This window comes from Rahnella bonaserana (genome assembly GCF_019049675.1).
GTDB classification, from domain to species: domain Bacteria; phylum Pseudomonadota; class Gammaproteobacteria; order Enterobacterales; family Enterobacteriaceae; genus Rahnella; species Rahnella bonaserana.
On record NZ_JAFMOW010000062.1, the window covers coordinates 1 to 57,671 of the forward strand.

The following is a 57,671-nucleotide window of genomic DNA, read 5'->3' on the forward strand; positions in this document are numbered from 1 at the left end:
GCATCAGCCTCGCGGAGAATACTGATGATCTGTTGGTCGGAAAAACGCTTCTTCATGGGGATGTCCTCACGTTGCAGATGAAGACATTACTAACATCGGGGTGTACTAATCGACGGGGAGCAGGTCAATTTCTGGCCGACCCGATGAACAGTGACAGCTCATCTCTGGCCCTGCCAGATGTGATTTCCATCCAGTCGCAGGTGATCCGGGGGTGTGTCGGAAACAGCATTGCGCAGCCTGCTCTGACGCGATACGGGCATGACGTGCTTGCCGTACCCACCTGCATACTGAGCCACACACCGGACGGGCAAAACATTTACGGCGGCGAGCTGCCAGATTCCTGGTTTGCGGGGTTTCTGAGCGATATCAGTGACAGGGGGCTCGATGGCGGTCTGCGGGCCGTGGTAACGGGTTTTCTGGGAACGCCTGCTAAAGCCGCCGTATTAAAGCAATGGCTTACCCGCTGCATTACCAGGCATCCCGATCTGCTGGTCGTCATGGATCCGGTGCTGGGTGATAAAGATACGGGTTATTATGTCGATCCTGCACTGACAGAATGGTACAGAGCACAGCTGACCCCGCTGGCAACCGGCCTGACGCCTAATTTGTTTGAACTGGAGTGCCTGAGCGGCAGGGCACTGCAGAGCCGGGATGAGGTTGTGAGTGCGGCGCGCTCACTGCTTCAGGGTAGGACACAGTGGGTAACGGTGACCAGTGCGGATGACTGTGGTGATAACGTCACGGTCAGCGTACTGGTTGTGACCCGCTGCGGATTCTCGCAGATACGCCATGATTTTTATACCGGCGCGCCAAAGGGAACCGGAGATTTGTTTACCGCCGAGCTTACAGCAGCCCTGCTGCGGGGCGCTCCGGCCTGCTCAAGCCTGCTTTGTTTAATGGAGGATGAAGGATGAAAAATTACCGCCTTGCGATTACGAAACAAGGATAGAGTAGGTAGTAGGTAATGGCAGCTCCAGGCTACTTTGACAGACTTAATCGTTAATGACTAAACCCCTGCCATAAAGGCAGGGATTGCTCGCTAAATGAGTCCTTTCTGGAAAAAAGTAACCCGTGTCGCTTCATTCAAATCCATACTTTTCATTGCTTCAGGTGCCACCCAGATAATTTCCTGAAATTCCTCGTTAAAGGTAATATTCCGGTTAGCGGCAATGCAGTCAAATATAAGATAAATCATGTAAATTTCTTCGGTGCTTCCATCTGGATACATTTTAGTCCGGATATCATCACGAAATGCCCACGGCTTAACATCTGTGATACGAAGTTCCTCACCTAGTTCTTCCATGATTTCGCGCCTTAGAGCAGTTTCCATCATTTCGCCGGGTTCCATTCCCCCGCCAGGCAGAGCCCACTGCCCCGGAAAAACCCCACGGTCGGAAGCCATTTTACAAAGCAGATACTCACCGTCATTTTGTATCACAGGGCACACGATTATTCTCTGGCGCATTTTATCTCCTTAACATCATTGCTTTCTGAATTACCCTATCAGAAAAGGTGTCAATTTCACTCGGATGATTACAAATCATAACCCGCTGACGAAGATGTTTCGGAAGATTATCTGTAAAATGCTGATATTCCGCATGCCATCCTTTTATCCATTTAATCTTCATCTCCTCATTTGGAAATTCCTTTGGTCGGACACCATGTTTTTCATCATCATCGAGATGGGTGAGCGAATGCTCTACACTATAATCAATAAAAACAATAACATCAGGCTCCGGTAGCAATTCGTTAACACTATTCCATAGATTTATATAGGAGTCATGTTGCGCCTTACTAATATATTCAGAGCTCAACATAAAATTGATAAATATGACATCCTCAAGATGAGACCGTTCCATCACCAGATTAAACCCCTTGTCCAGCCAGGATTTAATGATCAACGCGCGTTGTATCATAAAGTTGAGCTGAATAAGATATCCATAGTTGCTTGTGTCATCAAACAGATAAGGAAGGAGAGAATGGTGGACGCTTTTTTCGTCTATAGCGATAGTATACGGGTCGTCCTTAAATAAAGATTTTGACAGTCGTCTGAGAAGAGTGCTTTTCCCTACTCCTGAATTTCCAGACAGGCATATATATAACGGTTTTCTCTCGATGTTGCTCTCTTTTTTATCTGCTGACCACGGGTCCATATAAAGATAGTTATATCTCATACAATGAACTCCCTTTCATCCAGCCAGAAACGGTTATTTTCACATTTCTGCATGATTTCATTATTTCCGAAAATTGCATCGATAATCTCTTCTGGCGAATTTGTTAGCATGTTGCCCAGCAGAGTATAGTTTTCACCATCGGGAATAATAATATCAAAATTCGGTTCCATAACAACATTCGCTTTATCTCTCTCTTCGAAGGTGGCCCAACTTATGGGCGTGCCTGGATGTTGTTTTTTCAGGATTTTCATTTTATATGTAAATAAATCAGTATTAATTTCTAGTTTATCTCTTTTCTCTTTCCCTACGCCTAATGGGCAGAACTGATAAAAACGCCATGCTTGGATTTTATAGGGAAGAGCTTCAACCCAACTGACAATATCACTCAACATATTTATATTTGACTGTGAGACCACTGTAGTGAGTTTGATGTTAATGCGGTTATTATTATCTGGAAGCCACGTTAATATATTTTTGATAACTCTGTGCTGGTTACTCATTTTGTCACTGCGAATTTCCGAATTGACGTGCCTATCAATCCCGTCAATTGGTATTCCCACCCAGTCCAGAATCGAATTTAACCGTTCATGATCCATTGTGAAACGATGTCCGACTGTGGACAGATAGGTCATAAAACCCATCTGCTTGGCATACTCAATCATGTTAATGAAATCGTCTCTGGATGTAGGTTCACCACCAGTAAAGCCGATACGACGGAAACCCATTTTATACATGCGTTCAATGACATTAAGGGCACTGGAGAGAGAAGAGTCCTTGATGCCGGGGTTACGGAAACACAGGTCACATCCTAGATTGCAGTGTGAGGTTATTCTAAAATCTAGAAGCAGGTTGCTGATGTCCATTACGAGCCCTCTGAATGTTGATTAGAAATCCCATAACCACAAAAAATCAATGGTTATCAATAAAGGTTACTCTTCTATTGAACAATTTTAAAGCATAGCGATGCTCTTCGAACGGTTGTGCTTCACCCTCTAAAAGAGATGGGTCGCTTGAAAAACGGAAAATAAAGCACATTAAGACTACTTCTTAACCAGCGCCCTCTTGCCTGTTCCTTGGATTGCGGCGTTTCTGTGTCCGAAACCGAGCGATTGCGTGCAGGCATGTAGACAACTTGTAAGAAAGTAAGCGAAACCATTAACGGACAGCCGGATCATTCCGTACACCACTTACGGTTGACGTGTTCCCCGTTGATAAACACTCGGTAATGTTAGTACTACACCCTCACCAATGAGAACAATTACTAACTTCCGCTCTTCGCTCATAACAGACCTAATCCGTTTCCGTGGATAGCTCTGTATGAGAAGCGGACCTCACACCTTCGGTTCACGCAGGACAGTTTGCCTAAAGATGCTCATAAACGGCTTAACAATTTCTCCGAATTGAAGCCAGAAAAATGGCCGTACTAGTTCAGACTGATACGGCCCTTTTTTTGGTTTATTTTGTCAGAGGGATTATCCCATTGTGCATATGCTTCCCTTTCCACAAACATAAGGTGGGATATACTCTTTCCGGCACATATCCAGATAATCCGACCACCACTGCATCATCGCCTTGCGGGCTTCCAGATGCTCCGCCTTGTAGATGTATGCTGCCCGTACGCTATTACGCTCCTGATGGCTCATCTGACGCTCAACCGCATCCTGTGACCAGAGCGCTGATTCAATCAGTGCACTGCAGGCCATTGCCCGGAATCCGTGGCCACAGACATCCTCTTTAGTATTATATTCCATCAGCCGCAGCGCCTTATTAACCGTATTTTCACTCATTGGTCTGTATGAATTACAGCAGTTCTTGATCACCGGAAATTTCTCTTATCTGCTTCAGTATGTCGATGGCCTGTTGTGACCGCGGTACAATATGCGGCGTGCGCATTTTCGCCCCCCTGTCGGAATAGCGGACTTCGGGGATCGGTTCTCGTGTGGCGGGGATAGTCCAGATTTTATTTCTGAAACTTATCTCAGTCCAGCGGGCAAACCGCAGTTCGCTGGAGCGAATAAAGACATGCAGGGTAAGAGAAACAGCCAGCCGGGTTAATTCCCGTCCTTGATGATAGCCGTCAATGCGACTCAAAAGTTCGGGTAGTCGTTCAAAAGGAAGGGCAGGATAGTGACGTTTAACTGGAGGGGAGATTATACCCTCCAAATTTGCAGCGGGATTGTGCTCTATCATCCCCTGATGCACCGCATGCCGCATGATATTGCACAGATGTTGACGAGTACGTGACGCGACTTCCAGCAAACCTTTTGTCTCTATGCCCTTCAGCAGGTCGATAAAATGGCGAGCCTTGAGTTCTGTGACGGGCAGGTGCCCGATTTTCGGGAAGATATGATTTTTCATGCTGGCAAGCAGACGGATGGAGTGGTTCTTTGACCAGGTTCGATTGCTTTTATGCCAGCTTAATGCAACGTGTTTAAAGGTATTTTCTGGTGAGCGAGCTGCTTTGTCTGCGATACGTTGCTGGGCCGGATTGATATTTTGCGCGGGGAGTTTACGGATGCCGTCACGCTGTTGTCGGGCATAAGCCAGAGAAACATCGGGATAGGCCCCTAAGCCGAGGCGGGATTCTTTACCATTGATACGATATTTGAGATACCAGAGACGTGAACCGCCTGGATTAACCAAAAGGTACAGGCCATGAGAATCGGAAACTTTGAAAGGTTTTTCAGAAGGCTTGAGACTGCGGATTTTAGTGTCGTTCAGAGACATATGGTGGTCACTCCATAATCGAACTGAAATGACCCCAAATCAGACCACCAATCTTGCCCGATGCGGAGGGGGAAATGAAAATGCATCGGGAAGACTTTTCACACTAACTCGTTGAATCTAAATCGTATAAAGATTCGTGAAGATGCATGAAAACATAAATATGGCTCCTCTGACTGGACTCGAACCAGTGACATACGGATTAACAGTCCGCCGTTCTACCGACTGAACTACAGAGGAATCGTGTGAACGGGGCGCATAATATCCAGAGGGCAGTGGAGTGTCAACGGCAATTTCCTGAAAAGCAGTCCGACTGCTCAGCAACTAATCAACACAGCCATAAAACTTCACTTTTACATCAGGAAAAATCGTTTAATCGTGCTTTTTAGCAATCACAACGCTGTCCGCGAAGTTGCCTTGCCAGCGGGTCCTGCTGATAAAAACGGGTGAAATGACCGTAAACCAGCGGAAAACGCTCTGAAAGCAGTTCTGGCGCACTAAAGAAATATTCGGAAAGTACCGCAAAACACTCTGCCGGATCGGTCGCGGCGTAAGCATCCATACTGGCCGCTTCTTCGCCAACGGTATCAATTTCATCCTGCAAATTCTGCATCGCCGCCTGTAAATCGTGCTCCCAGGCCACCACTTCGCGCAGGGGAATTGGCGGGATACCGCTCACTTCGCCACCGTTTCGCATATCAAGTTTATGCGCGGCTTCATGGATGATCAGGTTAAAACCGGAATTATCAAATGAGTCTTCGATATCCTGCCAGTTAAGAACGATTGGCCCCTGATCCCAGCTCTGACCGGCGTGAATTTGCGTACCGGCATGAACCAGACCGTTTTCATCCTGCCACGGAGAATCGACAACAAAAGGGGAAGGGTAGAGCAAAATTTCATGAAAACCATCGAGCCACGCAGCACCCAACTCCATGACTGGCAGCGCAAACAGCAGCGCGATACGCGCCTGCATCAGTTCCGTCAGCTCAACGCCTTGCAGAGGAACCAGTCGTTTTTGTTGCAGCAACTGACTGGCGACCTGAATCAGACGCAGTTTTTCATCTTCGTTCAGGCAAGATAAAAGTGGGATATTCAGCGCGTCATTCCACGCCTCTGATTTCTCAATTTTCAGTTCATTCGCTTTCCACGGCCACTTAATCATCATTTTGCTCGCAAAGTGATCATTCGGATTATCAGCAGGCTTTTGCCACAGACTACACCAATATAAGGAACTTCAACAGGTTAGCACCGTCTCAGGATGATTCTGAGTGGATGTTACACATCATGAGATTTTAAGCAAAACGCGCACACGTCTAATCAGACCTGGCTCACGTTATTAGTCTAGTCACAGAGTGAGCAATGCGCCCGCCGCGGAGCATGTCGCTTCAGAGCCACTTGTCGATAAATTCTGCAGGGGGTACCGGCTTTCCAAAAAAGTATCCCTGCAGAAATTCCAGCTGGTAGGGCGCGAGATAATCCACCTGCGTCTGGGTTTCGATTCCTTCTGCCACGATAATCATTTGCAGGCGTTTAGCGAGATCGATGACGTTATCGACGATATGCCCGGCCAGCGCATCGGTGCCAATCCTGCCTATGAAACTCTGATCAATCTTCAGAATATCGATGTGGAATTTTTGCAAATACGCCAGGCTGGAATGCCCGGTACCAAAGTCATCCATGGCAATCAGCACCCCCATTCTGCGCAGGGCATTGAACAGGCCGTGGGTGGTTTCTGACGGTTCGATGAGTTCGCGCTCTGTCAGCTCAAGCACCAGATTGATCGGATTCGCTTTAAAAGCATCAATAAATGCTTTGCAGTCTTCGGCCAGTGACAGATCTTTGAAATGGCTGGCGCAGATATTGAACCCGAAATGGAAATTTTTCGGCAACTCAGCGGCCATCGGGCCGAACTGATCACGCACCTGCGCCATCATCTGTCGTGTCATTGGCACAATCAGCCCGCTTTCTTCTGCCAGCGGGATGAACTGATAAGGCGGGATCAGCCCGGATTGGGGATGCTGCCAGCGCATCAGCACTTCAACGCCGGTCAGTTCGTGCGTGGTGCCATCCACCACGGGCTGTAAATAAGGGATGAACTGTTTTTTCTCCAGCGCTTCTTTCAGCGCCGCGGTCGGGCTGCCGACACGCCCAAGCAGACTGTAGGTCATGAACGCGATAAATAAACTGAGTAACGGGAACAAGACCAGACTGACGGTAGCGTAATCAAAAACATAGCTCCAGTGGTCGCTTGGCCGGATCACCAGGCGGATCGCATAGGGATAGTTCTCAGACGTGAGCTCCATGCGTTCACCGTCCGGCCAGCCTTCACCGGTATGAATCATGCCTTTGCTGTCCATCCATTTGTCACCCACCTGTAACACCAGATAAGCGTGTGTGCTGAGCAATGAGAGAATATTGTGTAGAAAATAGCCATCGACACCGACCACAACGCCGCTGCCGTTGACGTCATGACGATATGCAATGAGGGGATGGTCGGGCGTGACGCTGTTGCCGCTCATCAGCATCAGCCTGCCACCGACGTATTTGTCGGTCGAGATATTGTCAGCCCGCGGGCCGAACAGGGATGCGCAATAGATCGTATTCTGGTGGTACAGGTTAACCGTGCGAACATTGGGCACTTTGGCAACCTGCCAGCGTAGCGCCTGCACTGTGCTGGCATCACACGGGACACCAATCAGGTTTTCAACGGCGCTGGTCGCAATGGCGGCATTATCCAGCGTCATATCCACCAGCCTCACCGATTGTTGCAGATTTGCGCCGGTATCCCGGCGTAATCCCTGGGAGGTTTGCCACGAGATCGCCAGTATGCCGACTGCCGCGACCAACATGAACGCAAGCAGCGCGAGGCAAATCCGGATATAAGGTCGGTTTAACCAGTTTGAGGTCAAAGAGATATCCACCAGTGAGAGACAGAGCAAGAAGTTTTGTCCTGTTAATATAACCCATAATGGTGTTAACCATTGTTATAGCTACATAAGAAGATTAATTTCACGTCATGAATAACCCGTTTTTTGATAAAAATCATGAATAGTTGATTTTTAATTATTTTTTATATGAATCAAATATTGTCAGCATGTTTTCCCGGCAGAAGCACTGTGGTGGCATTATTCCAGGTAGCCGGGCGGTCTGATTGACCGGTTTGAGCTGAGATCCAAACACTACGTCAGTTCGTGCGGTTTCAGTTTTATCGGGTTTTACTGGCGGCATAAAGTTTGTAGCATAAGACTTTATGCCGCCTGTCGGTCACCGACACCAGGACTATCCGATGCTTCCCCGTTTTAAAGTGCTTCTTTCTGCCGCTGTGTTGTCTCTTTCCTTTTCAGGTGCAGTCTTTTCCGGCTCAGCGTTTGCTGCCGATGCGCCGGGATACGGGCCGCAACTACAGGGCTTTGATTATCCTTTCCCGCTGAAACAGTTCTCTTTTAATTCCCAGGGTGCGCCGTTGCAAATGGGGTATATGGACGTTGCTCCCACCGGGCATAAAAATGGTCAGACCGTGGTGCTGATGCACGGTAAGAATTTCTGTGCCGCGACCTGGGGGGACACCATTTCGGCGCTGGTGAGTAAAGGTTATCGGGTGATCGCGCCTGATCAGGTCGGGTTCTGTTCATCGACCAAACCTTCCCATTACCAGTACAGCTTTCAGCAACTGGCGACCAATACCCATGAGTTACTGAAAAGCCTGAAAATAACCAAAGCTGTGATTGTCGGACATTCCACCGGCGGCATGCTGGCGACGCGCTACAGCCTGATGTTCGCCCCGGAAGTAGCGAAACTGGTGCTGGTGAATCCGATTGGTCTGGAAGACTGGAAAGCCAAGGGGGTGCCATATCGTACCGTGGATCAGTGGTATGATCGTGAGCTGAAAACGTCGGCTGACAGCATTAAACAGTATGAACTCAAAACCTATTACGTGAATAAGTGGAAACCGGAATACGACCGCTGGGTCGATATGCTGGCGGGGCTGAACAACGGGCCGGGGCATAAACTGGTGGCCTGGAACTCTGCGCTGATTTACGACATGATTTTCACCCAGCCGGTCGTTTACGAGTTCAAAAATCTGCGCGTACCGACCACGCTGATGATAGGCACGGCTGACACCACAGCGATTGGCAGCGATATTGCACCGCCTGCGGTAAAAGCCAAAATCGGTCACTACAATGTGCTCGGTAAACAGGTTGCGAAACTGATCCCCCATGCGAAACTGATCGAATTTAAAGGCCTCGGCCATGCGCCGCAGATGGAAGAGCCGGAGAAATTTAACGCGGCCTTGCTGAAAACGCTGTCGCGCTGATTTCCCTTTTTCCCTTTCAGTAATAAAAAACCGCAGCCTTTACGGGCCGCGGTTTTTTTCATCGTTATAATCTCTCAGAGGGAATTAACGAGATTAACGCAGATTGTCCGGGAAGTTGGCTGGCAGTTCGCTCGCTGCACAGTCGATGACGGTGTCATTATCCGCACCACAATCACGCACGAAGGTGATGGTCGCGAATTCGTCGATAACTTCAGTCGGATACGCCGGACCCGCATCACGGTAAGAGTTCATCAGCGGAATGTGATCGTTCTGGAAGCAGACGGTTTTTTCCGGATTATTCATCACCCAGCGTGGGAAGAAAATGGTGCCGTGGAACACGTTATCACCCAGATTCACAATCAGACTGACGTCAGTCCCGGTCGGTTCAGTCCAGGAAATTTTGTACACATCAGATGCCACCCGCACGATATAGGCTTTCTGATCTTTCACCCAACGGTTGCCGACCAGCCCGCTGTGAATACGGTAATCCAGGGTCTGCGCGTTTTTGACGTAGATTTCATAATTCCAGCCGTTGTCGTAGGTGTAAACCACGTGTTTGCCAACGAAACCGCTCAGGTCATGTTTATCAAATGTGCTCATGGTCGTTCTCCTTAAGTCATTATTGGAATGAAACGCTTCGTTTCGATGAAAGAATAATACACCTCAAAAAACTGATAAAAAAACGCTGATTTCAGATGGAAATCATCTAAAATTTAGATGTGTTATTTTCTCAAAGGACGAAAGTATGGCGCTGCCAAGAACCACACTGGAGCAATGGGTGGTGTTACAAACCGTGATTGAACAGGGCAGTTACGCGCAGGCGGCAACGGTGCTCAACCGCAGTCAGTCTTCCGTCAGTTATGCCCTGAGCGGCTTACAGGAACGCATCGGTTTACCCTTGCTGGAAATCAACGGCAGAAAGGCGACGCTGACTGAACAAGGGCGCGCCTTGCTGGCGCAGGCGACACCGCTGATCTCGGCATTTTTACAGCTTGAACACCGGGCTGCAGGACTGAAAGACGGCGTGCGAACTGAGCTGAGTCTGGTGGTCGACAGCGTGTTTCCCAAAAACAGGCTATTCCGCGCGTTAAAACACTTTCAGTCGCAATTTCCGGATACAAGGGTGCATCTGACGGAGATTCTGCGCGGCGAAAGTCTTGCACAACTCAGTGAACAATCTGCCGATTTGTATATCACCACGCTGGCACCTGAAAACGCTATTCACGGGCGTTTTCTGCTGGATGTGGACTTTGTTCCGGTGGCGAAAAGCGATCATCCGCTGTTGTCTTTGCCTGCTCCGCTGACCGCTCAGGATCTGGCGCGCTTCCCGCTGATAAGCGTTGCTGATCGTCACGCGCCCCCTGAAGATAAACATCCGACAGGCACGGTGGCGCACTGGACATTTACCACGGTCGGTGCGGCGCTGGAGGCTATTTCAGTAGGCGTCGGTTACGGCTGGTTGCCGCTGGACAGTGTGGATAACGCGCTGAAAAACGGATTGCTCAGCCGCCTGATGCTCTCGGCCAGAACCGTCAGACAAACGTCGCTGTATATGGTGCTGGATGATGAAACGCAGCGCTATGATCAGACGGTCAGTGCGCTGGCGAAAAGTATTCAGGAGGCGTGCGGTTTGCTGCCGTGATGTCCGGCAGCAAACCGTTTTAAGAACGTGGGTTCAGTTCAGTTTCGTTCTAAAGAGAGAGCAGAGCCGATCAACGAGACGCTTTACAGGCGGCAAAAATATCGAGCTGAGGGTCACGTTCTGACGTCTGAACATTCATCGCGCTCAGCACGGTATGGAACAGATTATCTTGTGAGACATCTTTGTTTGCCGCATTGGTTTTCAGGCATTGCATGTCGATTCCCTGCGCTTTCGCATAACTTTCGGAAAGCCAGAACAGCATCGGAACATGTGTTTGCTGGGCAGGCGCCACGCGGTATGGCGTGCCGTGCAGATACAGACCGTTTTCGCCAAGCGATTCGCCGTGATCAGAAAGGTAAATCACCGCCACGTTATATTTATCCTGATATTGCTTCGCCTTTTCAATGACCTGCGACACCAGATAATCGGTGTAGAGCACAGTATTGTCGTAGGTATTGACCAGCTGTTCCTGTGTGCAGTTTTCAATGTCGCTGCGCGGACAGTCTGGCGTGAACTTACGGAATTCCGGCGGATAACGTCTGGAATAGGTCGGCCCGTGACTGCCAATCAGATGCAGGGCGATCAGCGTATTTTTGCCGTCCGGCTTGATATCGTTATCAATATTCTGCATCAGCGCCATATCGTAACAGGTGTCCCCATCGCAATATTTACCGTCATTTTTAGTATCGATAATGACATTTGGCACGCGGTCACAGACACCTTTACAGCCTTCATCGTTATCTTTCCAGAACACGGAAACGCCAGCTTTATGCAGGATATCCAGCAAGCCTTCGCTGTTTCGGGCGCGGTTAGCGTCATAGCTGGTGCGTTTCATATTTGAGAACATGCACGGCACGGAAATCGCCGTTGCCGTTCCGCATGACGTCATTTTGCTGAAATTCACTACATCCGGAATGGCCTGAGTGAACTGATTAGTCGGTTTGCTATAACCATTCCATGACTGGTTTTGTGCCCGCGCGGTTTCACCCACGACCAGAAACACCAGATTCGGTTTCTGTCCCGGTTGTTGTACCAGTTTTGCATCGTCACCAATCGTCCGGAACGGCATTTTCGGCGTGAAATAACGGTGATTCATGTACTGGAAAGCACTGTACAGATAGTTGGTGGGGACGATTTCCAGATTAAGCGTGCGGTTGTTACGTCCGACTGACGCGTAATCTTTATAGAAAACACCGGCAACCGACGCCACCACCAGCAATGAAATCACCATCGACACCAGACGCACGCCGAGACGGTGCAGCGGGGTTTTCTCATAGCTGACAGGCGTCAGGAATAACAAAATTGCAGGCAGGACGCCGGTAAACACAAACCACAGCACCACTTTGAGATTGAGGTACGACGTTGCCTCGGCAGATTGCGTCTCCATGATGTTTTCAATCATGCCGCGGTCGAAAACAATCTGAAAGGTCATCATCGCAAAACTGGCGAGTGCGCTGACCGGCAGCACAATGATGAAAAAGGGCTTAAGCAATGGCCGGAAGCTGAACGGGGTGAACACAAAGTTCAGGGCAGCAAACAGCGCGACCGGAATGCTCAGGGCAAAAGCCAGATTATACGCAGGCAACGCATGGAGAATGCGATAAAAGTGCAGCAGAATCGGCAGGTTGACCACAAAAGTGAAGTACAGCGTCAGGAGCAAGGTCAGCTTAAAATAGCTGATTTTCGGCAATAAATGGCGCAATGAAAACTCCCAAAAGGGGTGAAAAAGCATACGTAATGTGAGGCAAACGTAACGTGCAGAAATGGATGGTTGAAATCATATTCGTTGAAGCTTAAGAAAGCCTTAATGGAAGTGTCATAAATGTTTAACGTGATGCCTTTTTGTAAAAGGTTCAGAAAATAAATAAAATATAGTTAGCCTGTTTTTTGCTCCGTTCCCTTATCCTGTGCGGTATAGCGCGGCGCTGTTTAAACATAAACCGTTTCGTTTAAGCCTTTCTGAGTGCGTTCCTTCCGCTCATTCTGACCCTCCCTGATTACTCCTGACACGTTTAATTCACCACTGGCGGCTTACCTGCTGACAGAAGGACGTTTGTGTTGATTTCAACTTCGGCCACCATTTCGGCCAGCAGTATCATCGAATCTGATGTCATGATCGGCCCGCAGGTGGTTATCGGGCCTTTTTGTGTCATTTCCGCCGGTGTGCAAATCGGTGAAGGGACAATTATTTCTTCGCATACAGTCATCACCGGCAATACGAAAATCGGCTCATATAACCAGATTGGGATGGGTTCTTCGATTGGCGAAATCAGTCAGGATCTGAAATATGCCGGAGAAGCTGCCGGGCTCGAAATTGGCAACCGTAACAGGATCGGGCGTCACGCTACCTTGCATCGGGGAACTGCACAGGGCGGGGGATTGACCCGTATCGGCGATGACAATAATTTCGAGCGCGGCGTGCATATCGGCCATGACTGTCAGGTAGGGAATGCAACTTTTATCGGGGAGAACAGCGGGCTGGCCGGACACGTTGTGCTGGGAGATGAATCGCAAATAGATGCCATGTGCGCGGTGCATCAGTTTTGCATTATTGGTACGGGAGCCCGTTTGCTGGCCGGATCCTGCGTTGTGCAGGATGTACCGCCCTACGTTCAGGCTGGCGGCAACCGCGCGTCACCGCAAGGGATTAATGAACGGGCAGATGCATTCAGACAGGCAGAACCTGCTGTGCGTGAGGTGATCCACTATCTCTATGACCTGCTGTATCACCAGCAGGCGGCGATCGAAAAAGTAAGACTGGAGATCGCACGTCTGAGTGCTGAATATCCGCTTCTGTGCCATTTCAATGAATTCTTCCTCCGTTCAGCGCGCGGGATTGTGCGCTAGTTTTTCACCAACAATCCGCTCGCTGAACGGAGGAAACGGTCAGGCTTCGAGTGCCAGCAAGGCAAACGTTGCCAGCCAGTGTTCGCCCATATAGGTGCTATCGAGGTGATCCAGTGCGCTGTGTAAATGGGCTTCGGCGGTCTGACGCAGGAGCGCAGCACGCGGATCACCCGCAGGTAATACCGATGCCAGCGAACGCTGACACCAGGCGCGGCTGAGATTGAGTCCGTCGAGATGCCCGATTTTGCCATCATTGCGGTCAGTCACGGTCGCTGGGGTGAACAGCGTCGCGGGCTGGCTGTGTGCCAGTTCAGGCAGAAAACGCCCAAACCAGGTGACAAAGGCGTCGCGTGGTAACACGCGGCGCATCAGCTCGGCTTCCATCAGGGAAGGGGAAAGAAATTCATCGCCACCCGGTTCCCACGCCTGACAATGCACATCTTCCAGATGCCAGCGCAGCGCCGTTTCTTCGATGGTTGACGCCAGCGCAGAATGTTTAACACTGCGCGCATAATCGAGCGTCAATGCCAGGGCAAAGGCGGTATTAAAGTGACTGCCGACGCGCAGCGGATACGTGGCTTTTGGCAGGAAGTCAGTAAAGCTTTTTTCAAAAAAGTGACTCATCGGCGTCAGCGTTTTGGCCCATACTGCGGCCTGCGGTAATGCCATCTCATGCAGTTGCTGAGTCAGCGCCAGAAACCACGCCCAGCCGTAAGGACGCTCAAACCCGTTATGTTGCGGCTGCTGCAGATAAGCCATCTCACCCGCGACGTTTTCGGCGGTGAAATGCGCCGTCACCACGCTGATGATTTTTCCGGCTTCCGGCAGGTCAGGAAAGCGATCCAGCAAACGTAATAACAGCCAGTAGCCATGAACGCAGGAATGCCAGTCGTAACTGCCGTAAAAAATCGGATGCAGCTGGCGCGGAGTTTGCGCATCCGCGGCGCTGCTCATGGCGTGCATGATTTTATTAGGATACTCGCGCGTTAAATGATTCAGCGCCAGCGAGGCAAAGCGGGACGCCATTTCTGGCGTCAGGGTGGTAGTCGGTTGCGTTGTCATCTTTTGCCTTATCAGAAACGGAACACAAAGAGATACATAAAGGCAGTGTTAACCAGTAACAGCAAAACGCCGGTTTTCCACTGTGCTTTGATCACGCCATTTTTGTCCTGCAGTTCAAGTAACGCCGCCGGAACGATGTTGAAGTTCGCCGCCATCGGCGTCATCAGCGTTCCGCAAAAACCGGACAACATCCCGATAGCGCCCATAATGGCGGGGTTTCCGCCCAGCTGGTTAACGATGAGCGGCAAACCGATACCGGCTGTCATCACCGGGAATGCGGCGAAACCGTTACCCATAATCATGGTGAACAGCGCCATGCCGAAGGTATAAGCGACAACAATCGCCAGCGGAGATCCCAGCGGAATAATGTTTTTCACCAGTTCAGATACCACGCCGCCAACCCCCGCCAGTGCAAACAGTGCACCGAGTGCGGCCAGCATTTGCGGCAAAATAGCCGCCCAACCAACGGTATCCATCGTCTGACCACCCGCTTTAATCGCCTTGACCGGCGAATCACGCAGCATGATCAGCGCAGCAATAAACGCGACCAGCGTGCCGATCACCAGTGAAATCAGCGTGACGTTTTTGGCCTCCACCAGCGGGGTGTATTTCAGTGTCAGCGTGCCAATCAGGGTAACAACCGGGATCAGCAGAGCGGGAATAAACAGTTTATTGCCAAAACGCTTCGCACCGGCTTCACGTTTTTCTACCATTTCAGGCTGATCGTTATCCGTTTTGCCTTTACCGAGTTTGCCGGTACCGGCGATGACGGCCAGTAAAATGGCCATGCAGCCGGTTACAAAGTGCGGTAACTCACCGCCGAACAGGAAGGTGATGCCGTAAATGCCCCAGAACAGCGCGTTGACATAACGGCGTGCGTTGCTTTTATCACGCAGGTTAAAAAAGGCGTAAGCGCAAAACATCAGTCCCGCGAGGATATAAACGGTTTGTAAGGTGATCATTTCGCTGCGCTCCCGTGATGAACGTCAAAACGCTTTGCCAGCGAGCGGTCAAGCAGCCACAAACGAATAAAGTGGATAATCAGTGCAGCGATGGCCGTCGGGATTGCCCAGACGGAAAGATGCAGCGGCTCGACGTTAATGCCGTATTGCTCAAGAAAACCTTTGATCAGCAGAATGGATTGCACCGCGATAAAGATATCCTCACCGAAAAATACCGCAACGTTATCCGCCGCTGCAGCGTGAGCACGGATTTTCTGGCGCACATCATTGGGTAGATCACCGTATTTGGTGGTGGCCGCTGCTTCTGCCATGGGTGCAATCAGCGGGCGTACCATCTGTGCGTGGCCGCCAAGGGAATTGAGCCCCAGCGCGGCAGTCATCTGGCGCAGGAAAAAATACAACATCAGAACCCGCCCGGTGGTCGCAGCGTGGACTTTCGATATCAGATGCCGCGCCTGTTCCTTGAGGCCGCTGCGCTCAAGAATAGCAATCACCGGAAGCGTCAGCCAGATCAGGCCCATATAGCGGTTATCGGTAAAAGCTTTGCCGAAAGCGCTGATAATCTCAACGGTATGCATACCGCCCGCCAGCCCGGTAGAAATACCGGCGACGGTGACCACTAATAATGGATTAAACCGCAGTGCGAACCCCAGCACGACGATCGGAATACCAATTAAAACCCACATGGTGTGTCCCTCAATGATGTTGTGATTGTTTTATATTTTTGATGGTTCTCTGTCTGGTGAATACACCGGTAATAACCCTGTGTAATTACATAGATCTAATTCGCATAAAAATGCGTGAAGCGGAAAGTAACAAGCGTCATGGCTGAACGCAAGATGCAAAAAATAACGAAAACTCTCACGCGAGAATGGTTAAATCAGGCGGAAAATTACTATGACAATATAAATAACTGACCGCAGATTTTTATCTGGTGTATCTGACAGGTGAGGGAAGAAATAGCAGAATAATGAACCCGACGCGCTGGCCGGGTTGGAAGGGAATACAGGAAACAGAAAGTCGGTTATTCGTCGTCTTCGTCGCCGTAATATTTTACGCCGAGTTTGATCAGCCCGCGGCCCTGTGACTTGCGGTGTAAGTTACTGTCACGTAAGGAGTAAACGCACCCGCAGTATTCCTGCTGATAGAAGCGCTCGCGCTTGCTGATTTCAATCATACGCGCTGAACCGCCTTTTTTACGCCAGTTATAATCCCAGTAGACCATGCCCGGATAAGGCGCTGCCGCACGTTCGCCACAGCCAGTAATTTGTTTCATATCTTTCCAGCGCGATATACCCAGGCAACTGGTGATGGCACTGAAACCATTTTCCCAGGCATAAAGTGCCGTGCGTTCAAAGCGCATATCAAAACACATGGTGCAACGCTCGCCGCGCTCAGGTGCATTTTCCATTCCTTTAGCACGTTCAAACCAATTATCGGTGTCGTAATCCGCATCAATAAATGGAATTCCATGTTGCTCAGCGAAACGCATATTTTCTTCTTTGCGCAGCATATATTCTTTCTGCGGGTGAATATTCGGGTTGTAGAAATAGATTGTATAGTCGATACCCGATGCCTGAATGGCTTCCATCACTTCACCTGAGCAGGGCGCACAGCAGGAGTGCAGCAGCAGTTTATCGTGTCCTTCAGGAAGCGTGAGCTTTTCGCGAATTAAATCAGACATTGTTATTCACCAAAATGTAGGAATTTCTTTATCTATTATTACGTCCCGATCATAGAGAACTCTGTGTGACTGTCAAAATTTTCTTGAGTGTTTACGCTCGCGTAGAGGGGCCGTGTATTGTTCAGTGCTATGATAAGGATGATTGCAGGGCGCAGCCCGCTACACAGAGATTTTAAGGAAACAGGTAATGCAGATTATGAGATCGAATCAAATTCGCTGGCTCAGTGTGTTGATTGTGATGGGCGGGCTGTTACTGATTCTTCCTCTTCATTTACTGGCATGTTTTATTGCCGGTTTTTTAGTGTTTGAACTCATCAACGCCCTGACGCCTTACTTTCAGAAAATCATCAGCGGAGAACGCGCCCGCTGGGTTGTGGTCGCGGTGATCGGTACGCTGGTGGTCAGTTTCCTTACCGTGGCGATTGCTGGCATTGCCGATTTTTTGATGGAAGATATGAAGAATCCGGTGGCCTTTAATGCCATGGTGTCACGGTTGCTGACTGACGCGCAGAGCCGTCTGTCGCCGGTGTTGCTGCATTATCTGCCTGCCAATATTGAAGAGTTACAGCGCAGTTTCCTGCAATGGTTACGTGAGCATATTGTGATGATTCAGACCTTCGGCAAAAATGCGGCGCATGTTTTTCTGACGATGATTATCGGGATGATCCTCGGCGCGATTATTTCGCTGCAGCAGCCTAATCACGGCGAACATCACGCGCCGCTGAAACATGAATTGTTGCAGCGGATGCGTTTGCTGGGTGAAGCGTTCCGCAATGTAGTGTTTGCTCAGTTCCAGATTTCGCTGATCAACACCGTGCTGTCAGGTGTCTTCCTGTTCGGAATTCTGCCGCTGTTCGGCATTCATCTGCCGCTGGCTAAAACGCTGGTGGTGGTGACGTTCGTCTGCGGATTGTTACCGGTGATCGGTAATCTCATTTCTAACACGCTGATTTTCATCGTCGGTCTGTCGCTTTCATTGTGGGTCGGCGGGCTGGTACTGGCGTACCTGATCATCATTCATAAGGTGGAGTACTTCCTGAATGCGCGCATCGTCGGCAGCCGTATCAAGGCGAAATCCTGGGAAGTTTTACTGGCGATGCTTATCTTCGAAGCAGCGTTTGGTATACCCGGTGTGGTCGCCGCGCCTATCTATTACGCTTACCTTAAAAGCGAACTGAAAGAAGCCGGACTTGTTTAATCCTTTCGCAAAACGTGGCGCTTTGCCTGCAGGGCGTCACTGTTTAGTCACTGTACAATCCTTGCTAAAAATCCTGAAAAAAACAGATTCAGGCAAGCAATAGCGAGAATCGTTATATCTGTTTGTCATCTGAAACCCGCATAATTTCCTGGTGCCTGCAGTTCGTGCGGGCATGAAGTATTCCGTTTGCCTACCAGGAGAAAAAAATGACGCTTAACGTTCGTGGTTTCGCTGCACATTCAGCGGATGCGCCTCTTGCGCCTCATAACTTTGTTCGCCGTGACCCGCGTGATACCGACGTTGTGATCGACATTCTTTACTGCGGTGTATGTCACTCTGACATCCATCAGGCACGTAATGAATGGCATCAGAGCATTTATCCGATGGTTCCGGGCCATGAAATTATCGGTCGCGTTAAACAGGTTGGCGCGAAAGTAAAAGGCTTCAACGTCGGCGATACCGTCGGTGTGGGGTGTATGGTCGATTCTTGTCAGCACTGTGAGTCCTGCGCAGAAAGCCTGGAACAGTACTGTGAGGAAGGCGCTACCATGACTTACAACAGCCATGATCGTCATGACAACATGATGACTTATGGCGGTTATTCCGAACAAATCGTTGTTTCAGAAAAATTCGTACTGCGCGTTTCTGAAAAGCTGGACATCAAATCTGCTGCACCGCTGCTGTGTGCCGGCATCACCACTTACTCTCCGCTTAAACACTGGAAAGTAGGTAAAGGCCATAAAGTCGCTGTTGTCGGTTTAGGTGGCTTAGGTCACATGGGCCTGAAATTCGCTAAAGCGCTGGGCGCAGATGTGACACTGTTCACCCGTTCCAAAGGTAAAGAGCAGGAAGCTTACCGTCTGGGCGCTGACCACGTGGTGTTGTCTACCGATGCAGAACAAATGGCCGCAGTGAAAAGCCACTTCGACTTTATTCTGGACACGGTACCGAATCCGCACGACCTGAACCCGTATCTGGAAACCCTGAAACGTGATGGTACGCATATTCTGGTTGGCCTTATCGAGCCAATCGAACCTGCGCTGCACAGCGGTAAACTGGTCATGGGTCGCAAAACCGTTGCCGGTTCCCTGATCGGCGGTATCGCAGAAACTCAGGAAATGCTGGATTTCTGTGCCGAGCATGACATTTCCTGTGATGTGGAAATGATCGACATGCAGGATATCAACGGCGCTTACGAACGTATGCTGAAAAGCGACGTGAAATATCGCTTCGTTGTTGATATGGCTTCACTGAAAAACGCTGACTAACTTTTATTGCGCACTGAAAAGCGTTTATTACGCGTCGAATAGCGATATTGGTTAAATAGCGACCTAATGCGTCTGTCCTGATAATTGAGTTAAAACAGCAGGGCAGGCGCATTGTGGCGAAATTTACTCTTTACGCGTTTCTGTGACTTCTCGGCTTGAAAGCGCGGTGGTATCCTGCTGCCTTTCGCCGGGCGAAGGAAAACCAGTGGCTAAGAGTTTTGATGAACTCATCAGAGATATGGATCTGATGATTGAACATGTGGACAGGCTGAAAGATTTGCCGCCACGTGCAGCGCAACCAACCGCTGCGGACAAACCTGCGTACGATTCTTTCGGTGAGATTTTCGCTCTGAAAGCCGTGATGCGGGCTTTTATTTCTTCGGTCGACACCATAGTTAAAGTGCAGATTGCGAAGAAAGTCGAACAGGATATCGGCCATCTGGAGAATACCGTGCGGTCAATCGGCGGCGGCAGCGCTGACGCAGATGACGTCGCGCAAATTACGGCCTATGTCCGTAACGCAGTTTCAGAGCTCATGGATTAATCCAGCACGCGATACTCGTGCTGTAAAACGCCGGTCACCGGGTCTTTTAAAGACAATATGTGACCGGCGTTTTTTTTGGACTTTCTCACCCATAGGCGTGGCGGATAAAAGCGTCTATTCTTGCCGTAACTCCTTATTGCCGGTGTCGTTTATGTCTCAGGATTACCGCGTTTTCGCGTCAGCACGACGCAGATGTTATGCCCTTTTATTTGATCACCGCACCCGCAGCGGCCGCCGGATGGAAACTTTCTGGATTGTTATCTCGCTGCTGAGTGTTGTTTCTTTGTTCATTGAGTCGAGTGCCAGCGATCTCTTCCCCAATTCGCCGAAGATATTGCTTCAGCTTGGCCTGATGGAAGTGGTGTTCACCGCCGTGTTTACGGTGGAATACTTACTGCGGTTGATTTCCTCACCACGAAAAATTCGCTACCCGTTGAGCTTTTTCGGGATTGTCGACCTTTGTACTGTGTTGCCGATGTATATCATCTGGCTGATGCCGTCGCTCACGTTATCCGCGAATCTGATGGTGCTGGTGCGTCTGCTGAGGGTATTGCGCGTTCTGCGGGTACTCAAACTGTTGCGTTATATGAGCGACGCCGGGATTTTATGGCGCAGCATGATGCGCGCGCGACGTAAACTGGGCATCTTCTTCGGCTTTGTAGCGATCATCCTTTGCCTGTTCGGCGGGCTGATGTTTGCGGTAGAAGGGGGTAAGGACGGATTTACCTCACTGGGAACCTCGGTTTACTGGGCGGTCGTCACGCTCACCACGGTCGGTTACGGTGATATCACGCCGCATACCGCGCTCGGACGAATGCTGGCATCGGTGCTCATTCTGCTGGGGTATTCCATCATCGCTGTGCCTACCGGCATTTTGACTGCTTATATGTCACAAGAGTTGGAAAAAGGGCGTGCAGCGCGTTCTTGTCAGATTTGTCTGCATTCCGGACATGAAATTGATGCAAAATTTTGCGCGCATTGCGGAGCCGTTCTTGAGGCGGATACTTCCCAACCTGTTGAAAAATAGCCTGATAATTGTTCAATGATTGTACTGAATGGTACATATTTCGACTATTTTTGGGCTTTAGCTCACCATTGCATTAAAAAGAGTTGCTATTAAAGGGCAGTCATGAGTAAATACATACCGGCCTGTGGTACAGACCTATTTATGCACGACATCCTGAGTAAAGTTGTTCCAATTTAAAGCGTTATCCATGATAACCCTGCTCTGACGAATTTCCTTCTTAGTGCCTCCATAAGTAACGACTGAAATCCGGCTATAACATGCCCATGGTGGCGAAATTTATTTTTAAAAGGTAATTCCTATGTCAATGATGAAAGGTCAGGTTAAGTGGTTTAACGAGTCTAAAGGCTTTGGCTTCATCACTCCTGCTGACGGCAGCAAAGATGTGTTCGTACACTTCTCCGCTATCCAGGATCAAGGTTTCAAGACCCTGGCTGAAGGCCAGAACGTACAGTTCACTATCGAGAACGGTGCTAAAGGTCCGTCTGCGGCTAACGTTACCGCTATCTAATCTTGCTTTACCGCTGTTTCAGCGATAAACGTAAAGATAACAAAAACCCGCATGCGCGGGTTTTTTTACGTCTGTAGTTTTTGATCGATAACTTACTGATCGACCACTTATTGATCGACAAGTAACTGATCGACCCGTTTTTGCTCGGCCAGTTTTTGATGGTCCATTTTGCCGGTTTTTCTTCGTGGTGACGGCTCTGCCGGAAATTGCGGGCAAAAGAGCAAAAAAAAAGCCCGCATAGTGGCGGGCAAAATATTTCTTATGACATTCATTATTGTACTCCCTCGGGGGTGAGCACGCAGCCAGTATAGTGGATATCAAAGTCAGTTTTCTGGCGGCAATATGTTAAGGAAATGCAAATTCGTGCCGCAGGGTTATTTTCTGCTTTTCAGGCTTACTTTCCCCTCGCTACCTGCTTTTGTGTGGCGGTCTGTACTACAATAAACATAATTGAAAACCATGGGATAACCTGATGAAAGTTAATGATCTTGTGACAGTCAAAACCGACGGCGGACCGCGCCGGCCAGGAAAAGTATTAGCCGTAGAAGAATTTTACGAAGGCATCATGTATCTGGTGTCGCTGGAAGATTATCCGGCAGGCATCTGGTTCTTCAATGAAGGCGACAGCAAAGACGGCACATTTGTCGAACCGCGCGAAGGCACCGAATAGTCTTCACACGCCAAACGCAGCCGGCATAAAAAAACACCGGGGGCAAAAGCCACCGGTGTTTTTGTTTATAAAGCCGTTATATACCGGGAATTTTCAGGATCAGAACGTTTCCCAGTTAGGTTGTTCACTCACCTGTTTTGATGAACGCGAGTCTGCAGCGGAAAGGGTGCGTGCCGGTGGCTGGCGCTTTGCCGGAGCACGTTGACTGGTGTCCTCAAGACGAAATACCGCCACCGCCTGAGTCAGACGCGCAGCCTGTTCTTCGAGCGACGCCGCCGCCGCAGAGGCTTCCTGCACCAGTGAGGCGTTTTGCTGAGTGACGCCGTCCATTTCTGACACGGCCTGGCTGACCTGACTGATCCCGCGGCTTTGTTCGTCAGATGCGGAAGCGATTTCACCCATGATGTCCGTGACATGACCGACGGCGGTGACGATTTCAGACATGGTATCGCCCGCATCACCGACCAGAATGCATCCTTCACCCACGTAATCAACGGATTCTTCGATCAGCGTTTCAATTTCTTTCGCAGCCTGCGCACTTCTTTGCGCCAGACTGCGCACTTCGCTGGCAACAACGGCAAATCCGCGACCCTGTTCGCCCGCACGCGCTGCTTCAACCGCGGCATTAAGCGCCAGAATATTGGTCTGGAAGGCGATACTGTTAATCACATTGGTGATTTCAGCAATTTTGGACGAGCTGCGCGAAATTTTATCCATCGTCGTGACTACATCTTCGACAATGCTGCCGCCTTTTTGCGCTTTGCGCGAGGCATCAGCGGCCAGTTTGCTGGCGTGATGGGCATTTTCGGAGTTCTGTTTTACGGTCGCGGTCAGTTGTTCCATGCTGGCAGCGGTTTCTTCCAGCGCAGCGGCCTGTTGTTCGGTACGGGAAGAAAGATCGGTATTACCGGAAGCGATTTCGGTTGAACCCTGATATATCGAGACAGCCCCTTCGCGCACGGTCAGCACCGTGGACGCCAGAGAGTGCTGCATCTGCTCAACATTAGTGCTCAGTACGCCAATTTCATTGCGGCCATTGCTTTGACCAGGCTGAGTCAGGTCGCCTTCGGAAATTTTCTGAATACGCGTCACCAGCCGGTTAAGCGGATTAATAATCACTTTGCGCATCACAAGATAGGTGATCAAGGTCAGTACCAGTGCCAGCAGGAAGCCGCCCGCCATCAGGGTATAACCGAGAACAGCATTACGCTGGGCTTTGTCATTGATCGCGTTAGCGGTTTCCGTGCGATAGGCAATGGCTGCCAGTAACGGGGTGTTGTTGGCCAGATCGAGGTTGCGCACGGTTTCCGCTTCCTGAGAAATGACTTCTTCAAAATGTGCCTGTTTTGCCGATTCGAGCATAGGCGCCATGCCTTTGGTCAGATAATCGTTGTAGGCCTTTTTCAGCGGCTCATCGAGCGCCAGATCTTTCTCCGTCTTATTCGGACGGTTGATATAACTGTCAAAAGAAGATTGCGATTGTTTAATGCGGCTGGCGGCGTCAGTCAGGTTCTGATTGAAGACGTCCTGATCACCGATACGGGCAGCCGCAGCGGCCTGGATCAGCAACAAGCGCGCCGTACGTAAATGGTTAGAACTGTTTGAAAGTGCCAGACGAATTTGCAGTTCCTGTGTGGCATTAGCCAGTGCAGCATTGCTTTGCTTGAGAAAGAAGCTGGACGTACCGATGGAAACGGCGAAAAGAAACAGGATCCCGGTGAGGATCAGGCTAATCAGGGTAATCAGTCGAATATTGCTGATAAAAGACGTTCTGGTATCTGAAAGGGTAGGAGTATCCATATTATTTTATTCCGCTCTGTTGATCCTGCATACCGCCGGTTCCGGACGGTAAATAACAGCGATGTAGGCATTGCCAGCGGGCAAGTCCTGCCGTGACGAAAAGAAAGCGCCATTAGGATTCATCGGCATTCGGGCGGAGGGATTCAGTTTTTATTTGTGGCACAGATCGCATTTCTGCAGATTAATCCGCATTCGCTACAGGCTATGTTAAGACATAGCCTGTAGCGGGAACCAGGGAAGGGTTAATTCACGTATATCCCATTAGTGAGTTGATCACATAAACGAACAACGTGATAAATAATATGTTTGTTCGGTGACTTTATTTTCCGCTTAATATTTCCTTTATACGAAGACACCGTTTTTGTTTTGATTTGCAACTTATCGGATATTTCAATCGTTCCGTTACCTGACATCCACATTCTTAACATGGCGGATTCTGAACGGCTGAGCATTACCGGTCTGATATCCAGCGCCGCGCAACTGGCCGGATCCTGTGCCTGCGGAAGTGAAGGGTGATTCAGTAACTGCCGGAGCCTTTCTGACTTAATTGATTTCGAGGTGATAATCACGTTCTTACGAACAAAAATATATTCTTCAAAGTGAATACGTGTACGCGACATGAAGATAAAAAATAATGTCTCCGGGCAGTCAGTAATCAGTTCGCCCAGCCGCTCTTTGTTTTGCGACTGTGACAACATGCAATCCTCATTAATAAAGACTACAGAGGGATTGAGTCTGATGCATCCGGCGTGAAGCTGGTCAAAACTGCTGGCGTAACTGATCTCATGTTCGCTGGTGAGTAATTGTTGCAACCCCAGACGGGTATACCGGCATGGATCCAAGATTATCGTTTGCATAGTAAGTCCTCGTAGGACGTCCCTGTTCTGCATAATGATTGGATTCTTTGATGTCAGCACATAGCGCAAATAATGCGCGCTGACTCTACTTTTTGCATGAAATATGGCGAGTTGGAAGTGTTATTTTTAAGCATCCAAAGACAGGGAGGTTTTTGATTAATTTGGTTTATGTCAGGATTAACTTTTTGACTGATCGAAAAATCAGAACTAATTCGGATTATTCTTAATGTATGTAAAGACATAGAAGGAGGGCTTAATAATAGGCGTGTTACCGTAACACGTTGTAACACTTCGCAAGGAGATGATGATGCTGCTTATGCTTAAAAACAATTCACGAATGAAAAAATGGCAACAAATGCGGACGCAGCGTGTTTGCGCTGCGTCACAGTGATTACCAGTAGGATTGCCAGCACTGTGTCAGGCGCGTCAGGGCTTCAACATAAAAATAATCGCCCCAGCTGCAACACTCATCTACGCCTTTACCACTCGCCATGTGATAAACAGAATGCTTAAGCAGTCCGTCACAATCTTCCTGCTCACCCGTCAGATAATTCTCAGTCAGCGAATCCATAATGCGCAGCGCCATTTCCTCATAACAGGCGCGTTTGTCGTCAGTAGCGGGCAGGGTCGTCGCCAGACTCAGCAACCCGCACACCGCAATGGCGGCGGCAGAACTGTCACGAACGGCATCGGTACCCAGCAGCGCCAGATCCCAGTGACACACATCATCCTCCGGCAGACGGTTAAGAAAATAATGCGCCAGACAGCGTGACAGCTCGACCTGTTCTTCATCACCGGTATAACGGTAGCTGAGCAGGAACCCGTAAATGCCCCAGGCCTGACCGCGTGACCAGCAGGAATCATCCGCATAGCCCTGATGCGTGTTGCCGAAACGCGGCTCACCGGTGACGGTATCCATGTAATACGTGTGATACGTCGACGCGTCCGGGCGCACGATATATTTCGCAGCCTGCTCTGCATGGGCGCTCGCCGCTTCTGCAAAGCGCGGTTCGCCGGTCTGTTCACTCGCCCAGTACAGCAGCGGCAGGTTCATATTGCAGTCAATAATCATGCGCCCGGCCTGTTCCGGATCCTTTAAATCCCCCCAGGCCTGGATGATTTTTGCTTTGGTATTGAAGCGTTCCATCAGGGCTTCGGCCGCAAGCAGGGCAAATCCGCGCGCCTGACGGCTGCCGGTCAGTTTATAGGCACTGACACAGGACAAACTGTAGAGAAAACCGAGATCGTGCGTAGCGGTATCAATACGGTTAGCGATGCGGTTACCAAATGACGTCACCTGTTTTTCTGCCGCCAGCCGGTAACGGTCGTCGCCGGTCATCTCAAAGGCCAGCCACAATTGGCCGGTCCAGAAACTGGTGGTCCATTCCACATTGTCTGTCAGTGTGTAGTGACCGTTTTCGCAGGTTTCCGCCGGAAACTTATCGCCAAATTTATCCAGATTGCGGGAAATCTTACTGAGCACCACATGGCGTGCCCGTTGTAATTTTTGCGCGAAAGCAATTCTGTCCAGCTGGTTCAGTTCAACGGGCAGTAACTTTTCTTTCGTGATGTTAAGCGTCATAACGTCTCCCTTTTGCAGAGCAATAAGTGTCTAAGAGTCAGTGGATGGATTTAGTCGGTCATTTTCAGCGGCGCAAGTTCGCCGTTTTTTTCGGCTGGTTCAGCGGGGGCGGGCGCGCCGGAACGCAAGCTGTGACAGGCCGATAAGGTGAAAGCGGAAATCAGCGTAAAGCACAGCGCGATACCGCCCATCACCAGATAGGTGTGTTCAAAACCAATGCGGTCATAGAAGTAGCCGGCAGGCGGGGCGACCACGATTGAGCCAACATAAATCATTGCCTGATAACCCAGCAGATACATGGTGGCATTCACACGTTTGCTGAAATGCTCAGCGATATATTTGAATACGGATACCAGCAGCAGGGCGATTTCCAGCCCGTAGAACGGTTTGATTATCGAGATAAGCAGCGGATCGCTGGTCAGTCCGGAAGCGATCAAACGTAATCCCACCACTGCACCCACCAGCAGCAGGCCTTTCTTGGCGCCGAAATAGTTCACCAGGAAAGGGATCACCATCATCATCAGGAATTCCAGACCGGACTGCACGGTGCTCAGATATCCGTACCAGGCATTGCCTTGTTCTTTGGTATCGAAGAACGTGACGAAATAGCGTGAGAACTGTTGTTCGGCGACAAACATCATCCATGCCACGCCCGCGACATACATCGAGAACATCCAGAACTTGCGGTTTTTAAGCAGTAAAATAACATCGCTGAACACGATTTTTTGCGCGGAGATCACGTCGTTATTTTTGAGTTCTTCATCACCAATTTTCAGCGACAGCAGAACCGCCAACATCACCAGCGAGGTGGCGCTGCTCAGACCGAAGTTCCAGGCAGGAGACAGATTAAACAGCAGGCCGGAAAACGAGGCGGCCAGCGCCCAGCCCAGCGAACCCCACATGCGCACCTGACCGAATTCCATGTGATACAGACGGCTGAAGCGGTCGGCGTAGGATTCCGACGCTGCCACACCGGCGTACCAGCCAAGGCTCAGATACAGGGCACCGGCAATAATCCCCAGCATCAGATGGCTTTCCAGCAGGGGCTGATAAACGTATATAAAGAACGGCGCCATCAGCGCGGAAACCAGCACGACAAAATAGAGCAGGGATTTGCTCATGCCAATTTTGTCCATGATGTAGCCATAGACCGGCTTCATGATCACCGCGAACACACCGTTGATGGCAAATACGGTGCCGATACTGACGCTGTCCAGCCCGGCTTTTTGGCCCAGCCACAGGGCATAGAGCCCGAAGCTTGAAGACCAGGTGAAGAAATACAGGAATATAAAGCTGCTCATTTTATAGTAAGCCGTTTTACTGGCAGTTTTTATGGCTTTCATAGTGACTCCTGAAACGGACTCTGACGGTTAACCTAACGTTATCTGGCCGCTGTGGCCGGGAGACTGCCAGCGCAGTTGCTCGCCCTCCAGACTGACTTCCGGCACATCTTTGTTACCTATATCCCCGGTTGCCGATGCCCAAACGCCAGTAATCAGCCAGTGAGCACCTTCGGGAAGGCTGTTTTGCAGCACCGGAATGACCGCTGTTTCGGCAAACATAATGCTGCTGTTCGGGGGAGTGATCACCGTACCGGCTTCCCGCACCGCCTGACTTTCCAGGCTGACAATCCGGCTGATGCCGTTACGTGCTGTGACCGTCATCGCGCGGCGATCGCCGGTGTAATCAGTTTGCGTGGAAGGGTCCTGAATGACCGCGAAACCGCCTTCGGCTGTATCGAGCGGACGCTGATTTACGAGGTGATGAACCCGCAGATGCCAGTCGCCGCAAGGAATAAGCCAGGTGCGCACGCAAACGTCATGCCACGGTAGCCAGCGGGAATAAATCATCGAGCCGGTGATGCGGGTTTCGGCACAGTCACGACGTCCGCGGAAATACCCGTCACCTTCCGAGAGCATCAGCATCGAATCACAACCGGCGTGTTTGAGTCCGTAACGACCCCGGTCGAGGGTAAAACCGAACTGGCTGGAATAGGCAAATTTGGTGTACTTGGCTTCGGTATTCACAAAATTATTCAGCTCCAGTTGCCCGGAGGTGAGCATCACCACATGCTGACCTTGGGTATCACGGGTCAGGATCTGACTGGCATGAGGAATACAGTGGGCACGGGAAAGTTCCGGCAACGGCGCTTCTTCGGCCTGCCAGAAGGCATCGTCCTGTGGCAGGGCCAGCACCAGGAACAGTTTGCATGCCCAGTAAGGAGAACCCGGCGCGTTGTAGTCTTCAGCCATCACCAGATTTGGCGTGTGATAACCAATACTGAGCACGCCGTCACGATCAAAAATTGGCTCTTTCAGCCAGTGACGCAGATGGCGCAGGATCACACCTTTGATGACGCCCGGCGTGAATACATCCAGCTTGCTGTAGGCGGCAGCGCTCCAGAAAGCCGCTTCGGCGAAGCGATAGGTCAGACTGCGCCCGAAAGGCACGGCCGCACCGTCAGCGGAGAACATCGCAATGAAATCCTGTGCGAAACGCTGAGCGCGTTCACGCAGCATGGCAGCACGGGGCGCATCCACATCCGCCATATTTTGCGCGTAAAGCAGTCCGTAATAATGAAACGCCATGGAAATGTAGTAATCACGGGGACGGCCAGGACCGTCGGAATACCAGCCATCGCCCAGATAATATTCTTCCATCAGCGCAAAACGGGCGGCGACGGCAGCCTGATCCCAGGGCAGACCGCTCTGCTTAAAGCCCATCTGCACCATGATCGGGAAGAAATTCCAGTTGTTATTGGGAATGGTCGCATTGCGCCCCTGATCCAGCCAGGCCACCAGATTTTGCTGTTCCTGCGGCGTGAAGTGCTGCAGGAGATTTTTATTCAGCAGCGTCAGCCCGACACCGAAGGCGGCCATCTCTACACAGCGCTGATCGAAATCGCGGATATCTCCCCAGTACTGAGGATGCTGCGGGTTGGTACCCAGGCGAATGGCATTCAGATAGAAGGGCAGATCCGCGCATTCGCCGCCACCCGCCAGCAGCGGGAAAATCCCCCATAACATGCGGGACAGCGCCTCCATTTTGGCGACCTCTTTACCGTAATGCGTGGTGGAGTTTCCCAAATCAATGCCGCTTTTACCTTCTTCGGTATACGGCGACACCGCCGAGAGAAGTTCATTAAGCAGTTGCTGCAAATCGTTCCGCGTACGCAACGGATTATCAATGTTCACAATATTCAGGGTCATCAAAGTTCTCCCGGTGACTGAGTGGGAACCAGAAAATAAGGGTTTATTAATTTGAAATATTATTTCAATTCTCTGCGTCGAGACTGAAATATAGAGAAGTGATAAGCGCTGATTGTTAACTGCTTCACAGAATGACGTGATTTTTAAAATTGTGGTTATTAAATGGCGGGTAAAAGGGCTTAAATTATAAAAAGCGGACCGAAAATTGTGTTTTGTTGTCCTGAATAAAAAAGACGCAAAAATAGACTAAGAGGAAACGACCCTGATGCCGGCATCCGATTATCTCGAACGTATTGCCCTTAATGAACGTCAGGTTTCTTTTAACCGTATGAGCCGCGGCAGCGCCAATTATTTTCACTGGCATCAGTGTCTGGAATTACTTTTTGTCAGTCAGGGCTATGGCATTGTGATTGTCGATAATCAGCAATACACGCTGCGGCCGGGACGGATGTTTGTCTTCCCGCCATTTAAACTGCATAAAGTATTTGTGGAAGCTGACGAGAAGAACGCGTATCTGCGCACCACCATTCATCTCGATCATCAGTTGCTGGATGGCTGTCTGCACTCTTTCCCGCAGCGGCGCAGGCAATTTGCCAGTCTTTGGGATGCCGACCGTGCCGCGCATATTTTTGACCTGACCGAACACGCTGGTCATATCGAAGTGATCCTTGAACAGTTTAATCAGTTGCCCGAACCGCAGGCAGATCAGTGGGAAGAAATTGCCATGCTGATCCTGCAACTGATGGTGTTTATGCCCCCGGAAGACGGGCAGCCGAAAACCATCAGCCGCACGACAGCCTCGAAAGTGATGCAATGGATCGAAGAAAATTACGTGCAGAAGTTTTCGCTGGCAGACCTTTCGGCCGCACTGGGTCTTTCAGAAAGTTATATATCGCGGGTATTCGGGCAGGAAACCGGCGGCTCGATTCAGGATTATCTCGCCACCCGGCGCGTAAAACGCGCCTGTGAACTGCTGCGGTCAACTGACCGCTCGGTGGAAGAAATCGGGTTGCAATGCGGTTTTTCAGACGCGCCGTATTTCATCACCCGTTTCAAGAAAATGATCGGCAAAACGCCGCTGCAATATCGCAAGGCGGCGTTTTCATTATTAACATGAAATGCTCAGACTGACCGCCAGCTGGCAGGGCTGGAACCAAGCGGTGACGCCGGTAAATCCCATTGCAGCGACGTGTTTTCCAGCCAGACTGGCGCAAGCAAACGCCGGGCATTGCCCCAGACGGTGATTTCCGCCTGCGGTGAGAAATCGGCCTGTTCTGCGGATCCAATCAGCGGTTCGTCGCTGGCGGCGGATGCGCCATTTTCCATCAGTTCCCTGGCAGTACGTGCCAGTGACAGGCGGAATTCGCTGCCCTGACCGGTTTCCACACGTTGCGCTAAACCTTGCACAACGGCAGCGGCCATCAGATAACCAGTGGTGTGATCGAGCGCCTGAACCGGCAGCGGCACCGGTTTATTGCTGCCCGACAGTTGCATTCCCTGTTCCGCAATGCCGCAACTCATCTGCACCAGACTGTCGAAGCCGCGCCGCTCGCGCCACGGCCCGCTCCAGCCATAGGCGTTCAGACAGACATCCACCAGACCCGGCGCAATAGCTCGACGCTGCTCGCTGCCATAGCCGAGTTTGTGCAGCGCGCCCGCACGGTAGCCATGAACAATCACATCCGCGTCACGTAATAATTCTTCGAACCGGTGCCGGTCCTGCGGATTATGCAAATTGAGCCGCGCGCAGTGTTTACCCAAAGTGACATCGGCTTCCTGACTGGTTTCATCCCAGCCAAAGGGATCGATACGCAACACGTCGGCACCCAGTCCGGCCAGAAAACGCGTGGCGACAGGTCCGGCGATGATCCGCGTCAGGTCGAGGATCTTTATGCCTGCCAGCGGTTTTTCACGGGATAACGCCCACTGCGGCAGCGTGGCGGCAGGCGTCAAAGAGCGCTGAAACAGCGGCTCATTTTGCAGGGATTTTCCCTGCACATGCTGCTGCCATTGGTCCGGGCTGAGCATCTGAGCTGCACATCCTCCCGCCTGCACCACGGCCTGTTCCAGTTCAGCCTTTTTGCACATAATAACCCGCTGTGCCAGTGCTTCGCGGTTTTGCGGCTTCCCGAGCAGCGATTCCACCACTTTGCGGTGCGCAGGCGCATTGGTATGTAAACGGATCCAGCCATCCGCGGTCGCATAGTCACCCGCCAGACTGTCCCAGGCCGGAGGGATCTCCCAGCCTTCTGGCTTAATACTGGTTTTACACCACATCGACGCCAGCCGCCGGTCGACGGTGACGGTTTCATATTCGCCATGTCTGAGCGCCAGTAATCGCGATAAAGCTATACCGGCTAATGCTACGGACGCGGTGATAAGCGGGGTGACCGGATAATAAGAGGGCAGATTTCCTGCACCCTTGATATGAAGCGAACAGGGAAACGATATCTCGCCGGTGAGCTGCGCGTACAGCGCCCGTGCTTTCTGCTGGATAAGTTCATCTGACATGCGTTAACTCCGCTGTGAGGAATTTTGGCTTTACAAATTTATAACATCTATAAGAGAGTGTGGGAAATGAATGAGTGACACCGTCACCTGGGGAATTGTTACTTAAGGGTAACAGAATGCTCCTAAAGTCCTCTGCGGTTGTCTCCCTTAAACAGGGTATTCTTTATGGCTCAATCCTTTGTTTCCAAAAACCCTCTCAGCCCCTGCTATACGGGGGATGAGCACTGTCATAACCGCTGACTTTTTCAAGCGAAATATTAGCTGAATGCATTCAATTTCTTGTACTCGGCTTGTGAATTTTACGTTAGCCTTAGGGTCGAAAATTCTGAATACGCGGGGGCTGCGTTTTTGTGACGAAGCCCCCAGATTTTTGCCCAGTACAGGAAACGATTCTGCATGGAACGAAGAGCATTTATTAAAGCATCTATGGCATTCGCCGCCTGGTGTGGTGTGCCGGCTATGTCCACACTGTTCACCCGTTCCGCAGAAGCGGCAGAGGCGAATGTGGCAGACGGCGGCGAATTGCCGTTTGATTTCAATGCGCTGAAAAAAATGGCGAAAGATTTGGCGGATAAGCCCTACGGTGGCGCGCCGCAGCCTCTGCCTAAAACGCTGGCTGAACTGACGCCGCAGGCTTACAACGCCATTCAGTACGATCATGCGCATTCATTGTGGAATGGTCTGCCAGACCGTCAGCTGGATGTCGAACTGTTCCACGTCGGCATGGGCTTTAAACGTCGTGTGCGGATGTATTCCGTGGATCCGGTAAAACATCAGGCGCGTGAAATCCATTTCCGCCCTGAACTGTTCAACTATCACGATGCAGGCGTTGATACCAAACAGCTGGAAGGCTTCTCAAACCTCGGTTTCGCCGGGTTTAAAGTCAACAAAGCGCCGGAACTGACGCGTCGTGACGTGGTTTCATTCCTCGGCGCCAGCTATTTCCGGGCGGTAGATGATACCTATCAGTACGGCCTGTCAGCCCGTGGTGTGGCGGTGGATACTTTTACCGACCAGCCGGAGGAATTCCCGGATTTCACCGCATTCTGGTTTGATACCCCGAAACCTGGCGATACCACATTCACTGTTTATGCGCTGCTGGACGGTATGAGCATCACGGGTGCCTATAAATTCGTGATCCATTGCGAACCGACCCGCGTCGTTATGGAAATCGAAAACCACCTGCATGCCCGCGAGGACATCAAACAGCTGGGTATTTCTCCGATGACCAGTATGTTCAGCTGTGGCACCAGTGAACGCGGTCGCTGTGATACGATCCACCCGCAAATTCATGACTCAGATCGTCTGGAAATGTGGACAGGTAAAGGCGAGTGGATTTGTCGTCCGCTGAATAACCCGCAAAGTTTGCAGTTCAACGCGTTCAGCGATAACAGCCCGAAAGGCTTTGGTCTGTTGCAGCTTGACCATGATTTCGACAATTATCAGGACGTGATTGGCTGGTACAACAAACGTCCGAGTCTGTGGGTCGAACCGGTCGGAGACTGGGGGAAGGGCGCTGTCAATCTGATGGAAATCCCGACGACCGGCGAAACGCTGGATAACGTGGTGTGCTTCTGGCAGCCGGAAACGCCGGTAAAATCCGGGGCGGAGTTCAGCTTCAGCTATAAACTGTACTGGAGTTCTGAGCCGCCGCACCGCAGCCCGCTGGCCAATGTGCTGGCGACCCGTACTGGTATGGGCGGTTTCCCTGAAGGCTGGGCACCTGGCGAAAACTATCCGCAGGTCTGGGCGCGCCGTTTTGCCATCGATTTCGTTGGCGGCGAGCTGAAAGCTTTTGCAGATAAAGGCATCGAACCGGTGATCAACGTCTCTCACGGCAAAATCAAAAATATCGAAATTCTGTATGTGCAGCCGTTTGACGGTTATCGCATTCTGTTCGACTGGTATCCGGACAGCGATTCTGTCGCGCCGGTTGAGCTGCGTATGTTCCTGCGCAACGGCCAGACCGCGCTAACCGAAACCTGGCTGTACCAGTATTTCCCGCCAGCGCCGGATAAACGCAAATACATCGACGATCGAAAAATGACGAAATAGTCCCCGTCATCCTTCAGGCCGCAGGTGCGTTGACTGCATTCGCTCACCCGAATCACTGACTTTAGTCAGCTCATCGGGATTCGTTCGTTTGCCGCCTTCCTGCAACCTGAATGATTTAGGGGAGGTGTGACTGATAAAAATACAAAAAGCCCCGATAATTCGGGGCTTTTGCTTTTTTACATCATTATTTTTCTGCAGGCGAACCAGACACAGGATCTTGCAAAAAGCTTTAACGGGTAAAGCAAGGGTAACGCACGGTACTCAACTGATGAAAGCTAAGATGGCAATCAAAACGCCTTCACCAGCATTCCGTTCTGAGGCTGTTGCTGAGGGTTTCTCAGCGCAGCATCGAAAGATTTTTCGACTTCTTTCAACTGCTGTAAAAATTCATTTGGCGAAAAATCGTGTGGTTTGCTGCTCATATAGGCAAGCGCCAGTTCTTTGGCGTTGTAGCGCTGAAAGTTATACATGCTGTTCCCTTATTAATGTCAGAAATATTAATGGAATGGCTAACAGAGAGCTGGCTAATGACCACTGCTTACGACGTGCTGCCAATGACGAGAATTCTACGTGACTGGATGATAAGCGAAAGTCGCTTTTATTGATGTATTCAATAGATGAAAGCTTACAAATAGCGTAATAGATTTTGTGAGGAAATCATGCCGGTTTATATAATCATTTCAGGGTATTAAATTAGGGCAAACTAATTTCTCCCGATATTTTAAATATCCTCACTTTTTGAAAATATTCTTTGCGAGTCATGCTGTTAATGTGAATTAAAAGGGTTGGGCTTCCTGCTGCCCTGCGGTACTCTCGGGAGAGTTATTCACGTAAGCCTTATCAACGAAAAGAGGTTTTTATCATGAGTAAATTTATCTTCTCTTCGCCAAGAAAATACGTTCAGGGCAGCGGTGTTCTGGATGAATTAGGGGATTATCTGCCTGCTCTGGGCGGAAAATCATTCCTGATAGCTGATGATGTCGTTTGGGGAATTATCGGTGAACGCGTTAAAGCGTCACTGAAAAAAGCCGACGTTGAATTTCATTATGAACGCTTTAACGGAGAAGCCTCGGCCAACGAAATAACCCGTCTCGCCGCCATTGCCCGCGATGCGGGAACGAAAGTAGTGGTGGGGCTCGGGGGCGGTAAAACGCTGGATACCGTGAAAGCCATTGCTGATGAACTGAAGCAAAATGTCGTGATTGTGCCGACCGTGGCTTCCACGGATGCGCCGTGCAGCGCGCTTTCTGTTATCTATTCAGATGAAGGCGTTTTCGAATCTTATCGCTTTTATAACAAAAATCCGGATCTGGTACTGGTAGATACCCATGTCTGCGCGCAGGCGCCGGTGCGTCTGTTTGCTTCCGGTATTGCTGACGGTCTGGCGACGTTCGTTGAAGCACAGGCTGTGCTGCGTTCACACTCTCACTCAATGGTGGGCGGGGATCCGACGATTGCCGGTATGGCGATAGCTGAAGCCTGTGAAAAAACGCTGCTGACTTACGGTTACAGCGCCTATACCTCCGTTGAGCAGAAACTGGTGACACCTGCGGTGGAAGCGGTAGTGGAAGCCAACACACTGCTTTCCGGTCTGGGCTTTGAGAACGCCGGCCTGGCGGGTGCCCATGCCATCCATAACGGTTTTACCGCGATTTCAGGTGACATTCATCATCTGACCCACGGCGAAAAAGTGGCGTACGGTACGCTGACCCAAATGGTGCTGGAACAGCGTCCTGACGAAGAAATCGCGAAATACGTGCGCTTCTACCGCTCCATCAAAATGCCAACCACGTTGAAAGAAATGCATCTGGAGAACGAATCTTTTGCCAGTCTGGTGAAAGTCGGTGCGCTGGCAGGTGGCGAGGGCGATACGCTGGGTAACCTGAACCACAATCTTTCTGCCGAAGAAGTGGCGAACGCAATACTGGCGGTAGATGCGTTCAGTAAATCTGTGAAGTAATGTGTTTTGCTCCCTCTGCAAAGGGGGAGCATTAACAGTCAACCAAACACTGCATTGTATAAATTCCACTTTTTCAGATGACCGACATAATAGTTGTATTTCTTATCCTGATTATTCTGAGGAGGATTTTTTATTTCGCTGCCTGTGAATGTATTTGTAATTGGTTGCATGAATTGTTTTGGTTTGTTTATGTTAATTTCTTATGCAACTATCTGATTTTTTATTGATAAATGCCATTTGATCATGAAGTCTTTGTTTGTGGCACTGAAAAGGATAAGAATGTCTGGCCTTTAATTCAGGAAAAACAAAAATGAATAATGAATTCCAGAATGCAGAGTCATTAAACCGGTATTTATTATGCTTCGAACTTAACGAAAACATTAATGCTGATGTATTATTTTTTACTGCGACCGAATACCTGAGCAAACCCTATAGATACATAATTAAATTCACCTGTCAGGATATGAGTGTCCCTGTAGAACAAGTGCTTAACTCGCCCGCATCTTTCCTTTTTCGCGCTCCCAATATTCATGCATTTCTTGATTCTGAACCGAAGTGGCTGGAGATGAAACAAGTCAATGGGATAATTACGTCATTCTCACGGATTGATTCCTCATCAGATGAAGCTTTGTATGAATGTGTTTTAGAAAACGAATTAGCGCTTCTTGATAGAACCCGAAAGTCTGCGGTCTATCTCGACATCACCGTTCCTGAACTGGTGAAAAAAGTGATGCTGGAACACAAACAGATTCAAAGCTACAAAATTGACGTTGATAAGCTCCAGTCCACATACCCTTCACGCGCAATGGTCATTCAGTGGCAGGAAACTGACCTGCAGTTTATTATGCGATTGTTATCGGAGGTTGGGATTTGGTTTCATTTTGAAAATCACCCCAAAATAACGACAGAAACCCTGACTGTATTCAGTGACAGCGGTACGGGTTATCAGTTTTCTGACAAGAAAATACCCTTTGTCAGAAACTCTGGTATGACAAACGAGAAGGAATACGTTACCGAACTCAGGGAATTCTATCACGTCGTTTCTGATGCCGTTAAAACCCGTAATTATAATTATCGAGCCCCGTCTTCCCCTCAGGCTGATAAGTCTGTTTATGTTCACGATATTTCAGAAAACATTCGTGCCGGGCAGGATTATCACTATGGCGATAATCAGCTTACTTCCGGCGATCACTATGGCGTTGAGGGCGAATCAGCGTCATTTTATGCCCGTATCCGCCACGAGTATTTATTGAATCGTCAAAGTATTTTTACCGCAGTAACCAATGACCCGCAGATTTCACCTGGCGTGATGTTCTATGCCACAGGCAACGTCCCGGTGGGTTTTAAACGGGGTTTTGTTGTTTGTAAGATTGAAATCAGCGGCAGTCGCGCAGAACATTTTACCTCGACACTGAGCGGCATCCCATACAGTGAGTCGTATTGTTTTCGCCCTGAACGTCTTCCCCGTCCGGTCATTTCCGGCACCGTGCCTGCGAGGGTATCAGCCAAAACACGTAATGCCCTCTATGCAGAAACGGATGCGCAAGGCCGTTACATTGTTAAATTCGATTTTGATCCCGATGAAAAAAAGAAAGGTTACGAAAGTGCTTTTGTCAGACTTGGCAGACCTTATGCTGGGGATACCTTCGGTTTTCATTTCCCCTTACTGGATAATACCGAGGTCGCGGTTGCCTTCGAGCTGGGCGATCCGGACAGGCCGTTCATTTCCCACGTTCTCCATGATGGTGCAAACCCTGATCTGGTCACCATTAAAAATGACACGCGGAACATTATCCGCACTGCCTCTTTCAACAAGATAAGACTTGAAGATAAACGCGGGCAGGAGCATATCAAACTCTCCACCGAGTACGGCAAAACGCAACTCAATAGCGGTCATCTGGTCGATGCCGAACGTAAAAAGCGCGGGGAAGGTTTTGAGTTACGCACCGACGCGTGGGGGACGGTACGTTCCGCTAAAGGGATGATGCTCACCACGGAGCCACAGCCCAAGGCTCAGGGAAAACAGCTCGATATGGCGGCAGCCATCAGCGCGTTGCAAAGCGCTTTGGCGCTTGCACAGACATTACAGCAATCCGCGACTACATCCGGTGCTGGCGCGGTTGATACCGGTACACAGCAGCAACTGAGCAAGGCGCTTGATCAGCTCACGTCACCCTCACTTCTGGCCTATGCAGGCCACGGACAGGCATTTATTACCCCGTCCTCGCTTCAGCTTTCGGCGGGCGATGATCTGATTGCCACCGCAGGCAGCAATGCCAGCCTGAACATCGTTAAAAAATTCTCGTTAGCCGTAGGCGAAAAGCTTTCTTTGTTTGCTCAGAAACTGGGGATTCAGATGATTGCCTCCGCGGGCAATGTCGAAGCTCAGGCACAGCGTGGCGAAATGCATTTACTGTCACAGCAGGATTTCACGCTGTCATCCACGGACGGCAAGATGACCATCAGTGCGAAGAAAGGCCTCCAGCTTTCCTGCGGTGGCGGCGGGATCCGCATTAATGCCGATGGCTCTGTTGAAATATTCTCTCCGACCGGTATTGAACTGAAAGGACCCAATCTGGCTTTCATGGGGCCGGAAAGCGTGACGACGACAGCACCTGCTTTTGAAAAAGGCACCTTCAGGCGGCGGTTCAAACTCCATTCTTCTGATGACCCTGACCAGCCTATTTCTAATCAAAAATTTCGCTTAACCGGTTCAGACGGAACGGTTACCGAGGGGATGACGGATGGTGAAGGACATTCATCCCTGCTTGATGCTGATGATATTCAAACGTTCAAAATGGAGTTTTTAAATGACTGAGCAGAAGGGCAGCCCTTACCAACCTCGCGTCATTGCGACCAATGAAATCGGTGTGCATCACTCGCTGGGTTTAGCGGCACAGACCTGCAGCATCGGGATTAAACGGCCAATGCCGTGCATCGTCATTCTGGTCCACGGGGTGAATGACGTCGGAGAAGCGTATCAGAACCAGGAAAAAGGCATCATCGCCGGATTGAGCAAGCGCCTTAATCGCGCCGATTTTTACCCGCATGAATGGCGGAATTTTATGCTGATGCATAATGAAGGTGCGCAGCAAAAAATCAAAGCTCCCGGCCGCTCACCGATAATTCCCTTCTACTGGGGCTATAAGCCCGTTACCCATGACGACTACATCAAAGATCAGCAAAAGTATCGTGATGAACTGAAGACTTTGCGCGACGACGCAAAACTCCCCTATGACGCGTATCAGGAAGATGATCCTAAAAAAATGGCGGCTCAGGGGAATGACGGCAGTAATCCCCTGAGATTTCAGAACGACAGTTTCAAAAATGCGCTGGATGCGAATTTTGCAAAAAATGGCGGCACGTTCGCCAACGCGACAACCAGCATACCGGATATGTTAGGGCCGGGTTCAGGGGGCGCGGTACTGGCGCCGGTTGGTTTCGCCACACTCTATATGAATGGCGGTGATTACACCCACCCGATTTACCCAAACCCGCACCGCATCTACCAGTTTTTTGCCGCACAAAGGCTGGCAGATTTAATCATGCAGATACGAAGCAACCAGGCTACAAGAAATGATGTGATAAACATCGTTGCCCACAGCCAGGGAACCATCATCACCATGCTGGCGAACATGCTGGTTAAACAGGCAGGGGGAGAACCGGCAAACTGCGTGATCATGAACCACTCTCCGTATTCCCTGGAAAGCCGGATAAGTGAGAACCTTCAGGAAGGAAATCAGCAGACCACCGGGGCCAGACAAAAGACTTTTAGAAACTTCTGCAACCTGATGGCGACGCAATACCGCGGCGGGCAACACACTGAGGAGGAAATTACGGCCATTGAGAGTCTGTGTGCGCTGCCCTCAGCTAAAAAAAACCAGTGGCATACTGACCCGCGCTACAGCCGGAATAATAACGGCAGAGTGTTTAATTATTTCTGTGCCGATGATGACATTGTTTCATTGCAGAACGTGCAGGGGATCTGCTGGCGGGGTGTGCCGCAGGCGATTGCGCAGGATATCCCTAATCTTTATCAGCGCGTCTTTGTCCAGCACGGTGAAGTAGGTAAGGCACCGGACGGACAGCCTTTTGTTTATCCCATCAAGAAATCCGGCGATTTCAGCACCGCATCAGGTATCAATGCCGCTTATTACTTTCGCGACGTAATACCCAACGGTGAGGAACTGCCGGAACCCTTCACATTTGTATTACAGGGGCAGAACACAAATTACGCATACGCTGTTGATCCTGACAGCCCTGACCAGACAATTTCCTATTCTGCCAAAGCGGGTGCGATAAGCCGGACAGACAAGGCTGTTTATCAGCTGGATAAATATGATTACCGCGACCTTATGCCGGGTTCGGTGCTCAGTGAACAACAACTGATTATCGAAAGTATCAGCCGGAAAAAGAAAATCATCAAAGGAGTTATCACAGGAACGCCTGAATATCGCGGTATTCAGCTTACCTGGCTGAAATCACGCGAAGAACTGGAAAAGGAATGGCTGAAAACTGATCCGGTGGGTTACAGCCAGCATTCTTCCATTGTGATGAGTGAATTTGCGCCGTCACATGCCATGGCTTTTGACCTGGCCATTGGTCAGTGCAAGTCATTCGATTATCAGGAAGGCAAGTTCTGGGAAAGTCTGCTCCATCGGGCTGACTGGCGGGATCCGTTGAATCCGTTTTCATTTGCTAAAAAATACTATCTGACGGGAAGATTACCTGAGGACGATACAAAACGTCATATGAGCAAACCCGAGCAGGTGCTTCCGAAAGGCGATTTTGGTGTGGACAACGGTTATGGGCCTCGCGAGAAACCCTATGTACGAAACAGAGTTGAAATCGAAATGGGGCTCTTCCCTGCAGGCAGTTCAGGAATGGTCACAGTCAACCAATGGGAAATGCCACAACCCTTAACGACAGCCAGCTGAAGTCATAAAGGAGAAACAATGAACGGAATAAAATTATTATCAGGCTTGCTTCTGATTTTAGCTGTCAACAACGTACAGGCCAAAAAAGTGTCGACGCAGGTGGTTTATCGGTTTGACGATCACCGTTATCTGGAACTTAAAGGCTGGAACTGCGAAGGGGAACTTTGGTATATCAACACCAAATTAGGGATACGTTCGGAAGTTGCCAGCCAGTTTTACCGGATTTTTACCCATAAATATGTCCATCCCTCTGAACGTTATATTGCCATCCCCTGGTGGGGAGGGGTGATAGGAAGTTTTACGGTATCTAAAGATTATGGGCAAACATGGGAAATAGGAAGTGCCCGAATGTCTCCTGGTCCAAATGAGCCTAACGGGGATAATGCCCCCCCTTATGACGATGCAATTTCTTTCACCGTCGTTAACGATCAGGGTTTTTTACTGACTAAAAAAAGCCTCTATATGTCATCCAAAGGATTTGATGACCCGCGCATCCTTCCTGGCGGGCCAGGTATCAATTTTACAGCGCCAGATGGCACCCTCGATACAATAAAGCCCAGATCCCCTGGATGGTCATGGGGAATGGTCTATATGACCAAAAGGGGGCTGGCAGATGCAACCAACCAATATAGAGCCGAGTGGTTTAACTTGCCGGATAAAGTCCCGGAGGTGAAGAGCTATCAGGGATGGGATCATATGCGCTGCAATATGGATGCGGGGAAATAGTATGAACGGAATAAAATTATTATCAGGCTTGCTTCTGATTTTAGCTGTCAACAGCGTACAAGCCAAAAAAGTGCCGACGCAGGTGGTTTATCGGTTTGATGATCACCGTTATCTGGAACTTAAAGGCTGGAACTGCGAAGGAGAACTTTGGTACATCGATACTCAAAAGGGTATTCGTTCAAATCCAGTGGGTCAGTTTTATCGCGTATTCACCCGAAAATTTGTACATCCCTCTGAGCGATATATTGCTTTAACAGGATGGAGTGCAGGAGGTTTTAGAGTATCTAAAGATTATGGGCAAACATGGCGTACCGCTATGTTTTCGCCCGGCCCTAATGAACCTGATGAAATGAATCAACCCCCGTCAGAAGATGTCATTTCTTTCACCGTCGTTAACGATCAGGGTTTTTTACTGACTAAAAAAAGCCTCTATATGTCATCCAAAGGATTTGATGACCCGCGCATCCTTCCTGGGGGGCCAGGTATTCCTTATACGGCATCTGATGGAACATCTCATAAAATTGAACCGCGTGCTCCAGGTTGGTCATGGGGCATGGTGTATATGACTAAAAGAGGGCTTGAGGAATCAAAAAGTCAATTCAAAGCCGAGTGGTTTAACTTGCCGGATAAAGTCCCGGAGGTGAAGAACTATCAGGGATGGGATCATATGCGCTGCAATATGGATGCGGGGAAATAGTATGAACGGAATAAAATTATTATCAGGCTTGCTTCTGATTTTAGCTGTCAACAGCGTACAGGCCGAAAAAGTGCCGACGCAGGTGGTTTATCGGTTTGACGATCACCGTTATCTGGAACTTAAAGGCTGGAACTGCGAAGGGGAACTTTGGTACATCGATACTCAAAAGGGTATTCGTTCAAATCCAGTGGGTCAGTTTTATCGCGTATTCACCCGAAAATTTGTACATCCCTCTGAGCGATATATTGCTTTAACAGGATGGAGTGCAGGAGGTTTTAGAGTATCTAAAGATTATGGGCAAACATGGCGTACCGCTATGTTTTCGCCCGGCCCTAATGAACCTGATGAAATGAATCAACCCCCGTCAGAAGATGTCATTTCTTTCACCGTTGTTAACGATCAGGGTTTTTTACTGACTAAAAAAGCCTCTATATGTCCTCTAAAGGATTTGATGACCCGCGCATCCTTCCTGGCGGGCCAGGTATTACCTATACCGTTGAAGATGGCACTATGCAAACGCTGGAGGCGCGTGCGCCGGGATGGGCGTGGGGAATGGTCTATATGACCAAAAGAGGGCTTGAGCATTCAACTAATCAATTCAGATCTGAATGGTTTAACTTGCCGGATAAAGTCCCGGAGGTGAAGAGCTATCAGGGATGGGATCATATGCGCTGCAATATGGATGCGGGGAAATAGTATGAACGGAATAAAATTATTATCAGGCTTGCTTCTGATTTTAGCTGTCAACAGCGTACAGGCCAAAAAAGTGCCGACGCAGGTGGTTTATCGGTTTGATGATCACCGTTATCTGGAACTTAAAGGCTGGAACTGCGAAGGGGAACTTTGGTATATCAACACCAAATTAGGGATACGTTCGGAAGTTGCCAGCCAGTTTTACCGGATTTTTACCCATAAATATGTCCATCCCTCTGAACGTTATATTGCCATCCCCTGGTGGGGAGGGGTGATAGGAAGTTTTACGGTATCTAAAGATTATGGGCAAACATGGGAAATAGGAAGTGCCCGAATGTCTCCTGGTCCAAATGAGCCTAACGGGGATAATGCCCCCCCTTATGACGATGCAATTTCTTTCACCGTCGTTAACGATCAGGGTTTTTTACTGACTAAAAAAAGCCTCTATATGTCATCCAAAGGATTTGATGACCCACGGATCCTTCCTGGCGGGCCAGGTATTCCTTATAAGGCATCTGATGGAACATCTCATAAAATTGAACCGCGTGCTCCAGGTTGGTCATGGGGCATGGTGTATATGACCAAAAGAGGGCTTGAGGAATCAAAAAGTCAATTCAAAGCCGAGTGGTTTAACTTGCCGGATAAAGTCCCGGAGGTGAAGAGCTATCAGGGATGGGATCATATGCGCTGCAATATGGATGCGGGGAAATAGTATGAACGGAATAAAATTATTATCAGGCTTGCTTCTGATTTTAGCTGTCAACAGCGTACAGGCCAAAAAAGTGCCGACGCAGGTGGTTTATCGGTTTGATGATCACCGTTATATGGAACTTAAAGGCTGGAACTGCGAAGGAGAACTTTGGTACATCGATACTCAAAAGGGTATTCGTTCAAATCCAGTGGGTCAGTTTTATCGCGTATTCACCCGAAAATTTGTACATCCCTCTGAGCGATATATTGCTTTAACAGGATGGAGTGCAGGAGGTTTTAGAGTATCTAAAGATTATGGGCAAACATGGCGTACCGCTATGTTTTCGCCCGGCCCTAATGAACCTGATGAAATGAATCAACCCCCGTCAGAAGATGTCATTTCTTTCACCGTCGTTAACGATCAGGGTTTTTTACTGACTAAAAAAAGCCTCTATATGTCATCCAAAGGATTTGATGACCCGCGCATCCTTCCTGGCGGGCCAGGTATCAATTTTACAGCGCCAGATGGCACCCTCGATACAATAAAGCCCAGATCCCCTGGATGGTCATGGGGAATGGTCTATATGACCAAAAGGGGGCTGGCAGATGCAACCAACCAATATAGAGCCGAGTGGTTTAACTTGCCGGATAAAGTCCCGGAGGTGAAGAGCTATCAGGGATGGGATCATATGCGCTGCAACATGGATGCGGGGAAATAGTATGAAAGGTGTTATTCGTTTGAACGATCCTCTGGTCAACGGGGGATATGTTAATCAGGCCTCCGGATCGCCGTTTATGGGCATCGCGGTTGCGCTTAAAGGCGACACGGTCATCTGTCTGGCCCACAATGGGATATTTCCAATCACCGGGTGTTGTGAAACCTGGACGATGAACGGGCGTGGCGTTGTGGTAGATGGTTGCACGGCAGCCTGTGGTTGCGCGATTAAAACCACCCTGCAAATTGCCGGAGCCTGTAAATGAGTCCATGGAAACTATACCCGCCTCTTAAAAAGAGAGAAAACTTTCGTTTCCCCTGGCTCGCTATCTTACTGGTATATCTTGTGGTGATCGCTATAGCGGTAGTGATAAGGGCTTTGTCCTGGCCTGATAATAAATCCGTTGAAGTCATGTTTTTTCTTCAGTCAGTGGTGGGACCTTTTCTCATAATTACATCAGGCTTATGCTACGCTGGTATGTTTCGCGCAGTTGAAGACTATTATCATGACGTTAAAAGGCAGTGTGTGGAGTGGGATCGTTATTATCTGAAAAAGTTTGCCCATAAACACCTTGTTATTGCTGGCTGTTCCACCATTTCTCCGGTGGATAATCTTGCTCTGCAATTACTTAAACTTGAGGGGCAGTTTCCACTCGCGCCGAAAACCCCGCTGAGAATAAAAATGAGGGAAGACTTTGAGGTGACGAAATCACAGTATATTTTTGATCAGCTTATTACTCCTCTGGCGGATAAAATAAGAAATCATCCTGAGACAGGGGTTTATTATTGGTTGCGTGAAGGTGATAATTCGACAACCGAAGAATTATACTGGGTACTGGATAGTCATGGTCTCAGGATTAAAAATGAAATAACGCAGTTATCTGAATGCCCGGATTATGGCGTGCTGTCAGCAATGATCGAAGAGTCAGGTAATCAGTGGCAATTTTGTCGTTTATTCATCATTGCCGATCTCTACAATGATGAAATGGTGAAAAGCATGGAAAGTGCCACGGCCGTGTTTATTTGCAAAGAATATCCGGTAAATGAAAAGCCCAAACCTGTTTATCTTTACCAGCCATTAACAGGCGATGCGGATCTCGCGGATTCGGTCCCGGTGTATCTGACGGCGGAGCAAACAATAATCCCCAAAACCCTCTGGTATACCGGATTAGCACAAACGGAAAAGTATCCACTTTTTAACGCATTGAATGAATGCAAAGCAGCAGCGGACAGAATCGATCTGGAACTGGCTTTTGGTGAATACACTGCAGGCTACAGGTGGCTTGCACTGGGCATTGCCACTGATGCCGTGAGGTATGCGCAGGGAGCGCAGCTTATTGCAGCATCCGAAAAGGGTAAACCTGCTTTAACGGTATTATCGGCAGCACAGCCTGCAGCGTTAAAAGTCCCCGAAGGGGATTATGTGGCTATGCCGTTACTGTGGTCTTTTCCAGCCCTTGTGATGGTAATAATCGCTTTCGTTTTTAGCTGGGGAGTTTATTTCGGCGTGCCAGAGGGTTGGGCAGTCATTATCTTTATCGCGATAATGCTTGTTATTACCCTGGTATTAGGTTTTTTACTTACCCGATTGGCGGTGAAATCTGCTGAAAACGATGTGGAATATCCGCAAGAGTAATATGAACGGACCCGAAATAATCAGACCCGTTTGTTGTGCGGGGAGAAGCCCTTAAATCCGCGCCATCACCCACGGGATCGCCACCGGCAGTTGCGAAAGCAGATACAGCGCCAGGCCGATAAAGGCGCCAACCAGCGTGCCGTTGATGCGGATAAACTGCAAATCCTTACCAATGTTCAGCTCAATTTGCCGCGACATGTCACGCGGATCCCAGCCTTTGACCGTATCGCTGATATGACGTGTCAGGAACTCAGCGAATTCCGGTGCGACTTTCTCCGCGATAGTTTCCATCTGCTGATTCAGCGAGTGGCGCAACTTTTCATCTTGTGCCAGCGCATTGCCCAGCCATTGGCCGGATTCGGTGACTTTGGCGAACACCCGCGAATCATCGCTTTCTAAATCCTCTTTCAGCCAGTTACGCATATCGCCCCACAGTTGCAAGACATAGGCGTTGAGCTTCTCGTCATCTTTCAGGTATTGCTTAATGTCTTCGGCTTTCTGCGCAGTCGCAGGGTCGTTTTGCAGCTTCCAGATAAAGTTCTGCACCGACCGGTCAAATCCTTTGCGGAAGGCGTGGGTTTTATCATTGCCCATATCGTCTAGCACCGAATTCACCGCGTTGGAAACTAAGTCTGCACCGTTGCGTCCGAGCCAGCCGGTGGGCAGCAGTTTGGCGGTCAGCGGATGCTCCCGCTTCATCCAGCCGACAATCTGCGCGGAAATAAACTGCCGCGTGCTGTCTTTCGCCAGCAAGATTTCCAGCTGATCCATCGCCTGATCCAGCAGTTCCTGATGACGTCCGTTTTTGGTCAGGCTTTCCAGCAAAGTGGCAATTGAAGCCGACAGGTCGATTTTGTCGATCACGCGGTACAGTGCGCGGCGCATCAGCTGGGCGATGCGCTGATCGTCGGTGACATCCAGAAAACCGCGGATCATCTTCACGGCATAGCTGGCAAACCGCTGTGCGTTATCCGGCGCATTCAGCCAGTCGGTCAGCATCCGCGCCGGGTCATGCTGGCGTATAAGCGTGATAAGCGTCGCGGGCGCGAGGAATTTTTCCTGCACAAAAACCGCCAGATTGTCGGCAATTTTGTCTTTGTTTTTGGGGATAATCGCCGTATGTGAGGCGACAAACGGCACCGGCACGCGGCGGAAAAGGGCCACTACGGCAAACCAGTCGGCCATTGCGCCGACCATCGCGGCCTCTGAAATAGCTTTCAGCCCGGAAACCCAGAAGTTGGGCGGCAGGAAAAGGGTGATGACAAACAGGGCGGCGGCAATCAGCAGCAGCCCCAGCGCGTTACGTTTACTTCGGCGAAGTTCTTGTTCTTTATCCATTACCTCAGTTTAGGAAGCGTGCGGCGGCCTGTCAGCTTTTTTCTTGCGATAGCGCCACTGGCGGTACTGTGTGCCGTCACCAGTTGACGAAAGGCGGCCAGCGCCGGGGTTTCGCCATCCTGCCGCCAGGCCATGTAGATTTCAGCAAATGCATCGGGATGGCTGAGCGGGCGGAACTCAATGTCCGGGAAGCCCAGCTGGCGTGCGCTTTCCGGCACAATAGCCAGCCCGATACCGGCGCGCACCAGCCCGAGAATGGTGTGCGTCTGGCTGCAATGTTGCACGTAATGCGGCACGACGTTGGCCTGTGCAAACAGCCCGGCCACGCAGTCGTAAAAGTATTTTCCTTCGGTGGCGGAATACATGATGAATGGCTGTCCGGCGAAGTCGCGCAGACGAATGAGGGGTTTTGCCGCCAGAGACGATGACACCGGCAGCGCCACGCATAACGGTTCGCGCAGCACACACTGATAGGCAAGAGGAAATAACGGCACCGGCTGGCGCACAAAGCCGATATCCAAAGTGCGCGCCGCCAGCGCCTGAAGCTGCGCGGAAGACACCATCTCTTTGAGCACCAGAGTGATTTCCGGTAATTCCTGCGCCGCCAGCGCGATAATCTGCGGAATTTGCCAGTAGCCGCTGACCGCCGTAAATCCCAGCATCAGCCGTCCGATTTCACCTTTCTCGACCCGTTTTACCGTCTCCTGCGCCTGTCCGGTGAATTCGAGGATCAGCTTTGCGTCGCGCAAAAATGTCTTTCCCGAAGCGGTCAGGCTGACATGCCGGTTGGTTCGTTCCAGCAAACACGCGCCAAGGGCATGTTCGAGTAACTGGATCTGACGGCTCAGCGGAGGCTGCGTCATAAACAATCTTTTTGCCGCGCGTCCGAAATGTAATTCCTCCGCGACCGCCACAAAACAGCGCAACTGGTTTAATTCAATCATTCAATTTTTGACTTGTTCCATTGTCTTTTTAACTTAGACCGTATCGTTAAATGTTTCTACTCTGTTAATTAATTTGGGTTTTTTAGATCCAAATGGCGTGGCCGAAACCGCAAAAACTGTGCATCCGGTCACAAAAAGCAAGGAATGCGCTCATAAGTCTGGAGAGAAAACATGACGTCCCCTACAGATGTGTCAGATAACGCCAAACCGCTGATTCGCGAATCGGCGTCAGAGGCAGTAAAACCGGGTCATTTCCGTTACGTGGTGCTGGGAATGATTTTTGCCATCACGGTGATTAATTACGCCGACCGCGCCACGCTGTCGATTGCCGGTACGGAAGTGTCGCGGGTGCTGAGTCTGGATCCGGTGATGCTCGGGATGGTTTTTTCGGCGTTTGCCTGGGCATATATGATCGGGCAAATCCCCGGCGGCTGGCTGCTGGATAAATTCGGTGCGCGGCGGGTATACGGTTGCAGCCTGATACTGTGGTCAGTGTTCACGATGTTACAAGGTACCGTCGGCTGGTTCGGTGTCAGCGGGATTTCGGCGGCTATCATGCTGTTCTTCCTGCGTTTTATGCTCGGGCTGGTCGAGTCTCCGGCATTTCCCGCCAATGCGCGCATCGTTGCCTGCTGGTTCCCGACCCACGAACGCGGCACGGCGACGTCACTGTTTAACTCTGCGCAATACATGGCGATTGGCGTATTCACGCCAATCATGGCGTGGCTGACTCACGCGCTTGGCTGGGAACATGTCTTCCTGTGGATGGGCGCGGTCGGACTTTTCGCCGGAATTTTGTGGTTCGCTTTTTATAAAGAGCCACACAGCAGTCCGCACATTAAACCTGCCGAACTTGAACACATCCGCGCTAACGGCGCACTGGTCGATCTCGAACTGAACCGCCGCGCCTCGCGTCAGAAATTTACCTTCCGCGAAGTGATGCAACTGTTCCAGAGTCGTACGCTGTGGGGCATTTATATCGGTCAGTACTGCATTACGTCGATGAGTTATTTCTTTATGACCTGGTTCCCGATTTATCTGATCAAAGGGCGCGGGATGACGGTCATGCAGGCCGGCTGGGTGGTGGCGCTACCGGCGATTTGCGGCTTTACCGGCGGGGTGCTGGGCGGTGTGATGTCGGATTACATGATCCGCCGCGGCATCAGTCCGTCGAAAGCGCGTAAAACGCCGTTCGTACTCGGCATGTTTTTCGCTGCCATGCTGGCAATGGCGAATTTTGTCTCCACAGATGCCGCGGTGATTGCGCTGATGACGCTGGCGTTCTTTGGCAAAGGTCTGTCAGCGATTGGCTGGGCGGTGATGTCCGATACGGCACCGGAGAAAATGATCGGCCTGAGTGGCGGGGTGTTCAACTGCCTCGGCAATGTGGCCGGGATTATAACGCCGGTCGTGATCGGCTACATCGTGGCGGCGACAGGTTCATTTAACCTCGCGCTGTGGTTTGTCGGAGCACACGGTTTGCTGGGCATGTTTGGTTATCTGGTGGTGGCCGGTAAGTTTGAGCGCATGGTGATAAGACCGGATGACAGGGTAAAATGAGAATTGTTCTTGATATGACAAGATGTGTCATTAAACTGCGTGCAGCATCATTTTCCTGCATTCAGAACGAGAAAAATTCATGGAGTTGTTACGCGTTGTTTTTAAGCAATACCGCTGGCCATTTTTAGGTGTGATGGCGCTGAGTTTGCTCAGCGCCGTTCTGGGCATTGGCCTGATCGCGTTTATCAATCTGAAACTGATTGAAACCACGCAGGCCTCCTTAATCGTTCTTCCGGAATTTCTCGGGTTGTTACTGTTGCTGATGGCCGTGACATTAGGCTCTCAGCTCGCCCTGACCGTGCTGGGGCACCACTTCATTTACCGCCTGCGCGGACAATTCATCAAACGTATTTTAGATACCGATATAGAGCGTATCGAGCAGATCGGTAATGCACAACTGCTTGCGAGCCTTGGCAGTGACATCCGCAATATCACACTGGCGTTCGTGCGCCTGCCGGAACTGGTGCAGGGGATTATCCTGACCATTGGCTGCGCCGGATATCTGGCGTGGTTGTCGCCGGAAATGTTGCTGGTGACGGTTATCTGGCTGGTGATCACCATCCTGGGTGGCTTTAAACTGGTGTCTCACGTATACCGCCATCTGGCGAAAGTACGCGATGCGGAAGACAAACTGCAGACTGATTACCAGAAAGTGATCGAAGGGCGCAAAGAGCTGGCGCTGAACCGCGAGCGGGCGCGTCATCTGTTTGACGAGGTGTATCGCAAAGATGCCGAAGAATATCGCCATCACATTATCCGCGCGGATACCTTCCATCTGAGCGCCGTGAACTGGTCGAATATCATGATGCTGGGCGCAATCGGCCTGGTGTTCTTTATGGCTAACGGCATGGGCTGGTCCAATACCGAAGTGGCGGCGACCTACTCCCTGACGCTGCTGTTCCTGCGTACACCGATGTTGCAGGCGGTCGGTGCGCTGCCAACCTTGCTCAGCGCGCAGGTGGCGTTTGGCAAACTGAAATCGCTGAAACTGGCAGAATACGACGAGGCGTTTACGCCAGCCATTGCTGCAAAACAGTGGCAGACGCTGGAATTGCGCGATCTGATGTTCAGCTATGAAGGCAAAGAAGAGGGCGCAGGTTTTGGCGTCGGTCCGTTGAATCTGACCATTACCCGCGGCGAACTGGTGTTTCTGATTGGCGGCAACGGCAGCGGAAAATCCACCATGGCGATGTTGCTGACCGGCCTGTATCAGCCGCGTTCCGGGCAGATCCTGCTCGATGGCGTGCCGGTGACCGCAGAAAATGCAGAACAATATCGGCAGATTTTCTCGGCAGTGTTTACTGATTTCCACCTGTTTGGACAGCTGATTGGCCCGCAAGGCGGACAGCCGGATCCGCGGGTCGTGGAAGACTGGCTGCAACGTCTGAAAATGAAAGAAAAACTCCAGTTCAGCGGCAACGAAGTCACCAACCTGCAACTGTCACAGGGGCAACGTAAGCGCGTGGCGTTGCTGCTGGCGGCGGCAGAAGGGCGAGACTTCCTGCTGCTCGACGAATGGGCAGCCGATCAGGATCCGCAATTCCGCCGGACGTTCTATCGTGAGCTGTTGCCGCAATTGCGTGATATGGGAAAAACCGTGCTGGCAATCAGTCACGATGATCACTATTTTGAACACGCTGATCGCCTGCTGGAGATGCGAACGGGCAAACTGACAGAACTGCACGGGCAGGCACGTATTGACGCCAGCCGTGATGCGGTCGCACAAATTGGAAGTCATTAAATTGTTTACTGAAGGCAAAGGATTATGAACTGGACAGAAGTGATGGTGTGGGGCCTCAGCGGCGTGGTGGTGGGCTCGCTGCTCGGAGCGTTATACAAAAAAGGCAAAATCGGGCGCATCCCGGCGGTCGTTTTATTTCTGGTGCTGATCGTCGGCGGCAATATTTTATGGGGCGGGGTGATCAAACCGCGTCTGGCAGGCAACAGCGAAGAGCAGAAAATAGACCAGGCGCTGGAAGCCCTGCCGCTGTATAACACCATCAAAATGCAGGAACCGGCGCTTTACGCACAAATCCGCAGCAATATCCTGAAGATGAAAAAAGAGGGCAAGCCGCAGCAGGAAGCGATCGACACCGTGAAACCGATGGTGTCCGTTCTGCTCTCGCAGCGTATCACCCATGCGCCGGACGCCAATGTAAACGAGGCGATGCAGGTCAATCTGGAAGAAATGCAGACGTTGCAGGCACGCAAAGACGGCAGCTGCTTTAAATTCCTTTACCCGCAGGTCAGTGGCGGGATTAATACTGCCGAGGTTCTGCCACCGGCGTTGTTCCAGAAAGATCTCAATACCATGAATGATTTACTGCTGGCGACCGGCAGCGGGCAGACTGCGCAGCCTGAAGCCGTCAGCGCCGAAAAAGTGGTGCAGATGATGGCGCCGGTGCGCGAGGCGCTGGCGAATATGTACGGCGAGCAATTGCAGATGTTCAGCGACCTGACCAAACCGGACGTCGATCGCGAAAAAGTCTGTGAAATTTCCATCAGCCTGTATTCCGGCATTCTGGCACTGCAACCTGCGGATTCTGCAGCGATCCTCCGTCAGATGCTGGGTAAAAACGACTAATCTGACAAAGGGCAGCCCTTTCTCCGGGCTGTCCCTTTTCAGACAATGAAACAAACAGACAATCCCTACTATTCTTCTTAATAAGAAAGAGTATTCTTCTTCCGCTTTTCTAAAACAATAATTTTTCGAGCTTCCGGAATCATCCTTCTATGCAAAAAATGTTAAGAGTGCCGTTGCTGCTGGCATTGTTGTCATGTTTATTCCTGACGCCGGTGCTGAGTTACGCGGACGACAGTACCGGTCAGCCTGACACAGCAGAACAACCGGTAAAAGTGAATGTCAGTACCGCCTTACCGGCATTACAAAAGCGTCTGGATCAGCTTAAACAACAGGTTTCATCGGCGAAAACGGATAAGAAATACACTGGCCTGACCGATGCCGCCCAGAAACTGGCAGAAGATGCCGACAAGCTGAATGCTGCGCTGACCCCTCAGCTGGCGCAGGTGCAGGCGCAGCTGGACGTTCTTGGCCCGGCACCCGCTCCGGGTACGCTCACTGAAACGCCGCAGGTGATCAGTCAGCGTAATAAGCTTAATGCCAGCAAAACGCTGATGACCACACAACTTGAGCAGACCAAAGCGATTGCCGTTGGCGCGCAAAATCTGTCTTCGCAAATCGCAGGCTTACGTCGTGATGCACTGAAAACCCAGATTGCGCTTAATACCGGCAGCATTCTCGGCAGCAATTTCTGGGCACCGCTGATTACGCCAAACGATGATGATGCGGCGCGTTTTGATGATTTTGGTTCGCAGGTTAAAGATGCCTGGACGCAGGCGTGGAGTGATGACTGGCGCGTCGCCACCGGCATTTATCTGTTTCTGGCGCTGGTGATTGGTGTGTTTGGTCGCCACGTGCTGGATAAACCGATGAACTGGATCCTGCCGCGCTGGTTGCCACAGGGACGCTTTCGTCGCAGTTTCCTGGCCTGTTTCACCACACTGAGCACCACGTTAACGCTGGGCATCAGCGTCCAGTTGCTGGGCTATATTTTCACCCGATTGCCGGATACTTCGCCGTGGGTGACAGAATTCGCCGAACAACTGGTCGAGCTGACCTATTTCTCTGCGGTGATCGCCGGGCTGGGTATTGCGTTACTTTCCAATAACCATCCGTCCTGGCGTCTGCCGGGGATTGCGGATCCGCTGGCGAAAACGCTGGCGTCATTCCCGGTTCTGCTGGCAGGCTTCATTTTCCTGTTCGGCATTATCGAACAGCTTAATAATCTGGTTGGTGCCAGCGTATCCGCCACCTTATTTGGCAACGGGTTAGCCGCGTTACTGGTTGCGCTCAACTGTCTGATAGCACCGGTTCGCGTCAACCGTATGCGCCGCAAGATGAAGGCAGAGGGCGAGCAGACCGAAGCGCGCTCCACGCTGGCAGGGCTTATCCACCTGGTGATCAGCCTGACCGCTTTTGTCATTCTGATGGCGTTGCTGATCGGTTACATCCCGCTGGCGCGTTTCGTGACCTTCGAGCTGCTGTGGATTGGTCTGGTGGTCAGTTGCCTGTACCTGCTGATCCACTTCGTGGTTGATCTCTGCGAAAGCGTGTTTTCGCCGACCACGCACAGCGGCAAAATCCTCAAAGGCACGCTGAGCGTCAATGACCGCCATCTGTCTCTGGCCGCCACATTATTCTCGGCAATCGGCAAAACCGCACTGCTGCTGATGGCCGCCGTTGCGCTGCTAAACGGTACGTTCGGTACCACGACGCCGCTGGAACTGCTGGCAAAAATCGTCGATATCTGGGGCGGAAAGGGCCTCGAAAGCATGAACATCATTCCGGCGCACGCGGTTAACGCGGTGCTGTGTCTGGTGGTCGGCTGGTATATTCTGCGCTCTGCACGTCGCTGGCTGGACAACGATTTCCTGCCGAAAACCATGATGGATCGCGGGATGCGCGCCTCACTGGTGACGCTGTTCACCAACGTGGGTTATGTGCTGATCATCCTGCTGACGCTGTCGTCGCTGGGCATTGAATGGAACAAACTGGCATGGATCGTCAGTGCGTTGTCAGTCGGTATCGGTTTTGGTCTGCAGGAGATTGTGAAGAACTTTATCTCCGGTCTGATCCTGCTGACAGAACGTCCGGTTAAAGTGGGCGATTTGATCAGCATCAGCGGCGTAGAAGGGGACATCCGTCGTATTAATGTCCGCGCTACTGAAATTCAGCTGAGTGATAAATCCACCGTGATTGTGCCGAACTCACAGCTGATATCGCAGAACGTGCGTAACGCCACCATGGGTAACGCCCAGGGCGTGGCGACGATCGCACTGACATTCCCGCTGGATATCGACCCTGAACAGGTGAAGACATTGCTGCTGGAAGCTTACAACCTGCACGAATCCATTCTGGAAAATCCACCGGCATCGGTAAGTTTCAAAGAACTTGGCCCAACCGGGATTGTGCTGAGCGTGACCGGTTACGTAAACAGCCCGCGCATGGTCAGCGGTACACGCAGTGATTTGCTGTACGAAATCCTCAAAATGCTGCGGGCAGCGGGGATCAGTCTGAGTCAGACGCAGACGATGATTTTGGAAAAACCGGCAGAGAGGGTTGTTCCGGTGGAGGAGCAAAGATAAAAACATTCTGCCGTTGAATTTAAGATCATGCGGGCGTTTCAGAAAGCTTGCTGAATGAGAGGTTGCAGACCTGAGGCTGCAATCCCGAAATGAAGGCACCGCGCAGCGGCAAGGTTTCCAGCCTGTCACAAAGGTAACTGAAACATGGCTGACTGCGATAGCGCGCAGTGAAAAAGCGAGGAGGAATCCAAAGGAGGAAAAGCACTTTTCTCCTTTGGGCGGTTTCGGCGCAGTGCGTCAGGTGAGCACTACACATGAAAAACCGAAATTTTCTCGATCAGCTTTCAGTGCAACTCAGAAACCGAAATTTTCTCGACCAAGCCTGCACTGCAAGTGCTAATTCCGCCTCCTGTGCGCCAGCAAATAAACCACCGGGATGACCAGCATCGATAATAACGGCGCACTCACCATTCCGCCGATCATCGGCGCGGCAATGCGTTGCATCACTTCTGAACCGGTGCCTCCGCCCCACATAATCGGCAGTAAACCCGCCATAATCGTGGCGACCGTCATGGCTTTTGGCCGGACGCGCAGCACCGCGCCGTGGTGTATCGCCTCGCACAGTTCTGCTTCAGTCATTTCTTCACCGGCTTTGTGCTGACGTTGTACCGCCTGATTCAGATACAGCACCATAATTACCCCGAACTCTGCGGAGACACCTGCCAGCGCGATAAAGCCAACTGCGGCGGCGACCGAGAGGTTAAAGCTGAGCAGATACAACAACCACACGCCGCCGGTCAGAGCAAACGGCAGTGTCGCCATAATCAGCAATGCATCGCGCACGCTGCTGAATGTGACATACAACATCACAAAGATGATCAGCAGCGTCACCGGCAGCACGATTTTCAGTTTCGCCGTGGCGCGTTCGAGATATTCGAATTGCCCCGACCAGCTCACCGTGACACCTTCAGGCAATTTCACCTGCTGCATCACCTCCTGCTGCATGTCTTCGACGGCAGATTTCAAATCGCGGCCGCGTAAATCCACATAGATCCAGTCCGAGAGGCGGGCGTTTTCGCTTTTCAGCATCGGCGGGCCGTCGGTGACGTTAACCGAAGCCAGCGCCGACAGCGGTACCTGCGCGCCGGAGGCAGTCAGCACCGGTAAATCACGCAAGGCCTGCACGTTGTCCCGCAGCTCTCGCGGATAGCGCAGGTTAACCGGATAACGCTCGCGGCCTTCCAGCGTTTCGCCGATATTCTCCCCGCCGACCAGTGTTGATACCAGTGATTGCAGCTCGGCAACCGTGACACCGTAACGTGCGGCTTCGCGGCGGTTGATATCAATATCGACATAACGGCCACCCTCCAGCCTTTCGGCCAGCGCCGAGGTGACGCCGGGCACCTGCCTCACGATATGCTCAATCTGCTGCGCAACGGCTTCGATTTGCGCGATGTTATTGCCGTTCACCTTGATACCTACCGGGCTTTTGATGCCGGTCGCCAGCATGTCAAGACGGTTGCGGATAGGCGGCACCCAGACGTTGGCGATGCCGGGTAATTTCACCGCATTATCGAGTTCCGTCACCAGTTTGTCCGGCGTCATGCCAGGCCGCCACTGGTCGCGGGGCTTAAAGCGGATGGTAGTTTCAATCATGGTCAGCGGCGCAGGATCGGTGGCGCTGTCGGCGCGTCCGGCTTTACCAAACACGCTGGCGACTTCCGGCACGGTTTTGATTAACCGGTCCGTTTGCTGTAATAAACGCGCGGCTTCACGGGCGGAAATCCCCGGCAGCGTGGACGGCATATACAGCAGATCGCCTTCATCCAGCGGCGGCATGAATTCACTGCCGAGTTTCGCCAGCGGATACAGTGACACCAGCAGAAACAGGGCGCTGCACAATAGCGTGGTTTTCGGACGTTTCAGCACGGCAGAGAGCACCGGCTGATAGACGGCAATCAGCCAGCGGTTAATTGGGCTGGCGTTTTCATCAGGGATTTTCCCGCGAATGAAATAGCCCATCAGCACCG

Annotated in this window: 46 protein-coding genes, 1 tRNA gene and 2 pseudogenes (1 of these 49 running past the window's edge); 26 read left to right on the forward strand and 23 right to left on the reverse strand. The window is 50.7% G+C overall.

Annotated features, from left to right (window positions below):
- Positions 1 to 914 (forward strand): bifunctional hydroxymethylpyrimidine kinase/phosphomethylpyrimidine kinase (locus J1778_RS11550; protein WP_217173274.1); only part of this gene is annotated, 914 nt, incomplete at its 5' end.
- Between the two features lie 125 nt (positions 915 to 1,039).
- Here the strand turns inward: J1778_RS11550 and nudI are convergent.
- The 7 genes and pseudogenes from nudI to J1778_RS11585 form a co-directional block, all read right to left on the reverse strand.
- On the reverse strand, positions 1,040 to 1,465 hold the full coding sequence (nudI, locus tag J1778_RS11555) for a nucleoside triphosphatase NudI (protein ID WP_217173275.1): 426 nt from the start codon (positions 1,463 to 1,465) through the stop codon (positions 1,040 to 1,042).
- Position 1,466: 1 nt separating this feature from the next.
- The gene (locus J1778_RS11560; RefSeq protein WP_217173276.1) at positions 1,467 to 2,174 is read right to left on the reverse strand and encodes a deoxynucleoside kinase; all 708 of its coding nucleotides are present in this window, start codon (positions 2,172 to 2,174) and stop codon (positions 1,467 to 1,469) included.
- Positions 2,171 to 3,037 carry a radical SAM protein gene (locus tag J1778_RS11565; RefSeq protein ID WP_217173277.1) on the reverse strand — a complete coding sequence of 289 codons (867 nt, stop codon included), beginning with the start codon at positions 3,035 to 3,037 and terminating at the stop codon, positions 2,171 to 2,173. Before J1778_RS11565 ends, J1778_RS11560 begins: the two co-directional genes overlap by 4 nt.
- A 609-nt stretch (positions 3,038 to 3,646) precedes the next feature.
- Positions 3,647 to 4,901, reverse strand: a pseudogene (locus J1778_RS11570) (tyrosine-type recombinase/integrase).
- 161 nt (positions 4,902 to 5,062) lie between these two features.
- Positions 5,063 to 5,138 (reverse strand) — tRNA-Asn (locus tag J1778_RS11575).
- Positions 5,139 to 5,283: 145 nt separating this feature from the next.
- Complete coding sequence (gene mtfA, locus J1778_RS11580) at positions 5,284 to 6,060, reverse strand: DgsA anti-repressor MtfA (RefSeq protein WP_217173471.1); 777 nt, start codon at positions 6,058 to 6,060, stop codon at positions 5,284 to 5,286.
- 223 nt (positions 6,061 to 6,283) lie between these two features.
- On the reverse strand, positions 6,284 to 7,747 hold the full coding sequence (locus J1778_RS11585; RefSeq protein WP_420804078.1) for an EAL domain-containing protein: 1,464 nt from the start codon (positions 7,745 to 7,747) through the stop codon (positions 6,284 to 6,286).
- 437 nt (positions 7,748 to 8,184) lie between these two features.
- Here J1778_RS11585 and J1778_RS11590 point away from each other — a divergent pair, with 437 nt between their 5' ends.
- Positions 8,185 to 9,213: an alpha/beta fold hydrolase gene (locus tag J1778_RS11590; RefSeq protein WP_217173278.1), complete on the forward strand. Its 1,029-nt coding sequence runs from the start codon at positions 8,185 to 8,187 to the stop codon at positions 9,211 to 9,213.
- A 93-nt stretch (positions 9,214 to 9,306) separates the two neighbouring features.
- On the opposite strand, the gene J1778_RS11595 is transcribed toward J1778_RS11590, so the two are convergent.
- Entirely contained in the window at positions 9,307 to 9,813 is a 507-nt protein-coding gene (locus J1778_RS11595; protein WP_112289251.1) for a phenolic acid decarboxylase, read from the reverse strand.
- A gap of 145 nt (positions 9,814 to 9,958) precedes the next feature.
- Here J1778_RS11595 and J1778_RS11600 point away from each other — a divergent pair, with 145 nt between their 5' ends.
- Complete coding sequence (locus J1778_RS11600) at positions 9,959 to 10,855, forward strand: LysR family transcriptional regulator (protein ID WP_217173279.1); 897 nt, start codon at positions 9,959 to 9,961, stop codon at positions 10,853 to 10,855.
- Between the two features lie 70 nt (positions 10,856 to 10,925).
- On the opposite strand, the gene J1778_RS11605 is transcribed toward J1778_RS11600, so the two are convergent.
- Positions 10,926 to 12,557, reverse strand: coding sequence for a phosphoethanolamine transferase (locus J1778_RS11605; RefSeq protein WP_217173280.1), 1,632 nt, complete (start codon positions 12,555 to 12,557; stop codon positions 10,926 to 10,928).
- A gap of 356 nt (positions 12,558 to 12,913) precedes the next feature.
- Between J1778_RS11605 and lpxA the strand changes: the two genes are divergently transcribed.
- Positions 12,914 to 13,702 carry an acyl-ACP--UDP-N-acetylglucosamine O-acyltransferase gene (gene lpxA, locus J1778_RS11610; RefSeq protein WP_238484686.1) on the forward strand — a complete coding sequence of 263 codons (789 nt, stop codon included), beginning with the start codon at positions 12,914 to 12,916 and terminating at the stop codon, positions 13,700 to 13,702.
- Between the two features lie 39 nt (positions 13,703 to 13,741).
- Here lpxA and J1778_RS11615 read toward each other — a convergent pair whose 3' ends face one another.
- The 4 genes from J1778_RS11615 to J1778_RS11630 form a co-directional block, all read right to left on the reverse strand.
- Positions 13,742 to 14,764, reverse strand: a complete 1,023-nt coding sequence (locus tag J1778_RS11615; RefSeq protein ID WP_217173282.1) for a DUF2891 domain-containing protein — start codon at positions 14,762 to 14,764, stop codon at positions 13,742 to 13,744.
- An 11-nt stretch (positions 14,765 to 14,775) separates the two neighbouring features.
- Entirely contained in the window at positions 14,776 to 15,726 is a 951-nt protein-coding gene (locus J1778_RS11620) for a DUF979 domain-containing protein (protein WP_217173283.1), read from the reverse strand.
- Entirely contained in the window at positions 15,723 to 16,412 is a 690-nt protein-coding gene (locus tag J1778_RS11625; protein WP_112289257.1) for a DUF969 domain-containing protein, read from the reverse strand. Before J1778_RS11625 ends, J1778_RS11620 begins: the two co-directional genes overlap by 4 nt.
- A 338-nt stretch (positions 16,413 to 16,750) precedes the next feature.
- Positions 16,751 to 17,410: an epoxyqueuosine reductase QueH gene (locus tag J1778_RS11630; protein WP_217173284.1), complete on the reverse strand. Its 660-nt coding sequence runs from the start codon at positions 17,408 to 17,410 to the stop codon at positions 16,751 to 16,753.
- A 187-nt stretch (positions 17,411 to 17,597) separates the two neighbouring features.
- On the opposite strand from J1778_RS11630, the gene J1778_RS11635 reads away from it, so the two are divergent.
- The 6 genes from J1778_RS11635 to dsrB all read left to right on the forward strand — a co-directional run bounded on the left by J1778_RS11635 (position 17,598) and on the right by dsrB (position 22,625).
- Entirely contained in the window at positions 17,598 to 18,608 is a 1,011-nt protein-coding gene (locus J1778_RS11635) for an AI-2E family transporter (protein ID WP_217173285.1), read from the forward strand.
- 206 nt (positions 18,609 to 18,814) lie between these two features.
- A complete protein-coding gene (locus J1778_RS11640) occupies positions 18,815 to 19,876 on the forward strand; it encodes an NAD(P)-dependent alcohol dehydrogenase (RefSeq protein ID WP_217173286.1) in 1,062 nt (353 codons plus the stop codon).
- 205 nt (positions 19,877 to 20,081) lie between these two features.
- Entirely contained in the window at positions 20,082 to 20,420 is a 339-nt protein-coding gene (locus tag J1778_RS11645) for a hypothetical protein (protein WP_217173287.1), read from the forward strand.
- A gap of 151 nt (positions 20,421 to 20,571) precedes the next feature.
- Entirely contained in the window at positions 20,572 to 21,447 is an 876-nt protein-coding gene (locus J1778_RS11650) for an ion transporter (protein ID WP_217173288.1), read from the forward strand.
- Between the two features lie 298 nt (positions 21,448 to 21,745).
- Positions 21,746 to 21,955 carry a transcription antiterminator/RNA stability regulator CspE gene (gene cspE, locus J1778_RS11655; RefSeq protein WP_013575246.1) on the forward strand — a complete coding sequence of 70 codons (210 nt, stop codon included), beginning with the start codon at positions 21,746 to 21,748 and terminating at the stop codon, positions 21,953 to 21,955.
- Positions 21,956 to 22,427: 472 nt separating this feature from the next.
- Positions 22,428 to 22,625 carry a protein DsrB gene (dsrB, locus tag J1778_RS11660; protein ID WP_112289263.1) on the forward strand — a complete coding sequence of 66 codons (198 nt, stop codon included), beginning with the start codon at positions 22,428 to 22,430 and terminating at the stop codon, positions 22,623 to 22,625.
- Between the two features lie 99 nt (positions 22,626 to 22,724).
- On the opposite strand, the gene J1778_RS11665 is transcribed toward dsrB, so the two are convergent.
- The 5 genes from J1778_RS11665 to J1778_RS11685 form a co-directional block, all read right to left on the reverse strand.
- Positions 22,725 to 24,425 (reverse strand): methyl-accepting chemotaxis protein, encoded by a 1,701-nt coding sequence (locus J1778_RS11665; RefSeq protein WP_217173289.1) that lies wholly within the window; start codon positions 24,423 to 24,425, stop codon positions 22,725 to 22,727.
- A gap of 242 nt (positions 24,426 to 24,667) precedes the next feature.
- Positions 24,668 to 25,282: a transcriptional regulator RcsA gene (gene rcsA, locus J1778_RS11670; protein WP_217173290.1), complete on the reverse strand. Its 615-nt coding sequence runs from the start codon at positions 25,280 to 25,282 to the stop codon at positions 24,668 to 24,670.
- Positions 25,283 to 25,673: 391 nt separating this feature from the next.
- Positions 25,674 to 26,864: a glycoside hydrolase family 88 protein gene (locus J1778_RS11675; RefSeq protein WP_217173291.1), complete on the reverse strand. Its 1,191-nt coding sequence runs from the start codon at positions 26,862 to 26,864 to the stop codon at positions 25,674 to 25,676.
- Positions 26,865 to 26,914: 50 nt separating this feature from the next.
- A complete protein-coding gene (locus J1778_RS11680; RefSeq protein ID WP_217173292.1) occupies positions 26,915 to 28,207 on the reverse strand; it encodes an oligosaccharide MFS transporter in 1,293 nt (430 codons plus the stop codon).
- A gap of 27 nt (positions 28,208 to 28,234) precedes the next feature.
- The gene (locus tag J1778_RS11685; protein WP_217173293.1) at positions 28,235 to 30,073 is read right to left on the reverse strand and encodes a DUF2264 domain-containing protein; all 1,839 of its coding nucleotides are present in this window, start codon (positions 30,071 to 30,073) and stop codon (positions 28,235 to 28,237) included.
- A 265-nt stretch (positions 30,074 to 30,338) separates the two neighbouring features.
- Here J1778_RS11685 and J1778_RS11690 point away from each other — a divergent pair, with 265 nt between their 5' ends.
- Complete coding sequence (locus J1778_RS11690; RefSeq protein WP_217173294.1) at positions 30,339 to 31,190, forward strand: AraC family transcriptional regulator; 852 nt, start codon at positions 30,339 to 30,341, stop codon at positions 31,188 to 31,190.
- Between the two features lie 5 nt (positions 31,191 to 31,195).
- Here the strand turns inward: J1778_RS11690 and J1778_RS11695 are convergent, their stop codons facing one another.
- Positions 31,196 to 32,584 carry a CoA transferase gene (locus J1778_RS11695; RefSeq protein WP_217173295.1) on the reverse strand — a complete coding sequence of 463 codons (1,389 nt, stop codon included), beginning with the start codon at positions 32,582 to 32,584 and terminating at the stop codon, positions 31,196 to 31,198.
- Positions 32,585 to 32,980: 396 nt separating this feature from the next.
- On the opposite strand from J1778_RS11695, the gene J1778_RS11700 reads away from it, so the two are divergent.
- On the forward strand, positions 32,981 to 34,639 hold the full coding sequence (locus J1778_RS11700) for a glucan biosynthesis protein D (protein WP_217173296.1): 1,659 nt from the start codon (positions 32,981 to 32,983) through the stop codon (positions 34,637 to 34,639).
- Positions 34,640 to 34,926: 287 nt separating this feature from the next.
- Here the strand turns inward: J1778_RS11700 and J1778_RS11705 are convergent, their stop codons facing one another.
- The gene (locus tag J1778_RS11705) at positions 34,927 to 35,109 is read right to left on the reverse strand and encodes a hypothetical protein (RefSeq protein ID WP_112289272.1); all 183 of its coding nucleotides are present in this window, start codon (positions 35,107 to 35,109) and stop codon (positions 34,927 to 34,929) included.
- A gap of 392 nt (positions 35,110 to 35,501) precedes the next feature.
- Here J1778_RS11705 and J1778_RS11710 point away from each other — a divergent pair, with 392 nt between their 5' ends.
- The 10 genes and pseudogenes from J1778_RS11710 (at position 35,502) to J1778_RS11755 (ending at position 46,693) form a co-directional block, all read left to right on the forward strand.
- Positions 35,502 to 36,599 (forward strand): glycerol dehydrogenase, encoded by a 1,098-nt coding sequence (locus tag J1778_RS11710; RefSeq protein WP_217173297.1) that lies wholly within the window; start codon positions 35,502 to 35,504, stop codon positions 36,597 to 36,599.
- 310 nt (positions 36,600 to 36,909) lie between these two features.
- Complete coding sequence (locus J1778_RS11715; protein ID WP_217173298.1) at positions 36,910 to 39,417, forward strand: type VI secretion system Vgr family protein; 2,508 nt, start codon at positions 36,910 to 36,912, stop codon at positions 39,415 to 39,417.
- Positions 39,410 to 41,536 (forward strand): T6SS effector phospholipase Tle3 domain-containing protein, encoded by a 2,127-nt coding sequence (locus J1778_RS11720; RefSeq protein ID WP_217173299.1) that lies wholly within the window; start codon positions 39,410 to 39,412, stop codon positions 41,534 to 41,536. Before J1778_RS11715 ends, J1778_RS11720 begins: the two co-directional genes overlap by 8 nt.
- 18 nt (positions 41,537 to 41,554) lie before the next feature.
- Positions 41,555 to 42,262, forward strand: coding sequence for a T6SS immunity protein Tli3 family protein (locus J1778_RS11725; protein WP_217173300.1), 708 nt, complete (start codon positions 41,555 to 41,557; stop codon positions 42,260 to 42,262).
- Position 42,263: 1 nt separating this feature from the next.
- The gene (locus J1778_RS11730; protein WP_217173301.1) at positions 42,264 to 42,959 is read left to right on the forward strand and encodes a T6SS immunity protein Tli3 family protein; all 696 of its coding nucleotides are present in this window, start codon (positions 42,264 to 42,266) and stop codon (positions 42,957 to 42,959) included.
- 1 nt (position 42,960) lies between these two features.
- Positions 42,961 to 43,655: pseudogene (locus J1778_RS11735) on the forward strand (T6SS immunity protein Tli3 family protein).
- A gap of 1 nt (position 43,656) precedes the next feature.
- Complete coding sequence (locus tag J1778_RS11740) at positions 43,657 to 44,364, forward strand: T6SS immunity protein Tli3 family protein (protein ID WP_217173302.1); 708 nt, start codon at positions 43,657 to 43,659, stop codon at positions 44,362 to 44,364.
- 1 nt (position 44,365) lies between these two features.
- Complete coding sequence (locus tag J1778_RS11745; protein ID WP_217173303.1) at positions 44,366 to 45,061, forward strand: T6SS immunity protein Tli3 family protein; 696 nt, start codon at positions 44,366 to 44,368, stop codon at positions 45,059 to 45,061.
- A gap of 1 nt (position 45,062) precedes the next feature.
- A complete protein-coding gene (locus J1778_RS11750; RefSeq protein WP_217173304.1) occupies positions 45,063 to 45,323 on the forward strand; it encodes a PAAR domain-containing protein in 261 nt (86 codons plus the stop codon).
- A complete protein-coding gene (locus J1778_RS11755; RefSeq protein ID WP_217173305.1) occupies positions 45,320 to 46,693 on the forward strand; it encodes a hypothetical protein in 1,374 nt (457 codons plus the stop codon). The genes J1778_RS11750 and J1778_RS11755 overlap by 4 nt, the downstream gene beginning before the upstream one ends.
- Positions 46,694 to 46,744: 51 nt before the next feature.
- Here the strand turns inward: J1778_RS11755 and J1778_RS11760 are convergent, their stop codons facing one another.
- Together J1778_RS11760 and J1778_RS11765 are read right to left on the reverse strand one after the other, a co-directional pair.
- The gene (locus J1778_RS11760; RefSeq protein ID WP_217173306.1) at positions 46,745 to 48,031 is read right to left on the reverse strand and encodes a DUF445 domain-containing protein; all 1,287 of its coding nucleotides are present in this window, start codon (positions 48,029 to 48,031) and stop codon (positions 46,745 to 46,747) included.
- Positions 48,031 to 48,975: a LysR substrate-binding domain-containing protein gene (locus tag J1778_RS11765; RefSeq protein WP_217173307.1), complete on the reverse strand. Its 945-nt coding sequence runs from the start codon at positions 48,973 to 48,975 to the stop codon at positions 48,031 to 48,033. The genes J1778_RS11760 and J1778_RS11765 overlap by 1 nt, the downstream gene beginning before the upstream one ends.
- A 171-nt stretch (positions 48,976 to 49,146) precedes the next feature.
- Between J1778_RS11765 and J1778_RS11770 the strand changes: the two genes are divergently transcribed.
- From J1778_RS11770 to J1778_RS11785, 4 genes are all read left to right on the forward strand, one after another.
- Entirely contained in the window at positions 49,147 to 50,535 is a 1,389-nt protein-coding gene (locus tag J1778_RS11770) for an MFS transporter (RefSeq protein ID WP_217173308.1), read from the forward strand.
- 79 nt (positions 50,536 to 50,614) lie between these two features.
- Entirely contained in the window at positions 50,615 to 52,276 is a 1,662-nt protein-coding gene (locus tag J1778_RS11775) for a multidrug ABC transporter permease/ATP-binding protein (RefSeq protein WP_217173309.1), read from the forward strand.
- A gap of 24 nt (positions 52,277 to 52,300) precedes the next feature.
- The gene (locus tag J1778_RS11780; protein WP_217173310.1) at positions 52,301 to 53,119 is read left to right on the forward strand and encodes a hypothetical protein; all 819 of its coding nucleotides are present in this window, start codon (positions 52,301 to 52,303) and stop codon (positions 53,117 to 53,119) included.
- Between the two features lie 149 nt (positions 53,120 to 53,268).
- Positions 53,269 to 55,701, forward strand: a complete 2,433-nt coding sequence (locus J1778_RS11785) for a DUF3772 domain-containing protein (protein ID WP_217173311.1) — start codon at positions 53,269 to 53,271, stop codon at positions 55,699 to 55,701.
- A gap of 336 nt (positions 55,702 to 56,037) precedes the next feature.
- Here J1778_RS11785 and J1778_RS11790 read toward each other — a convergent pair whose 3' ends face one another.
- On the reverse strand, positions 56,038 to 57,671 hold the 3' portion of the coding sequence (locus J1778_RS11790) for an efflux RND transporter permease subunit (protein ID WP_217173312.1). It continues 1,489 nt past the right edge of the window; only the last 1,634 of its 3,123 coding nucleotides appear in the window; its start codon lies beyond the right edge, outside the window — the gene reads right to left on this strand; its stop codon occupies positions 56,038 to 56,040.

Bases quoted from the DNA above. Each gene is read 5' to 3' on its own strand.
- nudI (WP_217173275.1), bottom strand. From the start codon at position 1,465: ATGCGCCAGAGAATAATCGTGTGCCCTGTGATACAAAATGACGGTGAG.
- J1778_RS11560 (WP_217173276.1), bottom strand. From the start codon at position 2,174: ATGAGATATAACTATCTTTATATGGACCCGTGGTCAGCAGATAAAAAA.
- J1778_RS11565 (WP_217173277.1), bottom strand. From the start codon at position 3,037: ATGGACATCAGCAACCTGCTTCTAGATTTTAGAATAACCTCACACTGC.
- mtfA (WP_217173471.1), bottom strand. From the start codon at position 6,060: ATGATTAAGTGGCCGTGGAAAGCGAATGAACTGAAAATTGAGAAATCA.
- J1778_RS11585 (WP_420804078.1), bottom strand. From the start codon at position 7,747: ATGTTGGTCGCGGCAGTCGGCATACTGGCGATCTCGTGGCAAACCTCC.
- J1778_RS11590 (WP_217173278.1), top strand. From the start codon at position 8,185: ATGCTTCCCCGTTTTAAAGTGCTTCTTTCTGCCGCTGTGTTGTCTCTT.
- J1778_RS11595 (WP_112289251.1), bottom strand. From the start codon at position 9,813: ATGAGCACATTTGATAAACATGACCTGAGCGGTTTCGTTGGCAAACAC.
- J1778_RS11600 (WP_217173279.1), top strand. From the start codon at position 9,959: ATGGCGCTGCCAAGAACCACACTGGAGCAATGGGTGGTGTTACAAACC.
- J1778_RS11615 (WP_217173282.1), bottom strand. From the start codon at position 14,764: ATGACAACGCAACCGACTACCACCCTGACGCCAGAAATGGCGTCCCGC.
- J1778_RS11620 (WP_217173283.1), bottom strand. From the start codon at position 15,726: ATGATCACCTTACAAACCGTTTATATCCTCGCGGGACTGATGTTTTGC.
- J1778_RS11625 (WP_112289257.1), bottom strand. From the start codon at position 16,412: ATGTGGGTTTTAATTGGTATTCCGATCGTCGTGCTGGGGTTCGCACTG.
- J1778_RS11630 (WP_217173284.1), bottom strand. From the start codon at position 17,410: ATGTCTGATTTAATTCGCGAAAAGCTCACGCTTCCTGAAGGACACGAT.
- J1778_RS11635 (WP_217173285.1), top strand. From the start codon at position 17,598: ATGCAGATTATGAGATCGAATCAAATTCGCTGGCTCAGTGTGTTGATT.
- J1778_RS11640 (WP_217173286.1), top strand. From the start codon at position 18,815: ATGACGCTTAACGTTCGTGGTTTCGCTGCACATTCAGCGGATGCGCCT.
- J1778_RS11650 (WP_217173288.1), top strand. From the start codon at position 20,572: ATGTCTCAGGATTACCGCGTTTTCGCGTCAGCACGACGCAGATGTTAT.
- cspE (WP_013575246.1), top strand. From the start codon at position 21,746: ATGTCAATGATGAAAGGTCAGGTTAAGTGGTTTAACGAGTCTAAAGGC.
- dsrB (WP_112289263.1), top strand. From the start codon at position 22,428: ATGAAAGTTAATGATCTTGTGACAGTCAAAACCGACGGCGGACCGCGC.
- J1778_RS11665 (WP_217173289.1), bottom strand. From the start codon at position 24,425: ATGGATACTCCTACCCTTTCAGATACCAGAACGTCTTTTATCAGCAAT.
- rcsA (WP_217173290.1), bottom strand. From the start codon at position 25,282: ATGCAAACGATAATCTTGGATCCATGCCGGTATACCCGTCTGGGGTTG.
- J1778_RS11675 (WP_217173291.1), bottom strand. From the start codon at position 26,864: ATGACGCTTAACATCACGAAAGAAAAGTTACTGCCCGTTGAACTGAAC.
- J1778_RS11680 (WP_217173292.1), bottom strand. From the start codon at position 28,207: ATGAAAGCCATAAAAACTGCCAGTAAAACGGCTTACTATAAAATGAGC.
- J1778_RS11685 (WP_217173293.1), bottom strand. From the start codon at position 30,073: ATGACCCTGAATATTGTGAACATTGATAATCCGTTGCGTACGCGGAAC.
- J1778_RS11690 (WP_217173294.1), top strand. From the start codon at position 30,339: ATGCCGGCATCCGATTATCTCGAACGTATTGCCCTTAATGAACGTCAG.
- J1778_RS11695 (WP_217173295.1), bottom strand. From the start codon at position 32,584: ATGTCAGATGAACTTATCCAGCAGAAAGCACGGGCGCTGTACGCGCAG.
- J1778_RS11700 (WP_217173296.1), top strand. From the start codon at position 32,981: ATGGAACGAAGAGCATTTATTAAAGCATCTATGGCATTCGCCGCCTGG.
- J1778_RS11705 (WP_112289272.1), bottom strand. From the start codon at position 35,109: ATGTATAACTTTCAGCGCTACAACGCCAAAGAACTGGCGCTTGCCTAT.
- J1778_RS11710 (WP_217173297.1), top strand. From the start codon at position 35,502: ATGAGTAAATTTATCTTCTCTTCGCCAAGAAAATACGTTCAGGGCAGC.
- J1778_RS11715 (WP_217173298.1), top strand. From the start codon at position 36,910: ATGAATAATGAATTCCAGAATGCAGAGTCATTAAACCGGTATTTATTA.
- J1778_RS11720 (WP_217173299.1), top strand. From the start codon at position 39,410: ATGACTGAGCAGAAGGGCAGCCCTTACCAACCTCGCGTCATTGCGACC.
- J1778_RS11725 (WP_217173300.1), top strand. From the start codon at position 41,555: ATGAACGGAATAAAATTATTATCAGGCTTGCTTCTGATTTTAGCTGTC.
- J1778_RS11730 (WP_217173301.1), top strand. From the start codon at position 42,264: ATGAACGGAATAAAATTATTATCAGGCTTGCTTCTGATTTTAGCTGTC.
- J1778_RS11740 (WP_217173302.1), top strand. From the start codon at position 43,657: ATGAACGGAATAAAATTATTATCAGGCTTGCTTCTGATTTTAGCTGTC.
- J1778_RS11745 (WP_217173303.1), top strand. From the start codon at position 44,366: ATGAACGGAATAAAATTATTATCAGGCTTGCTTCTGATTTTAGCTGTC.
- J1778_RS11750 (WP_217173304.1), top strand. From the start codon at position 45,063: ATGAAAGGTGTTATTCGTTTGAACGATCCTCTGGTCAACGGGGGATAT.
- J1778_RS11755 (WP_217173305.1), top strand. From the start codon at position 45,320: ATGAGTCCATGGAAACTATACCCGCCTCTTAAAAAGAGAGAAAACTTT.
- J1778_RS11760 (WP_217173306.1), bottom strand. From the start codon at position 48,031: ATGGATAAAGAACAAGAACTTCGCCGAAGTAAACGTAACGCGCTGGGG.
- J1778_RS11765 (WP_217173307.1), bottom strand. From the start codon at position 48,975: ATGATTGAATTAAACCAGTTGCGCTGTTTTGTGGCGGTCGCGGAGGAA.
- J1778_RS11770 (WP_217173308.1), top strand. From the start codon at position 49,147: ATGACGTCCCCTACAGATGTGTCAGATAACGCCAAACCGCTGATTCGC.
- J1778_RS11775 (WP_217173309.1), top strand. From the start codon at position 50,615: ATGGAGTTGTTACGCGTTGTTTTTAAGCAATACCGCTGGCCATTTTTA.
- J1778_RS11780 (WP_217173310.1), top strand. From the start codon at position 52,301: ATGAACTGGACAGAAGTGATGGTGTGGGGCCTCAGCGGCGTGGTGGTG.
- J1778_RS11785 (WP_217173311.1), top strand. From the start codon at position 53,269: ATGCAAAAAATGTTAAGAGTGCCGTTGCTGCTGGCATTGTTGTCATGT.